The 57,550-nt window shown below is 72.4% G+C and carries 46 protein-coding genes (2 of these 46 only partly in view); 28 read left to right on the forward strand and 18 right to left on the reverse strand.

Going from position 1 to position 57,550, the window contains the following annotated elements; all coding sequences use genetic code 11:
* The 3 genes in view from WME98_RS36985 to WME98_RS36995 are tightly spaced (at most 7 nt apart) and all read left to right on the forward strand, a layout consistent with a single transcriptional unit that may run on beyond the window.
* Positions 1-1,540: the 3' portion of a YncE family protein gene (locus WME98_RS36985; RefSeq protein ID WP_437946364.1), read on the forward strand. It extends 605 nt beyond the left edge of the window; 1,540 of the gene's 2,145 nt are visible here — the last part of the coding sequence; its start codon lies off the left edge, out of view; the stop codon is at positions 1,538-1,540.
* The gene (locus tag WME98_RS36990) at positions 1,537-2,157 is read left to right on the forward strand and encodes an SCO family protein (RefSeq protein WP_061621453.1); all 621 of its coding nucleotides are present in this window, start codon (positions 1,537-1,539) and stop codon (positions 2,155-2,157) included. The genes WME98_RS36985 and WME98_RS36990 overlap by 4 nt, the downstream gene beginning before the upstream one ends.
* 7 nt (positions 2,158-2,164) lie before the next feature.
* Entirely contained in the window at positions 2,165-3,946 is a 1,782-nt protein-coding gene (locus WME98_RS36995) for a cytochrome c/ABC transporter substrate-binding protein (RefSeq protein ID WP_437946365.1), read from the forward strand.
* Between the two features lie 78 nt (positions 3,947-4,024).
* On the opposite strand, the gene WME98_RS37000 is transcribed toward WME98_RS36995, so the two are convergent.
* From WME98_RS37000 to WME98_RS37015, 4 genes are all read right to left on the reverse strand, one after another.
* Entirely contained in the window at positions 4,025-5,431 is a 1,407-nt protein-coding gene (locus tag WME98_RS37000; RefSeq protein ID WP_437946366.1) for a phosphatase PAP2 family protein, read from the reverse strand.
* 612 nt (positions 5,432-6,043) lie between these two features.
* A complete protein-coding gene (locus WME98_RS37005; RefSeq protein WP_437946367.1) occupies positions 6,044-7,156 on the reverse strand; it encodes an NAD(P)/FAD-dependent oxidoreductase in 1,113 nt (370 codons plus the stop codon).
* Positions 7,153-7,746, reverse strand: a complete 594-nt coding sequence (locus WME98_RS37010) for an isoprenylcysteine carboxyl methyltransferase family protein (RefSeq protein ID WP_437946368.1) — start codon at positions 7,744-7,746, stop codon at positions 7,153-7,155. Before WME98_RS37010 ends, WME98_RS37005 begins: the two co-directional genes overlap by 4 nt.
* Positions 7,740-8,837, reverse strand: a complete 1,098-nt coding sequence (locus WME98_RS37015) for a type III polyketide synthase (protein WP_437946370.1) — start codon at positions 8,835-8,837, stop codon at positions 7,740-7,742. Before WME98_RS37015 ends, WME98_RS37010 begins: the two co-directional genes overlap by 7 nt.
* Positions 8,838-9,022: 185 nt before the next feature.
* Between WME98_RS37015 and WME98_RS37020 the strand changes: the two genes are divergently transcribed.
* The 4 genes from WME98_RS37020 to WME98_RS37035 all read left to right on the forward strand — a co-directional run bounded on the left by WME98_RS37020 (position 9,023) and on the right by WME98_RS37035 (position 11,968).
* Entirely contained in the window at positions 9,023-9,394 is a 372-nt protein-coding gene (locus WME98_RS37020) for a DMT family transporter (protein ID WP_061625412.1), read from the forward strand.
* A 60-nt stretch (positions 9,395-9,454) separates the two neighbouring features.
* On the forward strand, positions 9,455-9,895 hold the full coding sequence (locus WME98_RS37025) for a DUF3574 domain-containing protein (protein ID WP_437946371.1): 441 nt from the start codon (positions 9,455-9,457) through the stop codon (positions 9,893-9,895).
* A gap of 265 nt (positions 9,896-10,160) precedes the next feature.
* Positions 10,161-10,850 (forward strand): SCO family protein, encoded by a 690-nt coding sequence (locus WME98_RS37030; protein ID WP_437337333.1) that lies wholly within the window; start codon positions 10,161-10,163, stop codon positions 10,848-10,850.
* A 146-nt stretch (positions 10,851-10,996) separates the two neighbouring features.
* Entirely contained in the window at positions 10,997-11,968 is a 972-nt protein-coding gene (locus WME98_RS37035; protein ID WP_437946372.1) for a glycoside hydrolase family 43 protein, read from the forward strand.
* On the opposite strand, the gene WME98_RS37040 is transcribed toward WME98_RS37035, so the two are convergent.
* Positions 11,969-15,442, reverse strand: coding sequence for a DNA methyltransferase (locus tag WME98_RS37040; protein ID WP_437946374.1), 3,474 nt, complete (start codon positions 15,440-15,442; stop codon positions 11,969-11,971). It lies immediately after the preceding gene.
* Between the two features lie 673 nt (positions 15,443-16,115).
* Here WME98_RS37040 and WME98_RS37045 point away from each other — a divergent pair.
* The 8 genes from WME98_RS37045 (at position 16,116) to WME98_RS37080 (ending at position 25,768) form a co-directional block, all read left to right on the forward strand.
* Positions 16,116-16,484 carry a response regulator gene (locus tag WME98_RS37045; RefSeq protein WP_437337335.1) on the forward strand — a complete coding sequence of 123 codons (369 nt, stop codon included), beginning with the start codon at positions 16,116-16,118 and terminating at the stop codon, positions 16,482-16,484.
* A 181-nt stretch (positions 16,485-16,665) separates the two neighbouring features.
* The gene (locus tag WME98_RS37050; protein WP_437946375.1) at positions 16,666-17,097 is read left to right on the forward strand and encodes a chemotaxis protein CheD; all 432 of its coding nucleotides are present in this window, start codon (positions 16,666-16,668) and stop codon (positions 17,095-17,097) included.
* A gap of 23 nt (positions 17,098-17,120) precedes the next feature.
* Complete coding sequence (locus WME98_RS37055; RefSeq protein WP_437946376.1) at positions 17,121-18,809, forward strand: chemotaxis protein CheA; 1,689 nt, start codon at positions 17,121-17,123, stop codon at positions 18,807-18,809.
* A gap of 55 nt (positions 18,810-18,864) precedes the next feature.
* Positions 18,865-19,419 carry a chemotaxis protein CheW gene (locus tag WME98_RS37060; RefSeq protein WP_437946378.1) on the forward strand — a complete coding sequence of 185 codons (555 nt, stop codon included), beginning with the start codon at positions 18,865-18,867 and terminating at the stop codon, positions 19,417-19,419.
* A complete protein-coding gene (locus WME98_RS37065; RefSeq protein ID WP_437946379.1) occupies positions 19,416-20,414 on the forward strand; it encodes a CheR family methyltransferase in 999 nt (332 codons plus the stop codon). The genes WME98_RS37060 and WME98_RS37065 overlap by 4 nt, the downstream gene beginning before the upstream one ends.
* Positions 20,393-22,072: a methyl-accepting chemotaxis protein gene (locus tag WME98_RS37070; RefSeq protein WP_437946381.1), complete on the forward strand. Its 1,680-nt coding sequence runs from the start codon at positions 20,393-20,395 to the stop codon at positions 22,070-22,072. The genes WME98_RS37065 and WME98_RS37070 overlap by 22 nt, the downstream gene beginning before the upstream one ends.
* A 199-nt stretch (positions 22,073-22,271) precedes the next feature.
* Positions 22,272-23,429, forward strand: coding sequence for a CehA/McbA family metallohydrolase (locus WME98_RS37075; RefSeq protein ID WP_437946383.1), 1,158 nt, complete (start codon positions 22,272-22,274; stop codon positions 23,427-23,429).
* A gap of 260 nt (positions 23,430-23,689) precedes the next feature.
* Positions 23,690-25,768 (forward strand): sulfatase-like hydrolase/transferase, encoded by a 2,079-nt coding sequence (locus WME98_RS37080; RefSeq protein WP_437946384.1) that lies wholly within the window; start codon positions 23,690-23,692, stop codon positions 25,766-25,768.
* A 25-nt stretch (positions 25,769-25,793) separates the two neighbouring features.
* Here the strand turns inward: WME98_RS37080 and WME98_RS37085 are convergent, their stop codons facing one another.
* Positions 25,794-28,535, reverse strand: coding sequence for an MXAN_6577-like cysteine-rich protein (locus WME98_RS37085; protein ID WP_437946386.1), 2,742 nt, complete (start codon positions 28,533-28,535; stop codon positions 25,794-25,796).
* Between the two features lie 331 nt (positions 28,536-28,866).
* Between WME98_RS37085 and WME98_RS37090 the strand changes: the two genes are divergently transcribed.
* Positions 28,867-31,392, forward strand: coding sequence for a DUF3656 domain-containing U32 family peptidase (locus tag WME98_RS37090; RefSeq protein ID WP_437946388.1), 2,526 nt, complete (start codon positions 28,867-28,869; stop codon positions 31,390-31,392).
* Positions 31,393-31,587: 195 nt separating this feature from the next.
* Here the strand turns inward: WME98_RS37090 and WME98_RS37095 are convergent, their stop codons facing one another.
* From WME98_RS37095 to WME98_RS37115, 5 genes are all read right to left on the reverse strand, one after another.
* Positions 31,588-32,679, reverse strand: a complete 1,092-nt coding sequence (locus WME98_RS37095; protein ID WP_437946389.1) for a hypothetical protein — start codon at positions 32,677-32,679, stop codon at positions 31,588-31,590.
* A 719-nt stretch (positions 32,680-33,398) separates the two neighbouring features.
* Positions 33,399-33,896: a VOC family protein gene (locus WME98_RS37100; protein ID WP_437946390.1), complete on the reverse strand. Its 498-nt coding sequence runs from the start codon at positions 33,894-33,896 to the stop codon at positions 33,399-33,401.
* 136 nt (positions 33,897-34,032) lie between these two features.
* Positions 34,033-35,331, reverse strand: coding sequence for a S1 family peptidase (locus tag WME98_RS37105; protein ID WP_437946391.1), 1,299 nt, complete (start codon positions 35,329-35,331; stop codon positions 34,033-34,035).
* Between the two features lie 399 nt (positions 35,332-35,730).
* On the reverse strand, positions 35,731-36,627 hold the full coding sequence (locus WME98_RS37110) for a LysR family transcriptional regulator (protein WP_437337348.1): 897 nt from the start codon (positions 36,625-36,627) through the stop codon (positions 35,731-35,733).
* A 299-nt stretch (positions 36,628-36,926) separates the two neighbouring features.
* On the reverse strand, positions 36,927-37,622 hold the full coding sequence (locus tag WME98_RS37115; protein ID WP_437946393.1) for a hypothetical protein: 696 nt from the start codon (positions 37,620-37,622) through the stop codon (positions 36,927-36,929).
* Between the two features lie 727 nt (positions 37,623-38,349).
* Here WME98_RS37115 and WME98_RS37120 point away from each other — a divergent pair.
* The 5 genes from WME98_RS37120 to WME98_RS37140 all read left to right on the forward strand — a co-directional run bounded on the left by WME98_RS37120 (position 38,350) and on the right by WME98_RS37140 (position 43,916).
* Entirely contained in the window at positions 38,350-39,249 is a 900-nt protein-coding gene (locus WME98_RS37120; RefSeq protein WP_437946394.1) for a hypothetical protein, read from the forward strand.
* Positions 39,249-41,126: a hypothetical protein gene (locus tag WME98_RS37125; protein WP_437946395.1), complete on the forward strand. Its 1,878-nt coding sequence runs from the start codon at positions 39,249-39,251 to the stop codon at positions 41,124-41,126. The genes WME98_RS37120 and WME98_RS37125 overlap by 1 nt, the downstream gene beginning before the upstream one ends.
* A 42-nt stretch (positions 41,127-41,168) precedes the next feature.
* A complete protein-coding gene (locus WME98_RS37130) occupies positions 41,169-41,309 on the forward strand; it encodes a hypothetical protein (RefSeq protein WP_437946396.1) in 141 nt (46 codons plus the stop codon).
* Positions 41,310-41,351: 42 nt separating this feature from the next.
* Positions 41,352-42,635 (forward strand): PAS domain-containing protein, encoded by a 1,284-nt coding sequence (locus WME98_RS37135; protein WP_437946397.1) that lies wholly within the window; start codon positions 41,352-41,354, stop codon positions 42,633-42,635.
* A gap of 201 nt (positions 42,636-42,836) precedes the next feature.
* Positions 42,837-43,916, forward strand: a complete 1,080-nt coding sequence (locus WME98_RS37140; RefSeq protein WP_437946398.1) for a cyclase family protein — start codon at positions 42,837-42,839, stop codon at positions 43,914-43,916.
* A 34-nt stretch (positions 43,917-43,950) separates the two neighbouring features.
* Here WME98_RS37140 and WME98_RS37145 read toward each other — a convergent pair whose 3' ends face one another.
* Positions 43,951-44,727: an NAD(P)H-dependent oxidoreductase gene (locus tag WME98_RS37145; protein ID WP_437946399.1), complete on the reverse strand. Its 777-nt coding sequence runs from the start codon at positions 44,725-44,727 to the stop codon at positions 43,951-43,953.
* Positions 44,728-44,870: 143 nt separating this feature from the next.
* Between WME98_RS37145 and WME98_RS37150 the strand changes: the two genes are divergently transcribed.
* Both WME98_RS37150 and WME98_RS37155 read left to right on the forward strand, forming a co-directional pair.
* Positions 44,871-45,773 (forward strand): LysR family transcriptional regulator, encoded by a 903-nt coding sequence (locus WME98_RS37150; protein ID WP_437946400.1) that lies wholly within the window; start codon positions 44,871-44,873, stop codon positions 45,771-45,773.
* Between the two features lie 82 nt (positions 45,774-45,855).
* On the forward strand, positions 45,856-47,112 hold the full coding sequence (locus WME98_RS37155; RefSeq protein WP_437946401.1) for an FG-GAP repeat domain-containing protein: 1,257 nt from the start codon (positions 45,856-45,858) through the stop codon (positions 47,110-47,112).
* A gap of 24 nt (positions 47,113-47,136) precedes the next feature.
* On the opposite strand, the gene WME98_RS37160 is transcribed toward WME98_RS37155, so the two are convergent.
* Complete coding sequence (locus WME98_RS37160; RefSeq protein ID WP_437946403.1) at positions 47,137-48,072, reverse strand: LysR family transcriptional regulator; 936 nt, start codon at positions 48,070-48,072, stop codon at positions 47,137-47,139.
* Positions 48,073-48,180: 108 nt separating this feature from the next.
* Here WME98_RS37160 and WME98_RS37165 point away from each other — a divergent pair, with 108 nt between their 5' ends.
* Together WME98_RS37165 and WME98_RS37170 are read left to right on the forward strand one after the other, a co-directional pair.
* Complete coding sequence (locus WME98_RS37165; protein WP_437946405.1) at positions 48,181-48,912, forward strand: SDR family NAD(P)-dependent oxidoreductase; 732 nt, start codon at positions 48,181-48,183, stop codon at positions 48,910-48,912.
* Complete coding sequence (locus tag WME98_RS37170; RefSeq protein ID WP_437946407.1) at positions 48,902-49,219, forward strand: DUF1330 domain-containing protein; 318 nt, start codon at positions 48,902-48,904, stop codon at positions 49,217-49,219. Before WME98_RS37165 ends, WME98_RS37170 begins: the two co-directional genes overlap by 11 nt.
* A 133-nt stretch (positions 49,220-49,352) precedes the next feature.
* Here the strand turns inward: WME98_RS37170 and WME98_RS37175 are convergent, their stop codons facing one another.
* Positions 49,353-49,829, reverse strand: coding sequence for a hypothetical protein (locus WME98_RS37175; RefSeq protein ID WP_020734538.1), 477 nt, complete (start codon positions 49,827-49,829; stop codon positions 49,353-49,355).
* A 426-nt stretch (positions 49,830-50,255) separates the two neighbouring features.
* On the reverse strand, positions 50,256-51,239 hold the full coding sequence (locus WME98_RS37180) for a hypothetical protein (protein ID WP_437946408.1): 984 nt from the start codon (positions 51,237-51,239) through the stop codon (positions 50,256-50,258).
* Between the two features lie 176 nt (positions 51,240-51,415).
* Between WME98_RS37180 and WME98_RS37185 the strand changes: the two genes are divergently transcribed.
* Entirely contained in the window at positions 51,416-53,392 is a 1,977-nt protein-coding gene (locus tag WME98_RS37185; protein WP_437946410.1) for a RecQ family ATP-dependent DNA helicase, read from the forward strand.
* 156 nt (positions 53,393-53,548) lie between these two features.
* On the opposite strand, the gene WME98_RS37190 is transcribed toward WME98_RS37185, so the two are convergent.
* Together WME98_RS37190 and WME98_RS37195 are read right to left on the reverse strand one after the other, a co-directional pair.
* Positions 53,549-54,418 carry a formate/nitrite transporter family protein gene (locus tag WME98_RS37190; protein ID WP_437946411.1) on the reverse strand — a complete coding sequence of 290 codons (870 nt, stop codon included), beginning with the start codon at positions 54,416-54,418 and terminating at the stop codon, positions 53,549-53,551.
* Positions 54,331-54,870, reverse strand: coding sequence for an HNH endonuclease (locus WME98_RS37195; RefSeq protein WP_437946413.1), 540 nt, complete (start codon positions 54,868-54,870; stop codon positions 54,331-54,333). The genes WME98_RS37190 and WME98_RS37195 overlap by 88 nt, the downstream gene beginning before the upstream one ends.
* 167 nt (positions 54,871-55,037) lie before the next feature.
* On the opposite strand from WME98_RS37195, the gene WME98_RS37200 reads away from it, so the two are divergent.
* Positions 55,038-55,730 carry a hypothetical protein gene (locus WME98_RS37200; RefSeq protein WP_437946414.1) on the forward strand — a complete coding sequence of 231 codons (693 nt, stop codon included), beginning with the start codon at positions 55,038-55,040 and terminating at the stop codon, positions 55,728-55,730.
* Positions 55,731-55,820: 90 nt separating this feature from the next.
* On the opposite strand, the gene WME98_RS37205 is transcribed toward WME98_RS37200, so the two are convergent.
* Positions 55,821-56,915 carry a hypothetical protein gene (locus tag WME98_RS37205; protein WP_437946415.1) on the reverse strand — a complete coding sequence of 365 codons (1,095 nt, stop codon included), beginning with the start codon at positions 56,913-56,915 and terminating at the stop codon, positions 55,821-55,823.
* A gap of 153 nt (positions 56,916-57,068) precedes the next feature.
* Here WME98_RS37205 and WME98_RS37210 point away from each other — a divergent pair, with 153 nt between their 5' ends.
* Positions 57,069-57,550 carry the start of a hypothetical protein gene (locus tag WME98_RS37210; RefSeq protein ID WP_437946416.1) on the forward strand. 934 nt of this gene lie beyond the right edge of the window, so 482 of the gene's 1,416 nt are visible here — the first part of the coding sequence; the start codon lies at positions 57,069-57,071; its stop codon lies off the right edge, out of view.

Here is a 57,550-nt window from a genome sequence, read left to right on the forward strand (position 1 = left end):
GCAGATCGCCCTCGGCAGGACGAAGCTCCGGAGCGTCGTCAGCCTCGCGGGGCCCGGCGTCTCGTTCGCGATGCACCCCGACCGGGAGAGCCTCTACGTCACGCTGCGGGGCGGGCGCGGCCTCGCCGTCGTGGATACGCGGCGGGGGCTCGTCCGGTCGAACGTGCCCGTCGGCGAGGACCCGTCGCGCGTCGCGGTCGCCCCCGACGGGCGCACGGTCTGGGTGGGCAACGACGGCGACGGGACCGTGAGCGTGATCGACGCGCGCTCGACGGACGTGCTGAAGACGCTCCAGGTGGGCCCGGGCCACCACGAGATCGCCTTCACGGGCGGCGGCCGCACCGCCTGGGTCTCGAGCCAGCGAGGGGATTCGGTGGTCGTGGTGGACGGCGCCACGCTCGATCCGCTCGGTGAGATCGCGGTGGGCGAGGGGGTCGTCTCCATCGCGGCGAGCGACGCCTCGGGCGTGGTCTACGCCGCGAACGCCGCGCGCGGCGAGGTGGTCGTCCTCGACGCCGCGCGGCGCGACGTCGCCGGGCGCATCGCCCTGAAGCCGGGGCTCGGCGCGCTCGAGTTCGAGCCGCGCGGGCGGTTCGCGTTCGCGCTGAACCCCGCCGCGAACGAGGTCGCCGTGCTCGACGGCGCGACCGGCGCGGTGGCGCACGCCCTCACGGGGTTCGCGGCGCCGGACGCGGTGGCCTTCACCGACGCCTTTGCCTACATCCGCAACCGGGGCGCGCCGAGGGTCTCGCTCGTCGATCGGGCGGCCCTCGGCGGCCCGAAGGCCCCGCCGCTCATCGACATCGCGGTCGGCCAGGACGCGCCGTCCGCCGCCGGCGCGCGCCCTGGCCCGAGCGCGCTCGCCACGCCCATCGCCCCGATGCCCGAGGGCAACGGCGCCGTGGTCGCGAGCCCGGCCGACAGGATGCTCTACGTGTACGCGGAGGGCATGATGGCCCCGATCGGCACGTTGCCGAGCTATGGCCGCGAGCCGCGGTCGATCCTCGTCGAGGACCGATCGCTCAAGGAGGTGCGGCCCGGCGTGTACGCGACCCCGGTGCGCCTCGGCGCGGAGGGGCTCTACGACGTCGAGCTCCTCCTCGACCGCCCGCGGGCCGCGGTGTGCCTCGAGGCCGCCGTGGCGCCCGCGCGCTGCGCCCCGGGCGACGGCCCCGGCTGCGGGGGCGACCCCGCGCCGGCCGTCGCGCTCGCGCCGCTGTTCGAGCCGGATCTGCGGCTCGAGGCGGGCGAGCCCGCGACGCTCCGCTTCCGCGCGACCGCGGCGGGAGCGGCCCCTGCACTGGATGCCAAGGAGGTGGAGGTCATGATCATCAGGTTCCCGGCTGGGTATCGCTGGAGCGGCGCGCCGCGGGCGGAGGGCGACGGCATCTTCTCCGTCGCGTTCACGCCGCCCGTGTCGGGCCAGTACCGCTTCCTCGCCGCCGCGCCAGGGCGCGGCGCGCCGTACGGCGCGCTCCCGTTCGTCCCGCTGCGGGTGTCCCCGCGCGGTGCGGGCGCGGCCGCGAGAGGTGCGCGGTGAGGCCCGGGGCGGCGCTCGCCGCGGCGGCCCTCGCGCTCCTCTTCGCCTCGGTCGCGCGCTTCGCGCCCGCGGAGGGCAACGCGCCGCCGCGGGTCGAGCGGATGAAGGTCGGGGGCGTCTCTCGGGAGGACGACGCCGCCGCGGCGAAGTACTTCACCAACACCGAGCTCGTCGATCAGCACGGCCGCGCGCACCGCTTCTACGACGGGCTCCTGCGGGGCCGGAAGGTGCTCATCAACTTCGCCTTCACCTCGTGCAAGGGCGCCTGCCCCACGATGACGGCGAACCTCGCGCGCGTGCAGGCGCTGCTCCGGGCGCGCGGCGAGCGGGTGACGATGCTGACGATCACGGTCGACCCCGAGAACGACACGCCGGCCGCGCTGAAGCAGTACGCCGCGAAGTTCAAGGCGGGCGAGGGCTGGTACTTCCTGACCGGCACGCCCGCGAACGTGGCCGCGGTGCTGCAGCGCCTGGGCGGCCAGGTGCGGAGGCCGGAGGACCACATGATGACGCTGCTCGTCGGCGACACGTCGACCGGCGTGTGGCTGAAGACGCTCGCCACCGAGCCGCCCGAGACCCTCGCGCACGTCGCGCAGCACCTCAACGACCCGCAGTGAGGCCGCCATGAGCGCTCTCCCCCTGCCTGTGTGGAAGTCCTCGCGCTGGGGCCGGCGGCGCGGCGCGCGGGCGGCGGCTGGACCGCGGGGGCGCCTGCGCCTGCTGCTGGCTGCAGCGCCCGCGATCGCGCTCGGCGTTGTCGCGCTGCGGGCGGTGGGCGGGGGCGATCGCGCGCCCGCGGCGCGCGCGGGGGCCGGCGAGGCGCAGTGCGCCGAGCTCACGCCGCCCGCCCGGCGCGGCAAGCGCATCTACCAGCGCGGCGTGACCGCGGACGGCCGCGCGATCGAGGGGGCGATCGTCGGCGGCGCCGCGGCGCTCTCCGGCCGCGACGCCGCCTGCGCCGGCTGTCACGGCGCGAGCGGGCAGGGGACGTACGAGGGGGGCATCGAGGCGCCGCCGCTCGCGGCCGACCGGCGCCTCGCGTCCCGCGGCGCGCGGGGCCCGAGCGGCGGGCAGGGGGAGGCGGCGATCGATGCCGCGGCGCTCGCGGCGGCGGTCCGGGAGGGGCGCGGCCGCGCGGGCCAGCGGCTGAGCCCGGTGATGCCGCAGTACCGCCTGTCGGCGGCGGATCTGTCGGATCTCGCCGCGTATCTCGGCTGCGTCGGGCGCGATCTGGATCCGGGCGTCACGGCGGATGCGGTGGTGCTGGGCGCCGCGTTGCCGCTGACCGGGCCGGCGGCGCCGGCGGGGGAGGCCGTGCGCGACGTGCTGTCGGCGGCGTTCGCGGAGGTGAACGCGCAGGGCGGCATCTACCAGCGGCGGCTCGAGCTGCGCGTGGAGGACAGCGGCGGGCCGGCGGGCGAGGCCGGGGCGACGGAGCGCCTCCTGGAGGGGGGCGTGCTGGCGCTGGTGGGGAGCGTCCTCGGCGAGGGGGCAGCGGTGCGAGCGCGCCTTTCGGAGGAGCGGGCGCCGCTCGTGGGGCCCGTGGCGGGGGCGCTCGGATCTCCGGGCGGCGCGGGAGCACCCGCGTTGGCGGGCGGAGCCCCCGGCCTCGCGCGGGATGCCGCCGGCGCGGCGGCGGCCGGGGGCGAGGACGTGGTGTTCCGGGTGTGGCCGGGGCCGGACGTGCTGGCCCGCGTGGCGATCAAGCACTTCGCCGGCGCTCCGGCGAACGCGGGGGCGCCTGCCCTGATCGTGCACGCGCGGGATCGCGAGGGCGAGGCCTGGGCGTCGGGCGCGCGCGCGGAGGCCGCCGGCCGGGGCCTCCCCGCGCTGCCTGCGCTGTCGTTCGAGCCGGGCCGCCTCTCGCCGGGCGATGTCGCCGGCGCGGCGCAGGCGCACGGGGCGCGGGCGATCCTCTTCTGGGGCCCCGGCAAGGACCTCGCGGGCGTGCGGGCGGCGCTGGACGACGCGGGCTCGGCGGCGCCGATCTACGCCCCGCTGGGATCGGTCGTCGGCCTCGGCGAGCCGCTCTCTGGCCGCCTGTCGGACCGCGTGCTGTTCGTGCACGCCGGCCTCTCGGGTGAGCGAGAGCGGGCGTCGGGCGCGGCGCTGCGCGCCTCTCTGCGCCGGGCCGGCGTGGCGCCGGGCCCGCTCGGGGCGCAGGCGACCGCCTACGTCGCGGCGCAGATCGCGATCGAGGCGCTGAAGCGCGCCGGCGCCCACGTGACGCGGGAGGGGCTCATCGCGGCGCTCGAGCGGCTGCGCGGCTTCGACGCCGGCCCGGCCCCGCCCGTGACGTTCGCCCGGAATCGCCGGACCGGCGTCCTGGGAGCGAGCCTCGTGCGGATCGACCCGGCTTCGGGCGGCCTCGTGCGCGCGTCGGCGTGGATCGAGGTGGTGCCTTAGCGTTGCGGCGGGGAGTCGGGCGGGTCCTTCTCTTTCGAGGAGCGGCCGGCCGATCACCGGCCGCTCTCGGCGAAGACGTCAATGGAGCGGCTGGAGGGCCCCGTCGAAGACGGCATCTCCGACGTTCCTGCCCAGGCGCATCCCGTTCATCGCATCGAACCTCCAGTGGACGCCCAGGTAGATGCGGCTGATCGCGACCTCCTGAGTCGCCTCGCGGAAGCCGGAATAGCAGCGCCGGAGCCTGGGGCGGACGTCGCCCCGGGCGTCCGTCGTTCTTCCGTTGTACTCGTCGGATACGACGCAGAAGGGTACATGATGCGTGCCATAATAACGGGCCAGCACCTGGAACGTGGCAGCCCCGAGGCTCGCGTGTCCGGAGACGTACGACGGGAACGCCGGGGTCTCGTGCAGCGGGCCCCCGTTGCTGCCGGGGGATGCGAGGGGCGTCCAATGCTTGTCCTGGACCGTGAGCGGGTTTCCATCGATGTTGGCCAGACGGATACCGATGATCGGCCGCCAGAAGTTGTAGTGGTATTTCGTGTCCCATGTGGCGATGGCGGCGTCGGCCAGGGCGAAGTTCACCAGCGCGAAGTAACGGGCGTTCTCTATCTCCGAGTTGTGCTCCTGCACCGCGACGACCCGCGCGATCTGGCCGAAGAGCCGCGGCACCACCCCGATGCGCGGGGCCTCGTCGTACGACCAGAAGATCCCGATGACGGTCTGCTCCGGAGTCCGCAGGGTCGGGGTGCTCTCGCCGTCGCCGCCCAGCGCGAAGAGCTCGTAGAAGCTCAACGTATACGAGAGGCTCCGCAGCGACGGCGGGGGCGGAGCCCGGAACTGGTCGCCGCTCTCGATGGCGAACGGCGTCACCTCCCCCCATCTGGGGGTCAGGTATCCCTGATCGGGGTGGAGAGGATCGACGCGATGGTCGCCGGGCGCATAGCGTGGGGTGTAAGGCATCGGGGCGTCTGCCCCGTCGTGCGCCCGCGCCGCGAGGATGTCTTCGGCGACATCGTTGCCAAGCACGATGCCGTCCCCCTTGGCGTCGCCCGCCGGGATCTCCGCCAGGTACGCGTCGAGCGCGGCGTCGAGCGCGGCGGTCTGACGCGGGTAGAGCGCCGTCAGCGTACGGTGGGCCGCCGTCGCCACCGCCGCATCGACGGATGCGTCCGGCGCGCGGGTATGGACGATGTACGGCTCGTACCGCGGCACAATCGAGTTCACGGCGTCGTAGATCGCCGCGTGGACGATCGCGAGCGCGCGTGAGGCGCGCGTGGGCCCTTCCTGCTCCGGCGGCCTCCTGGAGGGGTCGCTGTAGTCTCTGGCGACCGCGTCCAGAGCGACGGCGTTCCAGTCGAGGACCGCGTCTCTGTCCGGCGGATCTCCCGGACACTCCGGCTCGTACGCGGACGCTCGGCCTCCGAGCAGACAGGCGGCTGTGACAGCGATGGCGATGGGCGCCCATCTCGCGGGTGAACGATGCATTCAAGGCTCCTTTGCACGGATCCTCAGAGACCACCATCGCGGACGACGCCGCTGCGCTGGTCGGCGGGATGGCGGCCACTCGAGGATCGAGAGGCACGGGCAACCCATCAGGGCGAGATCGAGAGCCGTATCTACCCGATTGACGCCCGTCGCGGCACGCAGGAGAGCGCGGCTTCAGGGGGCATGCGCCATCGGCCGCCGGCCGCTCCTCGGCGGGGGATGTGTCTCTGCGTGGCGCCGGATCTCGAGTACGTGTGCCGTCTGCCGGACGTCGCTCTTCGTCCTCGTCGCTCGCCAGGATGGTATGCGTTTTATTCAATTCCAGGCTATCAGTCGGAGCTGCCGCGCGCAACCGGCGCACAGGCTGGTTCACGACCTTCTTTGAGCAGATATGTGATGGGCGCACGACGAGCCACTCTCGAACAGCGGCAGCGCGCGCGAGCGATGGTCGGCATGCGCGCTCGTTATGCCATCATCGTACATAGCGTCTTCGCCTCGCGGCCCGGTGCGCGCGCACGTCGATGGATGCGGTGTAGTGAAATGTTCCGCTGTTGCTGTTGTGCTGGAGCGCGCCGAGGCCGACCCGCGCGACGCCTCCGAGCGCCGCCAGGCTCAGCGCGGGCGCAGCACCGCGCCGACCGCGTGCCGGAAGAGCCCGGGCGCGAGCGCGAGCGCGGACAGGAGCCCGTCGCGGAGGCGCGGGCGCCGCGCGATGAAGAGCACCGCGCGCGTCGCCACCGCGTAGCGCAGGAAGGCCTGCCGGAACACGCGGGCATAGGCCGCGAGCGGGGCCGCGCCGCCGCCGCGCAGGGCCGCGTCGAGCGCGGTCGACAGCGCGGCCGCGCCGACGAGCGCGAGCGAGATCCCCTCGCCGGTGATGGCGTCGATGTAGCCCGCCGCGTCGCCGACCAGCACGAAGCGGTCGTCGTGGAGCCGCGACGACGCGCGCTCGAGCGGGCCGCTGCCCCGCGCCGTCGAGTCGACCGGCGCGTCCGCGAGCCGCTCGGCCAGCGCCGGGAAGCGGCGCACGAGGCGCTCGGTCGACGCGCGCCCCTCGAGGCGATCGCCGTCCCACAGGAACGCGACGCCGACGCGCTGCGGGCCCGCGGGCGTCACGTACGCCTCGACCCCGTCGCCGAGGTGCACCTCGACGAACGACGACCACGGCGCGCACCGGAAATGCTGGCGCAGGCCGAGCCGCCGCGGCCCCGCGGGCGGCGCGTCCCAGCCGAGCGCGCGGCGCACGCGCGAGCCGAGCCCGTCCGCGCCGACCACGTACCGCGCCTCGACGGCGCGCCGCCGCGTGACCAGCCGCGCGCCGGCGGGCGTCCGCTCGACCGCGACCAGCGGCTCGCCCGCCGCGAGCCGCGCGCCGGCCGCGCGCGCCCGCGCCGAGAGCGCCGCCGACAGCGCGGTGCGGCGCACGCCGAGCCCCCCGGGCGCCGGCAGCGGCGCCTCGACGCGCAGCCCGTCCGGCCGCAGGTACCGGATGCCCTCGATCGGCGCCCGCTCGGCCGGATCGAGCTCGGACAGGACGCCGAGCGCCTCGAGCGCGCGGCAGCCCTCGGGCATCACGCCCTCGCCGCACGCCTTGTCGATCGGCCACGCGGCCTGATCCAGGACGATCACGTCGTGCCCCCGCTGCGCGCAGCCGATCGCGACGGCGAGGCCCGCCGGCCCCCCGCCGACCACGGCGATGTCGGCGATGTCGGACCGCGCGCTCACGGCGCCGGGGGGCGCTCCGGCGCGGGGCGGCGGCCCGGCACGAGCCGCGGCAGGCCGCCCATCTCCGCCGCGTACGACGGCCCGAGCGCCGCCTCCTCGGCGCGGATGCGCACCGAGAGCACGAGCGCGTTGAGGGCGCTGAAGACGAGCGCTGTCAGCCACGCGCCGTGGATCATCGGGATCGCGACCATCTCGACGATCACGGCGGCGTAGTTCGGGTGGCGCAGGTAGCGGTACGGGCCGCCGGAGACCGGCGCCGCGCCGGGCACGACGATGATCCGGACGTTCCACTGCTCGCCCAGCGTGGCGATGACCCAGTACCGCATCGCCTGCGCGAGCAGCGCGGCCGCGAGCGCCGCGAACCCGACGAGCCCGGGGAATGGCCGGTCGAACGCGTCGACCTCGAGCGCGCACGCCGCGAGGAAGGCGGTGTGCATCAGCGCCATCACCCGGAAGTGCGCCTGCCCGACCTCGACGCCGCCCTTCGCGAAGGCGCGCCGCGCGTTGCGGCGCGAGATGACGAGCTCGGCGAGCCGCTCGACGGCCACGGCGCCGAGGAAGGCGAGGTAGAGCTGCGCCGAGGTCACCATCGCAGCAGCGCGATCTCCGAGCAGAAGCCGGGGCCGAAGGCCATCATCACGCCGTAGTCGCCGGGCCGGACGTCCGCCTCTTCGAGGACGTCGCGCAGCACGAACAGCACCGAGGCGGAGGAGACGTTGCCGATCTCGCGCAGCGAGCGCCACGAGCGGGCGAGCGCGTCCTCGGGCAGCTCGAGCGTCTCGGTGATCGCCTCGAGCACCTTCGGCCCGCCGGTGTGGACGATCCAGTGGCGGACGTCGCCCCGCGACAGGCGGTGCCGCGCGAGGAACGCGTCGACGTCGTGCCGCACGTGCTCGCGCACGAGCGCCGGGACGCCGGCGGAGAGGACGACCCGGAAGCCGGTGTCCACGACGTCCCACCCCATGATGTGCTCGGTCTCCGGATAGAAGACGGCCTGCGCGTCGAGCACCGCCGCGCCGCCGGGCCGGCCGCTCTTTCGTGCCGCCTGCGCGCCGCGCGCCACGACGGCGGCGGCGCCGTCGGCGAAGAGCTGCGCGGCGATGACGTTCGCCGCCGAGGTGTCGTCGCGCTGCAGCGTGAGCGAGCAGAGCTCGACCGACAGGAGCAGCGACGTCTGCCCCGGGAAGGCGCGCAGCGTGTCGGTGACGCGCCCGACGCCGGCCACGCCGGCCACGCACCCGAGGCCGAAGACGGGCGTGCGCCTGATGTCGCGCCGGAAGCCGAGCCGGTTGACGAGCCGCGCGTCCAGGCTGGGCGCCGAGATGCCCGTGACCGAGACGAACATGATGTGATCGACGTCCTCGGGCCGGAGGCCCGCCCGATCGAGCGCGGCGCGACAGGCGCGCTCGCCGAGCTCCATCGCGCACGCGCTCCACCGGCCGTTCTGCGCGGCGAACGTCGAGGGCGCGTAGTAGGCGTCGATCGGCAGCGCGAGGTGCCGCCCCCGCACCTCGATCGACCGCCGGACCCGCTCGACGAGCGCGAGCGCGTCGCCCTTGCCCGCCCAGAGCCGGCGCAGCCCCGCGCACGTCTCGTCCTGCGTTGCGTAGTGCGGCGGCAGCGCCGTCCCGACCGCGGCGATCGTGGGCGCGAACGGCATCTCCAGGCGTTCGGAGCTCATGGCGGGCGGCAGTCTCGCACCGAGGCAGGCGACCGACCACGTCGATTTCGCCGTCAGGAGCCGCCTGAAGCTCACCGAACCTTGGGCGATGAAGGCTTGCGCGCTTCACGGTTGATCCATGCCGGCCGCTGCGCCAGAGGTCTCCCGGGAAATGGCGGGCCGCCGGCGCTCGCCGCACCAGAGACATGGCTCAAGGTTACCTCTTCCTCATCATCGCCCTCCTCTTCAACGCGACCGCGAACATCCTCATGAAGCTCGCCTCGCGGCGCGTCCCGCCGATGGAGGGCCTGTCGCTCGTCGACAAGGCGCTCGCGCTCGCGACGAACTACCACCTCGTGCTCGGGCTCGTGCTCTTCGCGTCGAACATCCTGTTCTACGTCCTGGCGCTGAAGCGCATCAACCTGTCGGTCGCCTATCCGATCATGTCCTCGGGCGGCTTCCTGATCATCTCGGTCTTCTCCGTCTACTACCTGCGCGAGACCCTCACGGCGGTGCAGATCGGCGGCATCGTCCTCATCGCGGCGGGCATCGCGATGGTCGCGTACAACCTCAGCTAATCCGCCGCGCCGGCCGTGATAACGTGCGGGTCGCACGCCCTCACCTCGGAGGAAGCATCCATGCCCGACCGATCGATCCCGAGCGCCCTCCTCGCCGTGCTCCTCGCCACCGCCGGCTGCGGCAGCGCCGCGGCGGAGGACAGCCCGCCGCCGGCGCCCGAGGCGACCTGCGACACCGGGGCGCCGATGATCCGCACCGAGCTCTTCTTCGGGATGGATCGGTTCGACGAGCCCGACGTCACGCAGGAGGAATGGCAGCAGTTCGTCGATACGGTCGTGACCCCGCGCTTCCGGGACGGGCTCACGCAGTTCGACGTCGACGGCCAGTACCTCGCGACGACGGAGGAGCTGATCCGCGAGGACAGCCGGCTGATCATGCTCCTCCACGACGGCAGCCAGGCCGCCTCGGACAGCATCGAGGCCATCCGCGAGGAGTACAAGGCGCGCTTCGATCAGGAGTCCGTGCTGCGGATCGACGAGCCCGTCTGCGTCGATTTTTGACGGCCGGGGCGTCGTGGCCTCGCCTCGCCGACGCGAGCGCGCGCGTCCGCCGGCGAAGACTCTTGACCTCCGGGGATCGCGCGACAAAGTGCGTTGTCCGCTGACCAGCCGTCGATCGCCCATCGAGCGGTCATCGAGGAGGGGCGCCGCCGCCGCGGCGCGCCCGCTCTTCGCTCGTCGAGCGACGGCGCACGAACACCCCGGGCGCTCGGCGCGAGCGCCCCCTCGCGGGCCCCGACGGGGCGACGCCCGCAGTGAGGCCGATATGCGATCTCTCTCGCTCTCCGTGCCGAACGCCTTGCTCCTCGCCGGCGCGCTCGCCGCCGCCTCGTGCGGTCGCGCGAGCGACCCGGTGGGCGCGGGCGCCGATCGGGATCCGTCGCTCCCGGCGCAGGGCGCCGCGGCGGTGCGGACGGCCCCGGCGCCGGGGGTCGTGGTGCCGGACGAGGAGCTCGTCGATCAGGACGGCGCGCCGGTCCGCCTCCGCGATCTCGCGAAGGATCGCGTGCTCGTGGTGAACTTCGTCTTCACCACCTGCACGACGATCTGCTCGCCGATGACGGCCATCTTCGGCCGGCTTCAGGCCGAGCTCGGCGACGCGCTGGAGCGCGACGTGCGGCTCGTCTCCATCTCGCTCGACCCCGCCACGGACACCCCGGAGCGGCTGAAGGGATACGCGGAGAAATTCGGCCGGCGGCCCGGCTGGGTGTTCCTGACCGGCAAGCGCGAGCGCGTGAGCCGGGTGCTCGACGCGCTCGGCGGGCGCGCGCCCGTCAAGGAGCAGCACACCCCGATCACGCTCATCGGCCGCGCGTCCGAGGGGCGCTGGACGCGGGTCGACGGCATCGCGACGCCCGCGCGCCTCGCCGAGGAGACGCGGGCCTACCTGTGGCGAGGCCTGGCGGCGCCGGGCCCGGGCGGGCGCCGGCTCGATGATCCCTGGCGGAATTTCTGATGCGATGGTAGAGGGGCGAGCCCACTCAGCTCAAGCCCGCGTTCGCGGGGCGCGCCACGCTGCTCGACGCGCTCGAGACGCACGCCGCGGCGCCGTCCCACGACCGGCGTGGCTGAGCTGAGCCCCTCACCACCCCACGGAGCGGCATGTCGCGACCGAAGCCCCTGGTCTCCCACATCTACACCGCGGACCCGCGCGCCCACGTCTTCGAGGGCCGCGTGTACATCTACCCGTCGCACGACGTCGACAGCGGCATCCCCGAGAACGACAACGGGGATCACTTCGACATGCGGGACTACCACGTCCTCTCCATGGCGAGCATCCCCGGCGAGGTGACGGACCACGGGGTGGCGCTCGACCTCAAGGACATTCCCTGGGCGGGGCGACAGCTGTGGTCCGGCGACGCGGCGCACAAGGACGGCACCTACTATCTGTACTTCCCGATCAAGGACCGGGACGGCATCTTCCGCATCGGGGTGGCCACCAGCAAGCGGCCGGAGGGGCCGTTCAAGCCGGAGGCTGAGCCGATGCGGGGCAGCTACAGCATCGACTGCTCCACCTTCCAGGACGACGACGGCGCGCACTACATGTACTTCGGCGGCCTCTGGGGCGGGCAGCTGCAACGCTGGCAGAGCGGGAAGTACGACCCCACCGTGCCGCCCGAGCCCACGGAGGCGAAGCCCGCCATCGGCCCGCGCGTGGCGCGCCTCGGCGACGACATGCTCCAGTTCGGCGAGACGCCGCGCGAGATCCGCATCCTGGACGCGAGGGGCGAGCCCCTCCTGCAAACGGACCACGCGCGCCGCTTCTTCGAGGCGGCGTGGATGCACAAGCACGACGGCAAATACTATCTGTCGTACTCCACCGGCGACACGCACCTCCTCGTGTACGCCACGGGCGACAACCCGTACGGCCCCTTCACCTACCAGGGCGTCGTGCTCACCCCCGTGCTGGGGTGGACGACGCACCACTCCATCGTGAACTTCGGCGGCAAGTGGTGGCTCTTCTATCACGACTGCGAGCTCTCCGGCGGCAAGACCCCCCTGCGCAGCGTGAAGGTCGTGGAGCTCACCCACCGGCCGGACGGCTCGATCGTGACGATCGACGGCCGCGCGTAACTACCCCCCATCGGGGGCCTTCTGCCCCGACGCCCGCGGCCGCTTGCCGGGCCCCGGGCCGCGCCGCTCGGCCTCTCCGCGCCGCCGCTCCTCCTCGTCGGCCCGCGCCTCGTTCAGCGCGAAGAGCCGGTCGATCACCCGATCTTCGAAGGCGCCCGCCGCGCTCCGCTCGCCGGGCGTGACCGGCGCGGCGTACGGCGGCACCTCGATGTCGTCGAACCCGTACGCGGCGAGCACGGCGCGGTCCATCTCCTCGTGGAGCCGGCGGAGCTCGACGACGCCAGGCCGCGCGCACGCAGGGTCCTTGAGGAGGTTGTACATCGCGGTCAGGCCCTCTCCCAGCTCGACCATCAGCCGGGCGCGCGCCGTGTAAAGGCGCTCGCCGGCGGTGTCGAGGGGCCCGCCCGCCGCGAGGTGCTCCGGGCGAGGGAAGGGGAACGTCTCCACGCAGTCCGACGGCGCGTACCGCAGGCCCTCTCCCATCGTCGAGGAGAGCAGGCGCGCCCACGACTCGTGCGCTCGCGACTGGAGGACCGCGAAGCGCGCGTAATCGTCGATGGCGAACACGCACAGCTGGTCCGAGAACGTCCGCCCCGCGGGCTGGAACGCGAAGCACAGGTGCTTCGTCACCCGCGCCGCGACGAGGCACCGCGCGAGCGGCGCGACCCTGCGCCGGAGCTCCGGCCGGGGGTTGGCGAACTGCCACCATCGCGCCCGGTGGCCCGCGTCGATCCCGGTGAGCTTCAGGCGATCCCGCGCCGGCTTGACCCGGCTCCGCACGATCGACAGGAGCGCCGGCCACCGCGCCGCGTCATCGAGCCCGCGCTCGCCGAAGTCGATGACGTGGCGGTGCGGGCTGTGCGAAGGCGACGAGTTGACCTCCTCGCCGCCGAGGAAAGGGCGGAGCACCTCGCCGGCCGCCGGGTCGCCCGCAGACAGCGCCCGCGCCTCGCCGTCGGTGAGGACGAAGCCGTCGCCGCGGAGGAAGCAGCCGATGAAGCAGAGATCCCGGCTGGCCTGAAGCGGCCTCGGGTCGGGCCGCTCGGGCATCGCGCGAAGGTGGGAGTTGATGTGGCGGACAGGGACGCCGTCGAGCCGGGGCGGCGGGACCCCGTCGGCCGGCGACATGCCCACGGCGAGGTGGACGACGGCGACGTGGACGGCCGCGTCCCCGGGCCACGGGACGCTGCGCACCGCGTGGTAGATGACCGCCCGCCCCGCCTCGACGAGCGGCTGCAGGCCGGATCGCCGGGTGTCGCCCTGGGCTATCGTGTTCGTGGCGATGAGCCCCACCGTGCCGCGGCCCCCGAGCAGCGCGGCCGCGCGGCGGAAGAAATGGGCGGCGAGGTCGGTGTTCTTCGTGGCGCCGTGCAGCTGCTCGAGCCACGCGGCGTACACGTCCCCGTGATCCGTCGAGATCCGCTTTCCCCCGAGGAACGGCGGGTTCCCGACGAACGCGTCGAGCCGCGCCGGGCCCGGCGCGCGCTCGCCGCCCGGCCCGCCCGGGCGCGCCTCCAGGACGCGCGGCCCGCCCGGGCGCGCGTCCTGGAACACCTCCGGGAACTCCAGCGCCCAGTGGAACGCCGGCAGCGGCGGCGCCCGGCCCGGCGCGCCCTCCCGGAGCGCCCGCTGCATGGTCAGGAGCTCCTCCGGGGGCGGCCCCCCGCCGCGCAGCCACGCGATCGCGAGCCGCGCCCGCCGGTCGCGCTCCCTCAGCCGGTCCCGGTCCTTCTCGTGCGCGAAGAACGCCCCCACCACGAGGTCGCCGAGGAGCCGCGCCCGGCCGATCGCCTCGTCCGCCTCCCGCGCGAGCCGCGCCCGCCCGCGCGCGGCGCCGCCATCCACGCCCGGCGGCGGCGCGGCGAGCGCTCGCCGCAGCGCGAGCGCCCGCTCCAGCGCGGCGTCGATCGCGTCGCAGAGCGGCGGCTCCGGCGCGGCGGGCTTCCAGTGGAAGCCGCGCAGCTGGGCGAGATCGAGCCCGACCAGCGAGTCGCCGTGGCGGAGGGCGTGATCGACGAACGTGAACGGCTCGTCCCGCGCGCGCGCCACGAGCCAGAGCGACAGCCGCGCCAGGCTCACGGCGAAGGGGTTCTTGTCCGCGCCGTACAGGCAGCGCCGCGCCACGAGCCGCCGCGCCTCGCCCACGGCGTCCTCTCGCCCGCGGGCGAGCCGCTCCGCCGCGGCCGCGTCGCCGGCCGCCGCCTCGCGGGCCCAGGCGGCCACCACCTGGTCGGCCAGGTACCGGCACGCCTCCAGGAGAAAGGCGCCCGATCCCATCGCCGGGTCGCAGATCGCGAGCTCGAGGAGCCGCGCCGACGGCGGCTCCTCGCCCAGCTGCCGGAGCAGGGGCTCGAGCGTCCGGGCGACGATGGGCGCGGACAGGCTCCTCGGGGTGTAATGGGAGCTCGTCCGCCGCCGCTCGGCGCCGGGCTGGAGGAAGAGCCGCCCCGCCGCGAGCACCTCGGTGTCCCTGGCGCGCAGCGGTCCCAGCGCCCCGAGGACCTCGGCCTCGGTCCCGGCGGCGACGAGCGCCTCGCCGAGCCGCTTCGCCTCGCGCCGCGAGAGCCCCGCCCGCTCGGCGAGCCACGCCGCCCGCCGCGCCCTCGGCTGCGCGAGCGCCTCGGCCGCGCTCACCCAGACCCGCTCGGGCCGGAGGCACACCGTCGGCCCGGCGGCGCGCTCGACCCGGTAGCCCATGAGCGCCTCGTAGAGGCCGCCGAGCTGCTCGACGTCGAGCGACCGGTACGACAGCGGCCGCCCGTCGAGCACGAGGAGCCGCTCGAGCACCGCGTGCACCGCGGCGTCGTCCAGAGGCGGCGCGCCGGGCCCCGCCCGCTCCAGGAACGGGTAGCGCTCGGGGTCGAAGAGCTGCCCGCGCCGCGCCGGCAGGGTCAGCTCGGGGCGGCCGAGCCCGTGAAAGACGGCGCGGAACAGCGCGACGAGCCGCGCCCACGCGCCGGAGCGCCGCCGCATCGCGGCCGGGCGCGCGGCGTGCTCCGCCGCGAGCTCCCGGAACAGCGCGTGCACGCCGAGGTGCGCCGCGTAGCGCGGGTCGTCGACCGGCAGCAGCCCGCGCGCCTCGGCGTGGAGCAGGAACGCGAGCCGGAGGAGCGCGGTGAGCAGCCCGCCGTAGAGGTGCTCCGGGCCGCGGGCGAGCGCGCCCTCGAGCGCGTCCGGCCCGTCGCGCTCGGCCGCCTCCTCGAAGCCGCGGAGCAGGACGCCGAGCGCACCGAAGGCGCGATCCGCGAGCGCGCCCGCGACGTCTGCCTGCTGCGCCCTGCTGTCCCCGTGGACGGGCCGATCCATGCCGAGCGCCCGGAGTGTACGCGAGCGCGCGGCGATCCGCTGCAGGTTCTGCCTCACCCGCTTCTCGAGCGGCCGGACCATCGGCCGAGCTCGAACGGAGCTGCTTCCGTCTTCCTCGCGCGCGCTCCCCGGGCGCTTGACGGCCGTCGGCAGAACCCAATAGGGCATTCATCAAGCTCGCCCCTGGCTCCGTGATGGGGAGAATTCGAACACACAGGATCTGCGCCATCGAGGTGCAGAGTCAGAGGACGCAGAGAGTCTTCGTCCTCTCCCCCGTGTCCGCCGCCCCGGCGACGCGGGGAGCGGTCGACCAGGTGGACGATGATCTGCCCTCAGCTCGACGCCCGGATGCTCCCGCGGATCGCTCCTGCAGGCGGGCTGCGCGCTCGGGCGCACATCCCTCGCCTCCCTGCCACCTCTCTCCCTACTGCCTCCCTTCCCCCTGTCTTCGACCTCCATGAGCTCCCTATTGCGGAGCTCGTGCGCCGGTTCCGCGCACACGCGCCGTCGCCGCGGAGACGGCGTATCCGATCGCGCTTGCGCGCTCCAGCTGCGGGTCGACCAGCTCCTGTGCCTGCCCGCTTGAAGGCCACGGGAAGCGAGGTCTCGGACCTCATGGAGGCTCCGGCGCGTCGGCAAATCAGCGCGACCGACAGCGACCAGATGCGTACATGTTGAAAATTCTGGGTGGAGCTTCTACAAACCCTCGTGGTAAGGTGTTGCTGCCCAGGGGGGGAACGCCCTGTGCGCAGGTGCTTTACGCAGGCGGAGGAGGGGGAGTCTCCTTACCCTGCGTGAGGGCACGGCCGCTGCCGCTGAATCCGCTCGAGGGGGTGCAACGGTGCCTCGGAAGAAGATCCTGCTGGTCGACGATTCTCAGACCATCCTGCGCATCGAACAGATGGCGCTGCGCGAGCACTACGACCTCATCACGGCGAACGACGGCGGCCAGGGCGTCGCCGTGGCCATGGAGCAGCGGCCCGATCTCATTCTCCTCGACGTCGTCATGCCGCGCGTGAACGGGTTCGACGCATGCAGGCAGCTGCGCGCGGACGAGGCGACGCGCAGCACGCCGATCCTGCTCGTCACGAGCCGGAGCGATGTCGCGCACATGGAAGAGGGATTCCGGTGCGGCTGCTCCGATTTCGTGACCAAGCCCATCGACACGATGGAGCTCCTGGAAAAGGTCAGGAACTGCCTTGGCGACTGACTCAGCGGCCAGGGCATCCGAGGACGCGCACCGCGCGCCTTCCGGCGACGCCGATCGAGCCGGGCCTACCCACGACGATGTCGGCGGAGAGGACAGGACGAGGCCGCCTGACTCCACGACACAGTCTCTATCCATCGGGCCGCCCAGCTGGCGCTCGCTGCCGACAAAGTCGCACCACGTCATGCCGGGCCAGCTGTTCGTCTCGCCCGAGCCGGCCTCGGTGACCACCATCGTTGGGTCATGCGTGGCGATCTGCCTCTGGGACCCGACCACCGGCGTCGGCGGGATGAACCATTACGTGCTTCCGGGGTGCCCGAGCCCGGCGATGGCGTCGGTCCGCTTCGCCGATATCGCATGCCAGCGTCTGCTCGAGCAGCTCATGGATCTCGGGGCCTCCAGCCGGGCGCTGCAAGCGCGCGTCGTCGGGGGCGCCTGCCTCATCTCCGCGTTCCGGGAGCGCGGCACCCACCTCGGCGCCCAGAACGTCGATGCCGGCCTCGGGTTCCTGCGCGCGGCGGGGATCCGGATCGTCCAGCTGGATACAGGCGGCAACCGGGGGCGCAAGATCGTCTTCCGGACCCACGACGGCGCCATCTCCATCCAGGCCCTGTGAGCCGCATGGCCCCTGTGAGCAGCATGGATAGGGAGCGCGACGAGCTGCTCCACACGTTCATGGCGGAGGCGCACGAGATCCTCGACGAGATCGAGCGCGCGCTGCTGCAGCTCGAGACCGGACCCGACGTCCACGACGTGCTCCAGCGCGTTTTCCGCGCCACCCATACGCTCAAGGGGAGCGCCGGCTCGGTGGGCCTCGGCGGCCTGAGCGATCTCGGGCACGCCGCGGAGGACATCATCGAGGCGCTCTGCCGCGGCGATCTCCCCCTCACCACGCCTGTCGTCTCGCTGCTGCTCGAGACGGTGGACGCCGCCCGACGGCTCGTCGCCGAGATCGAGAGGGGACAGGTCGAGCGCAGCGCCTCGCACGAAGAGGTCATCGCGCGCCTCCAGGAGGCGCGGCGCAGAGGGCCAGAGGCGCTGCAGGGCGCGTGGGCGACGGGCGCGCGCCGCGCGACCGAGGACGACGCGGAGGGAGCGACCACCCTCAAGAGCATCCGCGTCGCCGTCGAGAAGCTGGATCGCATGGCGGATCTCATCGGAGAGCTCACCCTCGGTCGGAACAGGCTCGCGCGGACGCTCCGCGCGGTGCGCGGGGAGGCCGGCGCCGCGCTGCGCGACCAGATGGAGGAGCAAGATCGGCTTTGCAGGGAGCTGGAGGAGGCGGTGCGCGCGGCGCGCATGGTGCCGGTCGGCCCCTGGTTCCGGCACTACGAGCGCACGGTGCGCGATCTCGCCCACGCGCAGGGCAGGCTGGCGCGCCTCGTCGTCCTGCACGGCGACGTCGAGGTGGATACGGCCGTGGTCGAGCGGTTCCGCGACGCCCTCACGCACCTCCTGCGCAACGCCATCTGTCACGGCATCGAGGCGCCCGAGGCGCGGCGCGCCGCGGGCAAGGACCCTTGCGGCACGATCACCCTGCACGCCGCGCACGAGCGGGGCGGCATCGCGCTCCGGATCTCCGACGACGGCGCCGGCATGAGCCGCGAGCGCATCGCCGCTCGGGTCCGGGCGCTGGGGAGGCACCCCGCGCCCGACGCGCTCCCCGATCACGAGCTCTTCAGCCTCGTGTTCGAGCCCGGGTTCTCGACGGCGGCGGAGTCGTCCCACCTGGCGGGGCGCGGCATGGGCATGGATGTCGTGCGGCGCAGCGTGGAGTCGATCCAGGGCACGATCCGGATCGAGAGCCGCGAAGGGCACGGCACGTCGCTGCTGGTCCAGCTCCCGCTCACGCTGGCCACCATCGAGGGGCTCTCGGTGGGGATCGGCGACGAGCGGTACGTGGTCCCGCTCCGCGCGGTGCTCGCCTGCTGCGATCTGCCGCGCGGCTCGCTCGCGCACGGCGGCGCGCAGGGGCTCATGCTCCGGAGCGGACGCGCGCTGCCGTGCGTCCGCCTCCGGGCGCTCTTCGGGCTCGGCGGAGCTCCCCCGCCGGAGGAGCGCGTCGTCATCGTCGCGCACGGCGGCTCCGAGGCCGGCCTCGTGGTCGACGCCCTCGACGGCGAGGGGCGCACGGTGGTCAAGCCGCTCGGCCAGCTCTTTCGCCGCGTTCCGGGCATCTCCGGCTCGACCATCCTCGGCGACGGCAGCGTGGCGATGATCCTCGACGTCGACGCGCTGCTCGGCGGCGTCCTCCGGGACGTGGGCCAGGCCGACGCCCTCGACGAGCGCAGGGCAGCGCCATCGGCCGCCGGAGGCGCCCCAGCATGATCGGGCGCCCCGGCGCGCAGGGCGCCCGTTTCCCCTCTCTCTCCCTGGAGGCGTCATGATGTCCGACGCATCGAGCCCCGTGTCGCAATATATCTCCTTCATCATCGCGGGGGACGAGTACGCGCTGAACATCGTCCGGGCGCGGGAGATCGTCGAGCACAGCCGCACATCGCGGGTCCCGATGATGCCGGCGTGCGTCGTCGGCGTCATGAACCTCCGGGGCCGCGTCGTGCCGGTCATCGATCTCGCGGTCCAGCTCGGGCTGCCGCCGACGAGGGTGAGCCGGTGGACCTGCGTGCTCATCGTCGAGGCCGAGCTCGACGGCGAGAACACCCGCCTCGGCCTGCTCATCGACGGCGTGGGCGACGTGCTCACGCTCTCCGAGGACGAGATCGAGCCCGCGCCGGCCTTCGGCGCGCAGGCGCGCGCGGATCAGCTGCTCGGGCTGGCGAAGGTGGGCCAGAAGCTCGTGCTGCTGCTCGACATCGACCGCATCCTCTCGCCGGCGGAGCTCTTGGCTTCGACGGCGCTCGGCGCCGCGGCCCCCGGGGCCCCGCCGGCGCTCCCAGGCAGCCACGGGGCGCCGGCCGGCGAAGGGGACAGGCCATGATCTCGATCGCCGAGCCGAGCCCGCGCACGCTCAGCGACGAGGAGTTCGCGCTGTTCCAGAAGCTCGTCAAGCGCCTCTCGGGCATCGCGCTGGGCCCGCAGAAGAAGCCGCTCCTGCTCTGCCGCCTCGGGCCCCGGCTCCGCGCGCTCGGGCTCCGCAGCTTCGGCGAGTACTACCGCCGCGTGACCGCGGCGGGCGACGAGGGAGAGCTCGTGCACATGCTCGACTGCATCTGCACGAACGAGACCCATTTCTTCCGGGAACGCGAGCAGTTCGAGCTGCTCGAGCGCGAGATCCTCCCGGCGTGGCACGAGGGCGCGGGCCACGGAGCGCCCCCCGCGCGCGGCCGCCCGCTGCGCGCCTGGAGCGCGGCCTGCTCGACGGGAGAAGAGCCCTACTCGATAGCGATGGCGCTGCTCGACAGCCTGCCCTCCCCGGATCGCCGCGACGTGGCGGGACGGACGCCGCCGCCGCCGCGGGCAGGCGCCGCGTCGACGGGCGCTCCGGGGATCTCCATCCTCGCGACGGACCTGTCCTCCCGCGCGCTCGACCAGGCGCAACGCGCGGTGTGGCCGATCGAGCGGGCCTCGGAGATCCCGGAGGAGCGCCTGCGCACCTACATGCTCCGCGGGACGGGCGCGAGCGCGGGCCTGATGAAGGCCCGACCGGAGCTGCGCGGGCTCGTCACCTTCCGGCGCTTCAACCTGCTCGACGCGGCGCCCAAGCGGTTCGGTCTGTTCGACCTGATCTTCTGCCGGAACGTCCTCATCTACTTCGACGCCGCGACGAAGGCGTCGATCGTGGCGAGGCTCATCGCCAGCCTCGCGCCGTCAGGATACCTGTTCCTCGGACACGCCGAGGGCCTCCACGGGGCGGACCACCGCGTGCGATGCGTCGCGCCATCCGTTTATCGGCTCCAGCCCCCGGCGGGGCTCGAACGGAGCCGCAACACACATAGCCCGGAGCATGCATCATGCTTGCGCACATCGGAGTAGGCCGGAAGCTCTACCTCGGCTTCGCCGCCATGGTCGTCATCGTCCTCGGACTGGCGGGCATTGCCTACAAGAGGTTCGCGGAGCTCGACGAGGCCCGCTCATGGGACCAGCACACGTATGAGGTGATGCTCGCGGTGAGCGATATCACGGAGTCGCTGCTCGAAACCGAGACAGGGGCGCGCGGCTTCGCCATCACCGGGATGGAGTCCTTCCTGGAGCCGTACCGCAGCGGGCGCGACCGGTTCGACAAGGGCCTGATCCGCGCCCGGGAGCTCACCAGGGACAACCCGCGCCAGCAGATGCGCCTCGACAAGGTCGACAAGGACCACGACGAGTGGCTCTCCTCCGTGCTGGAGCCGACCATCCAGCACCGCCGCAGCGCGGACGAGGGGAAGGTGCCGCCGGATCGCGCCGCCGAGGACGTCAGGCAGGGGCGCGGGAAGGGCCTCATGGACCAGATGCGGGCGACGCTCAAGGAGATCGACGACGAGGAGGTCGCGCTCCTCGCCCAGCGGCAGGCGGCGACGAACGCGCTCGTCGCGACGATGTACGTGACGCTGCAGATAGGAGGTCTGCTCGCGCTCGTCGTCGCCGTCGTGCTCGCCATCATCTTCAGCCGGATGGTCCTGCTGCCGCTCAACCAGGCGGTGTCGCTCCACCAGCGCATCGCCGGGGGCGACTTCACGGGCGACGTCACGGTGAAGAGCTCCGACGAGTTCGGCCAGATGCTCGGCGCCGTGAAGGCCATGTCGGAGCGCCTGGCGGGCCTCATCGGCGAGGTCCGGGGCGGCGCGGTCTCGGTCTCCTCGGTCTCGGTGCAGCTCTCGGCGACAGCGCAGAGCCTGTCGCAGGGCACCAGCGAGCAGGCGGCGTCCGTGGAGGAGACGATGACCAGCCTGCAGCAGCTGAGCGGCACGATCGCGAAGAACGCCGCCAACTGCAAGCAGGTCGAGGAGACGGCGCACCGGAGGACGAGGGACGCGGAGCAGAGCGGCCAGGCGGTCCGGGAGACGGTCGAGGCGATGAAGGCGATCACCCAGCGGATCGTGATCATCGAGGAGATCGCGTATCAGACGAACCTGCTCGCCCTGAACGCCGCGATCGAGGCGGCGCGCGCGGGCGAGCACGGCAAGGGCTTCGCCGTGGTCGCCACGGAGGTGCGGCGGCTCGCCGAGCGGAGCCGCGACGCGGCGAAGGAGATCGGCTCGTTCGCCGCGTCGAGCATCATGGTCGCGGAGCGCTCGGGGCAGCTCATCGCGGAGCTCGTCCCGTCGATCCGGGAGACCGCGGAGCTGGTGCAGGGCGTCGCCGTGGCCTCGAAGGAGCAGTCGAACGGCGTGGCCCAGATCAGCGGGGCGGTGGAGCTGATAGAGCAGGCCACGCAGCGCAACGCGGCGATCGCCGAGGAGCTCGCCAGCACGGCAGCCGAGCTCTCGGCGCAGGCAGAGCAGCTCCAGAACGTGATGGCGTCGTTCCGCCTCTCGCAGGAGAGCGACGGCGACCCGGGCCACAAGCCGTCGGCGCCGGGGCGTCTATCGGACCGCCACGGCGGTAAGGGGCTGTGGAGGCCGCCGCAGAAGGGCCGCCCGGGCGGCGGCGCATCGAGCAACGGGCGCGCGCTGCACGCCACGGGCGATCACGACTTCGTTTCGTTCTAGCTCCCCCCGACCGGAGCCCGGCCAGGGATGGCCGAGCTCCGGCGCCGCTTCGCGGCGGCTCGCGCGGCCTGGCTGACCTGGCTGACCTGGCTGACCTGGCCGACCTGCCTGAGCTGCATGACCTGGCTGACTCGCGGCATGGATACGTCGCTACCTCCGCATGGGCCACGCTGCGCGACGCGTGCTACAATGAGGCCCAATGTCGCGCGGCTCCGACCCGACGCCGAGGATGGCCGACCTGGTGGTGAAGCCCGCCACGGTGAAGCGATGCGCGCGATGGGCCGCGGTGGCGACGGTCGCGGCCGCGCTCGCGGCGGTGCTCGGGCGCGCGGGGACGAGCCAGGACGTGGCTCCGACGGGAGCGCTCGACATCTCGCGGGAGCCGTTGCCCTCGCGGGCGCCGCGCTTCGTCCAGCAGCTGGACGTCAGCGTCTTCCAGCGCGGCAACCTCCATGCGCACTCCGCCCGTTCCGACGGTGACAGCCCGGCGCAGCTCGTGTTCGCCTGGTATCGCGACCACGGCTACCAGTTCCTCGCGCTGACGGATCACAACAACTACCTCGACGTGACGCGCCCTCCTGCCTCGCAGGTGCAGGATTTCCTGGTCATCCCCGGCGAGGAGGTGACGATGGCCGCCGCCGGGCAGCCGGTGCACGTCAACGCGCTCTGCACGAAGCGGCGGATCGGCGGCGGGACCTTCCGCACCGCGCGGGCCGCGCTCGCCTGGGCGACGTCGGAGATCCTGGCGCAGGGGGGCGTGGCGCTCGTGAATCACCCGAACTTCCACTGGGCCGTCGAGGCCGAAGACATCGCGGGGGCCGAGGGCGCCCAGCTCGTCGAGATCTTCAGCGGTCATCCGCACGTGCGGAGCGACGGCGACGCCACCCACACCTCCGCGGAAGAGAAGTGGGAGCAGGCGCTGTCGTCTGGCCAGCCGATCGCCGCGGTCGCGGTCGACGACATGCACTCGCTCACCGGCGCGGACAAGCACGTGCCTCAGGTGGGACCTGGCACCGGGTGGGTCGAGGTGTTCGCCGAGGAGACGTCACAGGCGGCGATCTGCGCTGCCCTGGGCGCGGGTCGGCTCTACGCCTCGTCGGGGCCCAGGCTCACGCGCCTCGTCGTCGCGTCGGACACGTTCACGCTCTGGGTCGAGCCCCCCGACGTCATGGTCGAGTTCCTCGATCGGTGGGGCGTGCTGCTCGAGGCCACGCCGGCGACGGCCGAGGCCGAGATGTCAGGCGCGGCCTACCGCGCGAGCTATCGGCTCCGCGGCCCCGAACAGTACGTGCGCGCGCGCCTGACGGCGCCGGACGGGTCGCGCGCCTGGACGCAGGCTTACTGGGTCGCGCGCTGACGTCGGCGCGCGGCGGACCGGGGGCGCGCCGAACAGCGCAGCGCGGCGCGCGCGACGGCCGGGCGACCGGGCGGCACCGTGGAGAGCAGGGAGAGCGCGCGGGGCCCCACGAGGCGACGCCGCTTGATGAACCCGGCGCCGTTTCCTACGCTCGCGACGGCGTGCCTCGGACATCACTACACGCCGCTCAGCGCTGGATTCTGCGGCTCGCCCGGGTTCCCGCGGGGCGCAGGCGATCGCGCGACGAGCTCGCGCGGTGCGTGTCGGCGGGCGTCGCGGTCGGGCTCGGCGCGGTGGCGGCCGATACCGCCGTGCGCCACGACATCACCAGCGTCGCGCTGGCTGGGCACCTCAGGGCCGCCGTGGGCCTCTACGTCGCCGTCGGCGCGGGCCTGGGGCTGGCCGCCTGGGCGCTCGTCACCCTCGTGCGCCTGCTCGCGACGCCGCTCGAGCGGCGGGCGCCGCGGGCCGCCGAGGTCGCGCGGGCGGCGGCCTACGGGTCGATCGCGGTCGCGGCGCTCTCGAGCACCGTCTTCTGGGTGTTCTCCGGGCGCCTCGCGCACGCCGGCGCGCTGGGCACCCTCGGCCCCTACCTCGCGCTGACCGCCGTCGGCCTGGCCGCGTCCACGGTCGCGCTCGTCCACGGCCGCGCCCTGCGCGCGGCGGACGCCGAGCGCGCGGGCGGGTCCGCGGTGGCGGCGGCGACGGCGGCCGCGCTCGCGATCCTCGGGGGCGCGCTCGTGATCGTGGACCTCACCGTGCTCGTGGCCATCTACAGGCGCGTGCACACGGCCCTCGAGCTTTGCGGGGCGGCGCTGCTCGGGTGCGCCTGCTTCGCCGGGCTGACGCTCGCCGCGCGGCGCGCGCGGGCGCGGGCCACGATCCGGGCGGTCGCCGTGGCCGCCGCGGTGTGGGTGCTCTTCCTCGCGTCGTCGCCCAGGCTGCGAGGCTGGCATCAGGAGGTGCTGGCGCACACGGGCCGAGACCCCGTCTACGTCGGGAGGATGCTGCGCCGCATCGAGCTGGCGCAGGCCATCCTGCGCGGCGAGGACGTCGCCGGGATGCGCGCCAGCCGTGTGGAGGCGCTGCGCGAGCGGTACGACGTCGACCAGCCGACGCGCGACCCCCGCTGGGACGCGGGCTGGAGCGATCGGCCGGGCGCGGGCGCGGCCGGCTCGGGGGGACGCGCGCTCGCGGCCGACTTCAACGTCCTCGTCTACTACGTGGACAGCCTCCGCAGCGACGTCGCTTACGACGAGGAGGTGATGCCGAACGCCGCCGCGCTGTCGCGCCAGGCGGTCCGATTCGAGCGCGCGTACTCGACGGGCTCCGACACGCTGCGCGCGCTGCCCGGGCTGCTCGGCGGCAGCTACGACGGCCTGGCGCGCAGCCCGGGCAGCCTGCTGGACCTGGCCAAGCGCCTGGAGATCCCGACCACCCTGTTCATCCCCGCCTCGGCGGCCGACTTCATCTCCCTGCTCCTGCCGACGTTCGCGTTCGATGAGACGTATCGCCTGCCCGACCACGCCCGCGGGGGGGTCTGGGGCTACGGCGCCGACCAGCCGACGGCGGGGTCTATGGTGGACCAGACCCTGTCCTGGCTCGCCCAGCGCGGCTCGCAGCGGTTCTTCGCGTGGCTCTTCAACTTCGATGTCCACAACTGGCACGAGCTCGATGGCACGTACGTCGAGGGCGCCGCCGAGCGCTACCACGTGCCCGCCGAGGGTCGCTGGAACTGGCGCTACCGGGTGGTGGCGCGGAGCCTGGACGAGCACCTCGGGCGGCTGCTCCGCGGCCTGGAGGAGCTCGATCTCGCCGACCGCACCCTCGTGCTCTTCGTGTCGGACCACGGCGAGGCGCTCGGTTACCGCGGGTTCTGGCCGCACTCGACCTTCCTGTGGGAGTCGCTCTTGCGGGTGCCGCTGGTCCTGCGCGTCCCCGGCATCCCACCCATGGTCGTCGAGGAGCGCGTCTCGCTCATCGACGTGGCGCCGACCATCGCCCAGCTGCTCCTCCCCGATCCGCCCATGAACGGATACCACGGCGAGGATCTGCTCGGTTTCCTCGATCCCGAGCCTCCCCCGCGCCGGCTGCCGTTGCTCGCGACGGCGGTCTCGGACCAGCAGGTCGCGCGCGTGGGCATCCTCGATGGGCGCTACAAGCTCGTCTTGCCGTTCGAGTGGGGCGCGCCCGAGCTGTACGATCTCGCCGCCCCGGATCCGGACGAGGTGGACGTCTCCGCGGCTCACCCCCGCGAGGCGCTGCGGCTGATGGGCGCGCTCCTGCGATCCCCCGTGTTCCTGGCCGCGGAGGCCGAGCTGGAGCGGGCGAGGAGGTGAGCGCCGCCGCGCGGCGCTGCGCGGATCAACGCTCTATGTTGAGCTCGTAATGCCCGTATTCCATGTATCCGTCGATCACGATGACGACGGTCTGCCCTGCTTCGAGCGACACCTTGAGCTCCGACACGGGCTCGAACCAGTCCTCGCTCGCCACGTCGTCGTTGCAGGCGAGCTCCTCGCCCCCGCAGCTCCCGTCGAAGACGGCGAGGACCGTGTCGAACTCCGAGCCGAAGGTGTCGATCGTGTAGGTCCCCGCCTCGGGCGCGGTGAACGAATAGGCCACGTCGGGCGCGTCCGAGCCGCCGCAGCTCGCCTCCGCGACGTCGTGGCCTCCCTCGGTCGTCCCCGCCGCGCTCAGGGGGACGGAGGGCTCCAGCGCGGCGGGCGCCGCGCACGTGCCGGGGCCGTCGAACTCGCTCACGGTGAGCGTGTAGTCGCCGCCCTCGCCGCTCGCCTCGACGCTGATCAGGACCGTCTGGCCGGCGTCGAGCCGCACGATGGCGCTCGAGCTCCGCCCGGCGCTCTCACAGGCGATCTCGTCGCCCCCGCACCTGCCGTCGCGCACGGACAGGACCGTCTCGACCGTGGAGCCGGCGGTGTCGATGTCGTAATACCCCTCCGCCGGCGCGGTGAAGGCGTACGTCGCCTCGCCGCCGGCGCCGGCGCCGCACGCGGGCGTCAGGATATCGGCATAGCCCTCGTTGTTGCCCGTGACCGTCTGAGGGACCGAGTCGCCGAGATCGAAGAGCGGGCAGGGCGGCGCCTCCTGCTGGGTGACGCTCAGCGTGTACTCGCCGCTCGCCTCGTAGCTGTCCACGGACACGACCACCGACTGACCGGCGTTGAGGAGCACGCTCAGCCGCGAGTGGGTGAGGGCCCCCGTGGGATCGGCGTTGTCGTTGCACTTGAGCGAGGGGCCGGCGCACGAGCCGTCCCGCACGTCGAGGAGCGTGTCGAACGTCGAGCCCTCCGTATCGAAGGTATAGAGAGCGTACGCCGGGGCGGTGAACAGGTAGGTCGCCTCGGGGCCCCCGAAGTAGCCGCATCCGGGCGCGAGGATATCGCTGAAGTCGGCGGTCGTGCCCGTGACCGTCTGCGGCGCCGTCGAGCCGAGATCGATGATGGGACACGCGAGCTCGGTGATCTCGAGCGCGTAGTCGCCCGCCTCTCCATAGCTGTCGAGCAGGATGACCGCGGTGTCGCCGGACGCGAGCGGGACCGCGGCCCGCGCGGGCTGCGACGTGCCGTCGAGGCACGTGACGACCTCGCCCGCGCACCCGTCGCGGCGCACCTCCAGGAGGGCGGGGAAGCTCGAGCCCGTCGCGTCGAACATGTACACGCCGTCGTGCGGCGCGGTGAAGCCGAACGTCGCCTCGCCGCCGCTCGGGGCCGAGAAGCACGGCGCGAGCACGTTGGGGAGCTCCTCGTTGTTCCCGGTCACCGTCTGCGGGACCGTCGAGCCGAGATCCACCCCCGGGCACGCCGGGGCCTCGAACACGTCCAGCGTGAACTCGCGCATGGCGGTGACCGGGCTCGCCACGGCGACGAGCACCGTCTTCCCAGCCTCGAGCTCCGCGACCGCGACCGACGCGCCGAAGCCGAACTGGCATTGGAGCGAATCGCCGGTGCAGGTGCCGCCGTCGAGGACCTCGACGAGCAGCTCGGACACGGCGGCGCGCGCGCTGAAGACGTACAGGCCCGTCTCGGGGGCCGTGAAGGTGTAGGTGGCGTCCAGGCTCGAGGTGTAGTCGCAGGTGGCGAGCACCGAGTCCTCGAGCCCCACCGTCGAGCCCACCACCGTCTGCGGGACGATCGGATCGAGCGCGGTCGGCGTGCACTGGACCGGCCCCGGCTCGCCCACGCGCAGCGTGAAGTCGCCCTCCGCGCCGCTCACCACCACGAGGATGGGCTCGCCCTCGGCGAGATCGACGGCGATCTGCGACTGGACGCTCCCCGCGTCGTCGTTGCAGGCCAGCTCGACGCACGTGTCCGCCCGCAGCGCCCCGAGCGCGGTGTCGTGCGAGGCCTCGAAGGTGTCGAACAGGTAGGTCCCCGCGCGCGGCGCGGTGAACAGGAACGTCTGATCGGCCGCGCCCGACCCCGCGCAGCTCAGCGAGCGGCTGTCGTCGGCGCCGAGCGTGGTGCCGCTCACCCGCTGGGGGACCGCGGAGCCGATGTCCTGGGACGGCTCGGCGCTGCACCCGCAGGCGCCGCCCTCGCACGGCCGGCCGGGGTCGCAGGCGCGATCGCACTGGCCGCAATGCAGCGGATCCGCGGTGAGGTCGACGCAGGCGCCGGCGCAGTCGGTGAGGCCCTCCAGGCAGGTCCGCCGGCACAGGGCGTCGACGCACGCCCGGCCCGGCTCGCAGGCCGAGCCGCATTGGCCGCAATGGCTCGGGTCGGTGCGCGTGTCGACGCATTCTCCGTCGCAGCGCTGCATGGCGCGGTCGCCGCCGCACGCCGGCCCGCTGCCGCCCACGCCCGCGGAGCCGCTGCCTGAGCCCCCGCCGCCGTCGCCCCGGGCCTCGCACGCGCCGGCCACGCACGCCTCATCGACCGAGCACGCCACGCCGCACGCGCCGCAGTTCGAGCGGTCGGACCGCAGCGCCACGCAGACCCCGTCGCAAGCAGAATACGGAGCATCGCAGAGGGCCGCCGGCGGGCTCACGTCGCCGGCGCACGCGGAGGTCGCCGCGAGCAGCGCGGCTGGCAGCCAGAGCACGGCCGGCGAGAGCGCGTACCCGAAGCGAAATCCGTCTCTGGTCATCGGCATCCCTCTGCGGCATGCGCTGCCCTGGCGCATGGGCGGGCGGGAAATGCAAGGATGAAGAAAAGATTCTGAGTTCTCTCTTCCTCTGTGTCCTCTGTGCCTCTGTGGTTCATTCTCTCGGGGTTTCAACCCGTTCGGTGTCCTGGCCGATCGTGCCCCACCTCGGGAAGGCAGGTCAAGGCGCTCCGGCGCGCCCGAGCCCGCCGGAGAAGGCGCTTTCCTGCTCTCTTCGCCGTCGCGCGCGCGACGGCGAGCCGGCTCATCGGTTCTTCGGGCGGCCGCTCGTGCGAGAGGGACAACCGCGCCGCCCCTTGCTAGAACGCCGCGGATGATGCGGCCTGCGCGCCCTGAAGTCCTCGCCCCGGCCGGCGATCGCGCCGCCCTCGAAGCCGCCGTGCGCGGCGGGGCCGATGCCGTCTACTTCGGCCTCCGGGGGGGCGCCGCGGGCGGCGGCGCGGCCTCGCCCTTCAACGCCCGCGCCCGCGCCGCGAACTTCGACGCGGCGGAGCTCGCGGAGACGATGCGCTTCCTCCACGCCCACGGCGTGAAGGGCTACGTCACCCTGAACACGCTCGTGTTCGACGACGAGCTCCCGGCGGTCCGCAGCGCGATCGAGGCGTGCGCCGCGGCCGGCGTCGACGCGGTCATCGTGCAGGACCTCGGGGTGATGCGCCTCGTGCGCGCGCTCGCGCCCGGCCTCCCGATCCACGCCTCCACGCAGATGACCTGCACCGACGCGGCCGGCGTCGAGCTCGCGCGATCGCTCGGCGCCGCGCGGGTCATCCTGGCGCGGGAGCTCTCGCTCGACGACATCGCCGCCATCCGCCGGGCGACCGACGTCGAGCTCGAGGTCTTCGTGCACGGGGCGCTCTGCATCGCCTACTCGGGGCAGTGCTTGACGAGCGAGGCCATCGGCGGCCGCAGCGCCAACCGCGGCGCCTGCGCCCAGGCCTGCCGCCTGCCGTACCGCCTCGTCGTCGACGGCGCGCTCCGCGACCTCGGCGACGCGGCCTACCTGCTCTCGCCGGAGGATCTCGACGCCACCGACGTCATCCCGGACCTCGTCGCGCTCGGCGTCGCCTCGGTGAAGATCGAGGGGCGCCTCAAGGGCCCCGAGTACGTGGGCGCCACCGCGCGGCTGTACCGCGCCGCCATCGACGCCGCGCTCGGCGACGGGCCCGGCCCCGGCGCGCTCGACCGGGAGGCGGCGCTCCAGGCGTTCTCGCGCGGCTCGGGGCCCGGCTTCCTGCGCGGCGTCGACCACCAGCGCCTCGTCGACGGCCGCACCTGCGATCACCGCGGCATCGAGGTCGGCGAGGCGCGCGGCGCCTCGCGCCGGCGCGGCCACGAGGTCGTGGTCGTGCGCGCCGCCCGGCCGCTCGCGCGCGGCGAGGGGATCCTCGTGGAGGGCGGCTTCGCCGGCGAAGGCGAGATCGGCGGCCGCATCTGGGGCCTGTGGGCCGACGGCCGCGAGGTCGAGCGCGCGCCGGCGGGCGGCGACGTCGAGGTGTGGCTCGGCCCGGACCGGCGCCTGCCCGACGACGTGCTGCGCGGCGCGCGGACGCTGCGCGGGCGCCGGGTCTTCCGCACGAGCGACCCTGCCGGCGCGCGCGCGGTCCGCGAGGCGCTCGAGCGCGCCCCGCGCCGCGTGGCGCTCGACGTCCGCCTGGAGGGCCGCCTCGGCGAGCGCCCGCGGCTCTCGGCGGCGGCCGAGGGCGGCGCGTCGGCCGCCGTCGAGGTCGACGCCCCGCTCGGCCGCGCCGATCGGTCGCCGCTCGACGAGGCCACGCTGCGCCGGCAGCTCGATCGGCTGGGCGACACGCCGTTCGTCCTGCGCGGCGTCGCGCTGTCGCTCGACGGGCCGGCGCTCGTGCCGCCGTCGGCGCTGAACCGCGCCCGCCGGGCGCTCGTCGCGGCGCTCCTCGAGGCGTCGCACCGCCCGCACGCGTGCGCTCCGCCGCCGGACGACGGGCTGCTCGCCGGCGCCGTCCCCCCGGCGATCGAGCCGCCGCCGCCCGGCCTGTTCGTGCTGTGCCGCAACGCGCGCCAGGCGCGCGCGGCGCTCGACGCCGGCGCGAGCGGCGTCTACCTCGATTTCCTGGAGATGGTCGGCCTCGGCGCCGCGGCGCGCGAGCTCATCGCGGCGGGGGCCTGGGTGGCGGTCGCGCCGCCGCGGATCCGCAAGCCGGGCGAGGAGAAGATCGACCGGTACCTCCTCTCGCTCGGGCCGGCGGCGATCCTGGTCCGCAGCCTCGGCGCGCTGCTCGACGCCCCGGCGGGCGCGCCGCGGATCGGCGATTTCTCGCTGAACGTCACGAACAAGCTGGCCGCGCGCGAGGTCCTCTCGCGCGGGCTCGCGGCGTTCACGCCGTCGTTCGACCTCGACGCCGCGCAGCTCGTCGCGCTGCTCGACTCGCCGTTCGCGCCGTTCGCCGAGGTGGTGGTGCACCACCCGATGCCGCTGTTTCACATGGAGCACTGCGTGATCGCGGCCGCGCTCTCGGAGGGGAAGGATCATCGCACCTGCGGGAGGCCGTGCGAGGAGCACGCGCTGTCGCTGCGGGATCGGGCGGGGATGGATCACCCCCTCGAGGCGGACGTGGGGTGTCGGAACACGGTGTTTCACGCGGCGCCCCAGAGCGCGGCGCACCTCGTGCCGAAGCTCGCGAAGGGCGGCGTACGGCGGTTCCGGATCGAGCTCGTGCGCGAGGACGCGGAGGGGGCGCGGCGGGTGGTGGAGGCGTACCGGCGGCTGCTCGCCGGGGAGGTGGCGCCCGCGGAGGTCGCGCGCGGGCTGCGGGTCGAGGGGAGCTATGGAGTCGTGCGGGGGTCGCTGCGGGTGCTGCAGGCGTGAGCGGCGGCGGGGGTGACTTGAATGGCGCCCCCCCGGAACGCGCGCGGGCAGCGGACGCTTGATGCCCTCGAGTGTCGGCGGAGCCGACGTTGCCAGCGCCAGCGTGAGCGAGGTCGCAGCCCTGATCGAAGGTCGGGCCGGAGCCGGGCCGGGGGCGCGGAGGGGAGCGGGCGCTCCGGCACCTTCAACGCGAGGTCATTCCCAGTTCTTGCGCTTGGGATTCTCCCAAGGCGCCTTGCACAACACGCAATTATCGCCGAAGAAATAGTCTCGCGCGCCCATGTCGTTGTAGATCCAGTAGCGCATCCACGCGACGATCGCGGGCCGCTCTTCGCCGCCGCCGTCCCTCTCGATGTATTGATGAGGCGCGCCCGTCAGCGTTGCCAGGAATGTCGGCACTTCGGACATGTCGTAGGTGGCCTGCTGGAGGGGCATGCCGACAGTATCCTGGGTGCCAGTCGTCTGCAGCATCGTGCCGTGGAGGTCGGCCGAGGCCCTGTGGCCGTGGATCGAGACGACAGTGGCCACCGCCTCGTGACCGCCGAGTTGCACGGCCGAGGTGCCGCCGACCGAGAAGCCCATCGAGACCGCGTGATCGACGTAGAGCTTGCCCTGGTATTTGCCTGGCGCGTCGTTCTGCTCCAGGATCCAGTTGAGACCATCCTCCATCTTCTTGCGATTGCCCTCGTCGCCGGGGCCGCCATTGAGGACGGGGGACCCGACGACCACGAAACCGTGAGAAGCAAAGTTCGTCAGCATGGTCGTGTGCACCGCCACCTGCTGGCCGATGCCGGGCCCGAAAATGATCGGAGCATGCAAGAAGCCGTCCGTACCCAGGGGTTCGGGCCTAAACACCGTATAGGCTCCGTTCGGCCCCACGTTCCGCTCCACGACTGTATCGAAGGGGCCCTCGTCCGAGTAATCGGCGATCGGCGGCAGGGTGGGACCGCCCATCCCTCCTGCGCCGCCGCCTCCTGCCTCGCCGCTCATCCCTCCTGCGCCGCCGCCCATCCCTCCTGCGCCGCCGCCCATCCCTCCTGCGCCGCCGCTCATCCCTCCTGCGCCGCCGCCACTCCCCGAGCCGTTTCCGCTCCCCGCGCCGCTCCCGGTGGTAACGCCGAGATCGCCGCCCACGCCGGTCGAACCGGCGCTGCCTTGCTCTGAGCCGCCTTGACCGCTCGCCTGGTCGCCGCACGCCGCGATGGGCATACAAACTGCTATCGCTATCGATGACATCAGCGACAGCGACGCAAGGCGCACACCCGTGAAAGCACTGATGGACTTCATATGGATACATTACCCTCCATATCCGGCCGTGTCACGTATCGAAAAATTACGGTAGGGGTCCATAAACCCTTCACCACCCCTACCGGGCAGCTCGCGCCGGTCCCGCCGAGCCCGCAGTATCCTCGCCACCTTGCATACCGCGGTCAGCTCGGCTGTTATCGTGCGCAGTACTTGATGGACAGGAGGCCCTCGGCGATCCGGTTCTTTGATGACTCGTTCTTCTGACTCCGGAACTCCGCGCCAGCTTCGAGACTGCTGCCGCAGGAGCGGCGCGCACGAACATGATCCGTGATCTCTTCATCGCCGTCACGCGTACGCCGTCATTCCGGGCAGCCGCCGAGTAGGTTGACCCCGTGGGCGAATGGCCTCATTCGCTCTCGGGGCTGGCGATCGAGCCTAGGTGGTTGCCAGACGTTCCGCACGTGGAGCGCGCCCTGATGTCATCCAAGCCGAACCCAGCTTTTGTGAACGTTCACATGGCGGGCGTCAATCGAAAACTGACGCGCGACGACGGCCGGCGCGCGCGAGGTCCGCGTCGAGCGGGGAACGGAGCTGGTGAGGGAGCTCCGGCCTCGGGCCCTGCACGGAGAAGGCGCCGTGCCACGGGCCCGCGGGCTGCGGGTGCGGTCAGCGGGTCGAGGGCAGCTATGGAGTCGTGCGGGGGTCGCTGCGGGTGCTGCAGGCGTGAGCGGGGGAGGGGAGCGAGGTCGCGGGCCTCGTCACGCCTGCTCGGGCACGCCTCCCCGGACGGGAGGCAGCGGCAGCGTGACGCCCTCGGACAGGTTGCCCTTGCCGGGGACGTGGTTGATCTCGAGCCGGATGCCGTCCGGATCCTCGAACAGGATCGAGTAGTAGCCGGACGCCCACGCGCCCTCCTCGGGCGCGTGCACGAGCGTGCCGCCGAGCGCGGCCAGCGTGCCCTCGAAGAACCGGTGGAACGCGTCGATGTCCTCGCGGCTGCGGGCGCGGAAGCACAGGTGGTGCAGGCCGGGCTTGTACTGGTGAAAGCGGGCGCCCGCGTGCTCCGGGTTCACGGGGCGGATCAACAGGCCGGTCTTTCCGCCGATGTAATAGAGCATGGGCCTCTCGGTCTCGTTGCCCGGGTCGTCGTACTGACACTGCATCTCGAAGTGCTCGCACAGCGCGCGGTAGAACGCGCGGCTGCGCGGGAAGTCGGTGACCGAGAGCTGGATATGGGCGATTCCGGCGAGGTTCATGGCGATCACGGTAGCCCAGAACCGACCGCCGGGGGCATCCCGCCGCGCGCGCCGCGGCGAAGGCATGGCTGCCTTCGGCCGCGCGCGCGACGGCGCGCCCGGGGTGAGACGCGCTGGCCGCTCCGCGCGCTCGCTCCTACAAGCGCTCGATGAGGAAGCTCCGGGTCTTGTTGTCGAAGGTGTGGGTGGCGAGGTTCGTCACGTCCGTCGTGAAGACGCGCGACTCGGCCGAGTATCGCCAGAGCCCGTCGTAGAGCGTCACCTTGAAGCCGGAGGGGACGCGGACGGAGCTGACCCTCTGGTCCCATGGGGTGCTTAAAAAGTGGGAGGAGCCGATGCCGTACATGACCGAGGCGCCCGACAGCCCGGCGTTCTCGTACAAGGTGACCACGTCCAGCTGCGGGTCCGAGGCGTTCGCGACGACGATGCTCGAGATGGTGTTGTCGAAGCCCGCGGCCGCCAGATTCGTGTCCGAGGTGAAGACGCGCGCCTCGCCCCCGCGGTCGGGGTGCATGAAGACCGTGACCCGGAGCCCGGCGGGGACCTTGATGGCGCTCGCGCGGTTGTCTCCGATGATCGTCGCGTCCGTGAGGTCGTGGCGGCCGAGCCCGAAGCCCTGTGAGATGCCGGAGAAGTTCGAGAGATCGTGGAGCACCACCTGGCCGCTGGGGTGGACGGTGGGGCCGCCGGCGATGGTCGCGTCGATCCACGCGCGGTGGCGCGCGACGTCGACGCCGAGCTGCCTCGCGTGCAGGTTCGTGCCGTCCTGCCCGTTCACGGCCGAAAACACGGCGACCTGACGCCCGTCGACGAACCACGGGCCGCCGGAGTCGCCGTTCCAGCCCGAGCCCGTCACGCCGGTCGCCAGGAGCTCCTCGTCGGAGTACCAGCTGTCGATGTGGAGGGTCGCCTTCTTGAGCGACGGCGCCATCACCAGCGGCGTGCCCTCGCTCCCCCAGCCGTAGGCCGTCGCGTCCGTGCCGGTCGCGACCGACGTCGCCTCGGCCAGCTGGACGAACGGTCCAGCGGCGGCCTCGGTCAGGTGGAGCAGCACGATGTCGGCCCTGGCCGAGGGCACCTCGACGGCGTCGACCGCGATGCGCTGGCCCTGGAGGTACGTGTTGCTGCCGACGCGCACCGCCGACGTCTCGCCCTCGTCCGCGATGCAGTGCTGCGCGGTGAGCACCCAGCGCGGCGCGACGAGGGTGCCGGTGCACTGGAAGAAGTCGCCCGTGCTCCCGCGCACGTCGAAGACCTGGACGGCCCAGGGGCTCGCCTCGGCGACCTCGCCGCCGACGATCTCGGACGACTGCGACTCGAGCGCCTCGAGCGGCTCGTCCGACGCGCCTTCAAACGAGCAGCCCGTGGAGAGGGCGAGCGCGGCGCCTGCGCACGCCGCGAGACCAAGCTGATGACCAAGTTCTCTCTTCTTCATTCTACCTCTACATCATGATTATTATGATGATGTTCAGACGATCGTTCGCGCCGAGGGAGTCCGCCTCCGCCGGGCGGCTGCCAGCGCCAACGAGGTCAAGCCAGCGTTCGTCAGCGATTCGTCAGCGAGCAGAGCGACAGGGCCTGTGATGACGGCACGCCCGGCTCGGCGACGACGCGCCGGGCCCAGTACGGTGGAGGGACCACCGGAGCGGGAGGCCCGGCGGCAGGCGTACGAAATCCGCCCGCGACCGCTCGAGAATCACGTCCAGAGTATGCCTCGCTACCCGGAGCGACGCCAGGCGGCGATCTGGAACGGCCGCGTTCGAGGCGTGGAACGAGGCGGCATCACGCTATTCGCGTCGAGCTGCATCTTTATGCTGGGCCGCCCCGAAATGGGTCACGACGGCGCGGCATCGACCTCGATGGGTCGGCTGGCCAGGAGGTCGTCCAGCAAGGCGCGCAGCGCCAGCGATTGGCGGGCGGCCCGGGTATACAGGGCGGTCGCTTGAATCACCGGCATCTCGACGTCGGGGAGCAGGCGTACCAGCGACCCACGCTCCAGGTCACGCGACGCGAGGAACTCGGGGACGAGGGCGATGCCCAGCCCGGCCCTCGCCGCGTCCCGCGTGACGATCATGTTGCTGGTGCTCATGCGCCAGGGGACGCGCACGGTCTCCCCGCCGATCTTCCACTGGATGATGTCGGGCCGCGGGACGACGACGGCGTGCCGGGCGAGGTCGGCGGGCCTCCGGGGCATGTCGTGCTGCTCCAGCCAGCTCGGCGAGGCGACGATGACCATCGAGATGTCGGCCAGCTTGTGGCTGATCAGCGCGCTGTCCTGGATCGCCCCCATGCGGATGGCCAGGTCGTAGCCGTCGTTGACCAGGTTGACGCGCCCATCATCGAGGCGCAGGTCGACGCGGACCGCCGGATAACGCCTCATGAACGCGAACACGCGGGGCGCGATCGCCGCCTGGCCATAGGCGACGGACGCCGTGACGCGCAGCAGCCCGGAGGGGGCCGCGTGGCGGCGCTTGACCTCGGCGGTCGCCAGCTGCGCGTCTCGAACGATGGGCTGGACCCTGTCGAAGAACCGCCTGCCCGTATCCGTCAGGCTGAGCGCGCGCGTGGAGCGGATCAGCAGCGGCGCGCCGAGCCGCTTCTCGAGCAGCGCGAGGTTGCGGCTGATGGTCGCCTTGGGCAGGCCGAGCGCCCGGCCGGCTGCGCTGAGCGAGCCTTCCTCGACGATGCGCACGAACATCGACAGACCTGACAGATCATCGGGCTCCCTCAATGTTCCACTCCTCGAACGCGGCCATTCCCGGGCGCCGCCTGGCGCCGCCGCGGGCATCTTCGCACACCCTGGACGTGATCCTAAGCGTGGCGGCGGCGGCGGTGGGGCCCGCACATGTTGGGGCTCGAGGCGAAGGGGGCTGCTGCGCAAAGGACCGCGGGAGCGCGGCGAGCTCGCCTCGCGTGGCCAGCCTGGGTTGGGCTCGGCGCCCGCCGCGGCGACGGGGCGGCTGCCGGCGGCCGCGAGAGCGCGACGGCGCGCGCGGGGTGAGGCGCGCTGCCGCGCACCGCGCGCTCGCTCTACAGGCGCTCGATGATGAAGCTGCGGGTCTTGTCGTCGAAGCCGTGGGGAGCCAGGTTCGCGTCTGCCGTGAAGACGCGTGACTCCGGCGAAGTCCAGAAGTACCCGTCGTAGAGCGTCAGCTTGAAGCCGGGGGGGACGCGGACGGAGCTGACCCGAAAGTCCCATGGGCCGTTGAAGAAGAAGTTGCCGCCGACGCTGTACACGAACGATTGGCCCGAGAAGTTGGCGTTCTCGTAGAAGGTCACCACGTCCAGCTGCGGGTCCGAGGCGTGCGCGACGACGATGCTCGAGATGATCTCGTCCGCGCTCACGGACACGCCGTTCGTGCCCGCGGCGAGGTTCGTGTCCGAGGTGAAGACGTACGCCCCCTCCTCGAAGTTGGCGTTGAAGAAGACCGTGGCCCGGAGCCCGGCGGGGACCCTGATCGAGCTCGCGCGGTCATTGCCGATGATCGTCAGGTCCTCGACGTCGTAGCGCCCGATCCCGAAGCCCTGCGAGACGCCGGAGAAGTCCGAGTGCTCGTAGAGCACCACCTCGTCGCCGATGATGGCGGACGAGCGCGGCTCGAGCGGCTCGAGCAGCTCGAGCGGCTCGTCCGACGCGTCGGCGACCGCGCAGGCCGAGGAGAGGCCGAGCGCGGCGCCCGCGCAGACCACGATACCGAGTTGATTGCCAAATTCCCTTGTCTTCATCCTGCCTCCACATCATTATCCTGTTCAGGCCGTCGACCGCGCCGAGGGCGCCCGCCTCCGCCAGGCGGCCGCCAGCGCCATCGAGGGCAATCCAGCGCTCGTCTGCGCGCAGATGGACGGGGTCCGTGGTGACGGCATGCCCGGCTCGGCGACGGCGTCTCCGAGCAGACCCATGGGCGCACCGGGCGAATACGGTGGAGCGGCCGCCGCAGCGAGAGGCCCGGAGGCGGGCGCTCGAAATCCGCCCGCGACCGCTCAAGAATCACGTCCGGAGCATGCCGCGTTACACGGAGCGACGCCAGGCGGGGATTTGGAACGGCCGCGTTCAAGGCGTGGAACAACGCAGCATCGCGCGGTTCGCGTCGAGCTGCATCTCGATGATGCGCGCGCCGACTGGAACAACGCCGTCCACGCCTGGTCATCGGCACGAGCTGGATATCGGCGCTTCCGGAGAGATTCGCTGGATATCGGCGCTTCCGGAGAGATTGATGGCGATCGCGATAGCCCGGAGAGGGAGTGATTGCGGATCGTGTGCCAGCGGCGCGGTGTGCCCTGCATGGGGGAGGCGCCGTGTCACGCGCCCGCGGGCGGCGGCGGACGGTCAGCGCGCTCGTCGCCGGCGCCCGCGAGCGATGCCCGCGTTGCGCACGTTCGTGACGCGCCTTCGCGCTTGACGGTGGATCGTGGAGTCGGCGACCTTTGCGTAACCTACGCTACAGGAGCCTTCATGCGCCATCGGTTCCCCATCATCGCCACGTTGACCGCCGTTTCGCTGCTGCTCAGCGCGAGCGCCCGCGCCGCCGACGGAGAGGACGAAGTCACGCTCAAGAACGGCGGCACGATCCGGGGCACCGTCGTCGCGTCCGAGCCCGGGGAGAGCGTGAAGATCATCGAGCTGGGCGAGAAGGAGGTGCGCGTCATCCCGTGGTCCCAGGTCTCGGACGTGGAGCGCGGGAAGTTCGCGGAGAAGAGCGCGGCGCAGCCCGGCGCTGCGGGGCCGGGCTACGGCGCCGCGCCGCCGCCGCAGCCGGTCCCGGCCCCTGAGCCGACGCTCGGCGCGCCCGGCGTCGTGCGGCTGCACGTCGACAGCCCGACGCCCGTGCGGGTGGTCGAGGAGGCCTCCACGACCTACGGCGCCTACGGCGGCTACGGCTTTGCCGTCCAGCAGATCCGGCCCGTCTGCGTCTCGCCGTGCGACAAGGTGATCGACGGCAGCGACGGGCGCCGGTTCTCGCTCTCGCCGGAGGACATGCCGCCGCCGGCGCCGTTCACGCTCGCGCAGATGACGGGCGACGTCACGCTCCACGTCGACCCCGGCAGCTACGGGCGCCGCACCGCCGGGTTCTGGCTCACCCTCCTGGGCACCACCGCCGCGGTCACGGGAGGCACCCTCATGCTCGTGAGCTCCCTGAGCTCATCGGTCGACGACTCGGGCTCGGCGGAGCCGAAGGACAGCGGGATCTCGACCCCGGGCCTCGTCACGGTCATCGGCGGCGGCGTGGCGCTCGTCGGCGGCATCGTGCTCATGGCGACGTCGGGCACGTCGGTCTCGCTCGAGCAGCGCGACGCGAGGCCGGCGGGCAAGGCGGCGCGGGCCAAGCCGCGCTACTGGCTGGGCGAGTTCTGATGCGCCCGCGCCGGCTCCGCGCGCTCGTCGCGCTCGCGCTCGGCGCGGGCTGCAGCCACGCCGCGACGCCCGCCAGCGCCCCGCGCAGCCCCGAGCAGCCCGCGGCGTCGGCGCCGCGACGGACGTTCAAGCTCGACGACGGCGCCATCGAGGACGTCGTGCGCGCGGTGAGCGCCGCGCGGCAGCTCGCGCCGCGGAGGCCGGTCGTCGTCGAGCGGCTCGACCGCGCGCGCTTCGTGGAGCGCCTGCTCGGCGGCCGCGACGCGGAGCCCTCGCCGGGCGGCGCGCTCAGCTCCGAGGCCGCGTTCCTGCTCGGCTTCGACTTCCTCCCGCAGCCTGGAGAGCGCGGCGGGCTCTCCACCGTCGACGAGGTGCTGGAGGAGCAGGTCGTCGGCTTCTACAGCCGCGCGACCGACAAGGTCTTCATCCCCGACGTGCCCCTCGCGTCCGAGGACGAGCTGCTCGAGCAGCGAGCGGTGCTCGCGCACGAGGTGCAGCACGCCCTCCAGGCGCAGCGCTTCTCCCGCCCGCCCGAGGCGGCGAGCGCGGACGAGGCCATCGCGCAGCTCGCGCTCATCGAGGGCGACGCGATGGTGGCGATGGGCGCGTGGCTCGGCGCCGAGGCCGGCGCGCCGGTCGGGCGCACGCTGCGGCGGATCGTGGAGGTGACGAAGCGCGTCCCGCTCGCGAGCGTCACGCGCGGCGAGGCGAGCAGCAAGCTCGACAGGGCGCTCGACGTGACGCGCAAGCGCCTCGAGTTCCCCTACCGCGACGGGATGCTGCTGGTCACCGACGTGTATCGCGCCGGCGGGTTCCCGCTCGTCGACAAGATGTACGCGCGCTTCCCGCGCAGCACCGAGCAGGTGCTGCACCCCGAGAAATACCTCGCGGGCGAGCCCCCGCGGCCCTTCGCCGATCCGAGGCCGCCTCCGGGGTACGCGCTGTCCACCGCCGACACGCTCGGCGAGCTCGGCACGCGCGTCCTCCTCGAGCGCTGCGCCGGCGCGGACGTCGCCGAGCGCGCGGCCGCCGGCTGGGCGGGCGACCGCTTCGGCGTGTTCGTCGGGCCGGATCGGCGCCTCGCGACGGCGTGGATCAGCGCGTGGGACACCGAGAAGGACGCGGAGGAGCTCGAGGCCGCGCTCGGCCAGAGCGCGGCCTGCTGGCGGGAGAACGCGCTCGGCCTCGAGCGCGGCGACTACACGATCGGCGCCAACATCGCCGTCCACCGCCGGGGCAAGCTCGTCGCGTTCGTGCGCGGGTTCCCCGCGCGCGCCGAGGCCGCGCTCGCGTCGCACCTCTTCACGCTCGCCGGACCGGAGCCGGTCCCCACGCCGCTCGCCGATCTCCCGATCCCGCCGCGCGTCCGCCTCCCCGAGCCGGAGCCGGGCCGCCTCGACGGCGACGTGTACCGCAACGAGTGGCTCGATGTCGTCGGCCGGGTGCCGCCGGGGATGCTCGGCCGGCTGGGCGGCGATGTCGAGTTCGTGATCGAGCGGCCCGGCACGCTGGCGCACGGCGGAATGTCGGTGTCCACGCGCATCACCAGCGATGTCGAGAACGAGAAGACCTTCGGCGAGGTGCAGGCGTCGTTCGCCCGCGAGGTCGCCGCGCACTCCATGCGCGTCGAGGCGCTCGGCGGCGGCCCGGTGGCGACGGCGCTCGGCGCGGGCATCGAGCGGAGATGGCGGGTCAGCGGTACGTGGGTGGAGCTCCGGCTCGTGCTCGTCCCCATCTGCGCCGGCACGGGGTCGATCGTGTTCGTCCAGGCCTACGGCGACCCCTACGCGCGCGGCGTGCTCGACGGATGGATGGAGAGCTTTCGCTGGACCCACGGGCGCAATCTCACCGCGTGCGACTTCCTCGATCCGAAATGAGGCTCTGCCAGCCGGGGGCAGGTCACGCTGGTGGGAATCGACGTGATCGACGAGATCGATGTGATAGATGCGATCGATGCGATCGATGCGATCGATGTCTCCGCAACGATTGAATTTCCCCAGACTGTGCGCCATGCACGCCAGGGCTGCCCTCAAAACTATGTACGTCGAGGAAGATTGTGATCCATCTCAGCATGGATCTGGGGTAAAATCCCCCGGGAGGCGATGAGCGAGCAGCAGGAGACCGTGGCGCTCGAGGCGGAGCTGGACGCGTTGCGGAAGGAAGTGCAGCGCTTGCGCGCTCGCAACGCCGAGCTGGAGGCGGATCGCAGCCTCCCGGGGCGCTTGCTCGACGCGCTGCCCAGCCTCGTTTACGTCCTCGATCTCGAGGAGCGGCGGTACGTCTACGTGAACCGGGAGCTCGCCGAGCTCGCCGGAGAGGGCATCGGCGCCGCGGCGGGCCCGCTCCGCGGCGACGGCCTTTCCTCGATGTTCCATCCGGACGATATCGGCCGTATCGAGGAGTACCGGGCTCGCGTCGCCGCCTCGGAGAGCGGGGAGCCGGCGACCGTGGAGTACCGCGCGCGCGGCCGCGACGGGGCCTTTCGCTGGTTCTTCGAGCGAGGCGTCGCGCTCGGCCGCGGTCCGGAGGGCCCGGGGCGCCGGATGCTGGGGTCGGCGCACGACATCACCGCGCGCAAGCACACCGAGCAGATGCTCGAGCGGAGCGAGAGCCTGCTCCACGCGTTCCTCGAATACACACCGTCGATGATGGTCGCGGTGGACGTCGAGGGCCGGCTCCTCCTCTTGAACCACGAGATTGAGGCCTATTACGGGATGAGCCGCGAGGAGCTGCTCGGGAAGGTCGTCTACGACCTCCTCCCGCCGGCGGCGTCCGCCTCGATACGGAAGGCCAATGACGAGGTCGCGGTTTCGGGGCAGCCGGGCGCCTCCGAGCACGTGCTCGTCTATCCCGACGGTCCGCGCAACTACCTGTCGACAAAGTTCCCCATCCGCGACGCCGAGGGGAAGCTCTACGCGGTCGGGACGGTGTCGGTGGACATCAGCCGGACCAAGCAGGCCGAGGCCGAGCGCGCGGAGATGCAGCGGCGGCTCATCGAGATGCAGCAGGCGACGATCCAGGAGCTCATCACGCCGCTCTTGCCCCTGGCGCGCGGCGTCGTCGCGATGCCGATCGTCGGGACCGTCGACCCCGCGCGCGCCCAGCAGATCCTGATGACGCTGCTCGAAGGGATCGCCGCCCGGAAGGCCCGGATCGCGATCCTCGACATCACCGGCGTGAAGGACGTCGACGCGCACGTGGCGCAGTCCCTCGTCGGCGCGGCGCGGGCCGCGGGGCTGCTCGGCACCCGGGTCGTGCTCACCGGGATCAAGCCGCAGGTCGCGCAGACGCTCACGATGACGGGCGCGGATCTGAGCGGCATCGTGACCAAAGGCACCCTGGAGAGCGGGATCGCCTACGCGCTCCGCGCCCGTCGCCGCTCTTGAACGAGCGCGCTCCCACCGTGAGGCCGGGTGGTCGCGCGTGCGCGCAAAGCCTCCACGGCGTCGGCGGAGCGCGCGAGCACCGCCGAAGAGCGGTTCTCCAGCGCCCTTAACCGTGTACGATGTGGAGGACATGCGTCCGCGCCCGTACCGGAGCGCGGGGCGCTGTCGGGACAACGTGCGATGTAGCCCAGGAGGTTGTCGATGAAGCCTGGAGTGATGCCGTTACGGGGCGCGTTCGTGGCGACCGTGGCCGTCAGCCTGATCGGAGGCGCGGCGCTGGCCCGCGGCGTGCCAACGCTGGCGCTGGCTGGTTATGATCCGATCCCTGGCCCCTCGCCGTGGGGCCCTGACGACGAGGCGGGCGCCTCCAACACGCAGACGGACGACAAGGTCCTCGAAGGCAAGCGCCTGATCAAGGAGGGCAAGGTCTATCGCCTGGGGCACGTCTACGAGCCGGGCATGGCGACGTTCCCCGGCAACCAGGGGCTCTCCCTGGACGCCGGGCCGATGTCGCTGATAGCGCAGCAGGTCACGAACTCCGAGGTGATGCACGGGGAGTTCGGCCAGATGGGGACGCAGTTCGACGCGCTCGGGCACTTCGGCTACATCCCGCCCGGGAGCTCGGACCCCGACGACGCGCTGTTCTACAACCAGTTCACGGGCGCCGAGGTCATGACCGAAGACGGGCTCGCGCACCTCGGCGTCGAGAACGTGAAACCCCTCGTCACGCGCGGCGTGCTCCTCGACGTCAAGCGCCACGCGAACGGCGGGGAGACGCTCGCGTGGGGCCAGGAGATCACGCTCTCCATGGTGATGAGGACGCTGCGCGCGCAGAAGATGGACGCGCGCGACATCGGCGTCGGCGACGTCGTGCTGATCTTCACGGGCTGGGAGGAGAACTGGGAGCTCGGCACCGAGGGGTTTTACACGCAGCCGGGCGTGGGGATGGCCCAGCCGGGGATCGGGCTCGAGGTCGCGAAGTGGCTCTCCTCGAAGGGGATCGCCTGCGTCGGGTCGGACAACTTCGGCATCGAGGTCACCCCGCCGAAGCCTCCGGTCGCGCCGGGGGTGGTCTTCCCGGTGCACCATCACCTGCTGGTGAAGAGCGGAATCTTCATGCAGGAGGCGATGGTGCTCTCGGAGCTGGCCGCGGATCTGGCCGCAGAGCTCGAGGACCGGCCGCACGGCCACAAGAGCCCGTACGAGTTCTTCTACGTCTACAGCCCGCTGCCCCTCCGGGGCGCGTCCGGCTCGCCCGGGATTCCGCTCGCGATCCGGTGAGCGTATCGGCGCGCTCGATCCGGGCTCGGCCTGCTCAAGCCCGGTGCATCCGGAGGCCCTGCTGTCCCGCCCCGAGCCCGTCCTTCAGCCTCATCGACGGGATCTCGTAGTCGCCGTGATTCTGCGGCCGATAAGCGATCGGCCGATCGGTGAACAGCCCCGCGAGGCGCCGGTCGAGGTCGGCCGCGATCGTCCGGAAGCGCGCCTCGTCCACCCGCTCGGCGCGGTAGACGACGAACGGATCCAGCACCGAGAAGCCGGGGTAGAAGAGGATCCCGTGCTGGATGGGGAACAAGAGGTCGTCGATCGGCCCGTTGATGCCGCGCTCCGCGTAGTGGTCGGCCCAGCCGCCGGCGGTGAGCACGAGCATGGCGCGCTTGCCGGCGAACACGCCCTCGCCGTAGCGGTCGCCCCAGCGCCGGTCCGAGTGCTCGCCGACGCCGTAGGCGAAGCCGTGCGCGAACACGCGCTCGACCCAGCCCTTCAGGATCGCCGGCATGGAGAACCACCAGAGCGGGAACTGGAGGATGACGGCGTCCGCCCAGAGGAGGCGCCGCTGCTCCTCGACAACGTCCGGTGTCTGCGTCCCCTCGGCGAAGGCGCGGTGGGAGGCGTCGATGAGGCGCAGGCGGGCGCCTTCAACCTCGGCCGGGAAATCGGCGCGGTCGAGCGCCGCCTTCCAGCGCTGGGCATAGAGGTCGGAGACGAGCACCTCGTGCCCGGCGGCGGTGAGCGTGGCGACCATCCGGTCGCGGAGCGCGCCGTTGAGCGAGCGCGGCTCGGGATGCGCGTAGACGATGAGGATGTTCATGGCATGTCCTTTCCGAGGGCGTGTTCGTCGGCTCGCGCGGCGGAGCCCCGGGCCTCCACGGCGCGGCCGGGTCGACGCCTCGAACACTACGCCTCTCCCCGGCATCGTTGAAAACGCGGTTCTTCTGTGCTGCTATCACCCGGGTGGATAGCAGCCGCCTCGACCTGAACCTGCTCGTCGCGCTCGACGTGCTGCTCGCCGAGCGCAACGTGACGAGGGCCGCCAGGCGGCTCAACCTCAGCCAGCCGGCGCTGTCCGCGCAGCTCCAGCGGCTGCGCGAGATCGTCGGCGACCCGCTGCTGCTCCCCGCGCAGCGCGGCATGACGCCCACGCGGCGCGCGCTGGAGCTGCAAGCCCCGCTGCACGAGGCGCTGGAGGGCGTGCGCGCCGTGCTCGCCGCGGGGGCCGGCTTCGATCCGGAGACCGCCGAGATGACCGTCGCGGTCGCCGCGTCCGATTATGTGCAATACGCGCTGCTGATGCCGCTCGCGTTTCAGCTCCGGCGCGAGGCGCCGGGCGTGCGGCTCGCGTGGCGGGCCCTCGACGGCGCCCAGCTCGCGGACCAGGCGGAGCGCGGCGAGGTGGACCTCGCCTTCATGACGCCCGACACCGCGCCCGAGCGCCTGCGGAGCAGGAAGGTGCTCGACGAGCGCTATGTCGTCATCGTCCGCCGCAAGCACCCGCTCGTGTCGCGCGCCATCAGCCTCGACCAGCTCTGCGCGCTCGACCACGTGGTGGTGAGCCCGCGCGGCGGCGGCTTCGCGGGCGCGACCGACGCCGCGCTCGCCGCGCACGGGCGCGAGCGGCGCGTGGTCCTGTCCGTGCCCTCGTTCCTCGTGGTGCCGGAGATCGTGGCGCGCTCGGACATGGCGGCGCTCGTCCCCGAGCGCGTGGCGCGCGACCGCGCCGGCCGGCTCCAGATCCTCACGCCCCCCGTCCCGGTGTCGGGCTTTGCCATCGCCATGGTGTGGCACGACAGGACAGCCAGGCACCCGGCGCTCACCTGGTTCCGGGACCGGGTGCGAGCGTTCGCGGCGGGCGTTTGAGGCGAGCGGCGCCAATCCGGTCCTTCCGACCGGGATGTTGAGGAGGCCACGACGTGCTAAGCGCTCGGAGATGGCTTCGGGAATGGCGTTATCGTGCTGCACACCGCTCGCCTTGATGATCGCCTGCGCGGCCGAATCCTCGCGCGCGCCCGTCGACGCGGGCACCGACGCGCCGCCCGCGGGCACCGTCACCGCGCCCCCACCGCTCCCGCGTGAGGCCGCCCTCGACGCGCGCTTCGTGAAGATCACGCTGCACCGCGAGTTCACCTGCGAGGGGGCGAGCTTTGCGGACTTCAATCGCGACGGGGTGACGGACGTCATCGCGGGCCCGGATTGGTACGAGGGTCCGGGGTATGGAACGAGCCATCCCGTGTGGCCGAGGAAAGCCTTCGATCCGCACGGCTACTCGGATTGCTTTTTCGAGTTCCCCTACGACTTCGACCACGACGGGTTCACCGACGTCCTCGTCGTCGGCTTTCCGGGGATGCCCGCGGCTTGGTACCAGAACCCGGGCGACGGCGACGCGCTCTGGGCTCGTCACGACACGCTGCCGTGGCCGATCGACAACGAGGCGCCCCTGTTCGCCGACATCACCGGCGACGGCGTGCCCGAGCTCGTGCACATGTCGGGGGGCGCGCTCGGGATGTCGTCGCCCGGCGTGGACCCGACCGCGCCGTGGGTCTTCCGGGCGCTCACCGAGGATCGGGGGTACCGCGCGTTCACGCACGGCCTCGGCGCAGGCGACGTCAACGGCGACGGCGCGAGCGACTTGATCGAGGCGAGCGGCTACTTCACGCAGAGCCCAGGGTCGCCCGACGGCTTGCCGTTCACGCGCGTCGAGCAGCCGTTCGGCGCCGGGGGAGCGCAGATGCTTGTGGTCGACGTGGACGGCAACGGCGACGCGGACATCGCGACCACGCTGGCCGCTCACGGCTACGGGCTCTCCTGGTTCGAGCAGGTTCCAAACGTGGCCGGCGCCGCGTTCGTGGAGCACGTCGTCGTTCCGGGGACCACGCCCGACGCCGCGTCGAGCGTGTTCATGCACGAGCCGCACGCGCTCGCTCACGCCGACATCGACGGTGACCGGCTCCAGGATCTCGTGAGCGGCGAGCGCTTCTGGGGTCATGTGCCTGCCGGCATGCCGGACTTCGACGCGCCGGCCCGGCTCTACTGGTTCGAGCAGGCGCGAGCGGCGGAACGCATCGACTTCCAGCCCGTTCTCATCGACGACGACTCGGGGGTAGGCACCCAGCTCACGGTCGCGGACGGTAACGGAGACGGTCGGCCGGACATCGTCATCTCGAACAAGAAGGGCGCTTTCGTCTTCCTGCAACGCTAGGACACCGATCGCGTCGATAGACCCTCAAGCCTTCCTCCGGCGGCGCGGGGCCTTTCCCGCCGGCGCCGCCGCCCCGGCGCCGGGACCGCAGCGCCGCAGCTCCTCCCAGAGCGCCTGCGCGACGACGCCGTGCGGGCGGTCGCGGCGGCGGATCACGAACAGCTCCATGGTGTCGGCCTCGAACTCGGGGACCTGCAGCGCCACGAGCTCGCCCGTCGCCAGCGCGCCGGCGGCCACGTGCTCGGGCAGCCCGCCCCAGCCCATGCCCGCGAGGATGATCTCCTTCTTCGCGGCGACGTCGCTGACCGTCCAGCGCAGGCCGCCCCCCAGCACGTTCAGGGACGGCGAGGCGCTCCCCCTGGCGCTGTCGCGCAGGATGATCTGCGCGTGCGCCCGCAGCAGCGCGGGCGGGATCGGCGCGCCGCAGGTCGCCAGGGGGTGATCGAAGCGCGTCACCGGGATCACCCGCACGTCGCAGAAGCGCGCGATCTCCACCGCGGACGCGTCGATCCCGAGCCTCGTGGCGACGGCGAGATCGGCGCGGTCCTCGCGCAGCGCGTCCGCGGTGCCCGCCAGCCGCTCGGTGCCGAGCTCGATGCGCACCAGGGGATGACGCGCCTGCGCTCGCCGGAAGATGTCCATGATGGGGCCGAGCGGCGTCACCGCGTCGACGGCGAGCCGCACGATCGGCTCCGCCTTGCCCGAGAGGCGCATGCCGAAGCTGCGCAGCGCCTCGGTGCCCTCGATGACGGCCGCGGCGCGCTCGTGGAACAGGCGGCCGGCGTCGGTGAGCGTGGCGCGGTACTCCCGGCGGTCGAACAGCTCGACCCCAAGCTCGCGCTCGAGGTTGCGCACCAGCTTGCTCACGGCCGGCTGGGACTTGTGCAGCCGCGTGGAGGCGGCGCTGAACGTGCCCTCGTCCGCGACGGCGAGGAAGGCGACGAGCTGATCGTAGGTCATGGCGGCCCGGCAGGATCAAAACCTGGAGTTATGGAGTCCATAGAAACATACCACTTTCTTGGTTCGAGGGGCGGTCCTAGGTTGTCGACGCGAAAGGAGCGACACTCCATGTCCACCAGAATCGATCGCGTCATCATCACCGGCGCCAGCAGCGGTATCGGCCTCGACCTCGCAAGGCGCTTCCTGGCCGAGGGGTCGAGCGTCGTCGTGAACGGGCGCGACCCGGAGAAGCTCGAGCGGGCGTCGCGGAGCCTCGACGGGGGCGCGCGCGTCGTGGCCGTGCCGGGCGACGTGAGCGATCGGGCCACGGCGCGGGCCGTCGCCGCCGCTGCGCGCGAGCGCTTCGGCGGCGTCGACGTGCTGATCAACAACGCCGGGATCTTCGGCGTGAAGCCGTTCCTCGAGAGCACGGAGGACGACCTGGAGCGGTTCTTCGCCACCAACGTGAAGGGGACGTTCCTGATGACGCAGGCGGCGGTGCCGCTGATGATCGAGGGCGGCGGGGGCTCGATCATCAATGTCGGCACGGTGCTCGTCCAGCAGGCCATGGCGCGGATGCCGGCCTCGGCCGCCATGGCCAGCAAAGGCGGCGTCCACGCGCTCACCGTCTCGCTGGCCGCCGAGCTCGCCGGCCACAACATCCGCGTGAACACGCTGGCGCCCGGCGTCATCCGCACGCCGCTCATCGGCGAGGGTGCGGATTCGCTGGCCTCGATCCACCCGCTGCAGCGCGTCGGCGAGGTGCGGGACACGACGGAAGCGGCGCTGTTCCTGGCCAGGGCCGGCTTCGTGACAGGCACGACGCTCGACGTCGATGGAGGCTACTCCCATGGGCGCTGACGGCCGACAGCACGTGCTCCTGGTGGGGCTCCAGATCGCGGACGAGGTGTCCTACGCCCGCTACCGCGCCGGCATGATGCCGATCCTGTCGTCCTACGGCGGCGCCTTCGGCCACGATTTCGTCGTGGCGCGGGTGCTGAAGGGGGAAGCGGGCATCAACCGCGTCTTCACCCTCCTGTTCCCCGACCGCGCGGCGCGGGAGCGGTTCTTCGCCGACGCGCAGTACCTCGCCGTGCGCGCCGAGCTCTTCGAGCCGGCGGTCGCGGCGACCTTCATCCTCGGCGAGTTCGAGGCGACGGCGGCGTGAGCCGCGCGTCGCGAGGCGAGGGCGCTGAGCGTCGCGCCGCCGGCGCCGGGCGCCCGATCATCCGGATCGCGCGGCCGACGCAGCGGCGCGAGCGCCAGCGCAGCCTGACACGCTCGCCGGATCGCGGCTGGCCTCAAGGCGTGTAGACGATGTCGCCGTCATCGAAAAAGCCGCCGGGAATCGAGACGCCGACCGAGCCGTAGTAGTTCACGTCGACGGCGTCGACGCCCGCGCCTGGGCTGCCCAGGTCAGAGAAGGCGAAGCGGTTCGCCGCAGCGAACGTGCCGCCCGAGGTCCAGCACGTGCCATGGCCATCGAAGCTCCAGCTCCCGCCGCTCACGGTATGGGGACGGAAGCGCAGGTAGCGGCAGGTGACGGGGTCTTCGCCGGGATTGTGGATGACGATCGTGAAATGCCCTCTGAGCGAGCCGTCGACCTGCTGGCTCACCGAGCCCATGAAGCTGGCATGGCCGCGCACGCCCCATCCGGAGAGCGTCGGCAGCGGCCCGGCCGCCGCAGGGGACGTGAACGCTGTAACGGCCAGGCCGGCGGCCATCGTGAGCGTCAGGACGAGGGAGCGGGTCTTGTGGGTCGTGTTCGTGGGCAGCATCGTCTCTCCTTGATCGTTGCAGCAAGTCTCGCGGGCGGCTTCCTTCGTGCGGAGACCAGGCGGACACTGCATGAGGCGTACCAGGGCCCACGAGGGGAGCGGGTCGAGCGGCGAGGCTGGTTCAGTTGAGATCCTGGGAGGGGCGCGGCGCGCGAGACGCGGGCTGGAGGGACGCGCCTCCATGTCTGGTGGTGGTTCGCGGCACCACCGAGGGCGCGCGCCCTTGCCGCGCGGGCCCGGGACTCGGGTGCTCGACGCCGCGGGGTGCTGGGTGACCCCGGGGTTCATCGATCTGCACACCCATTACGACGCCGAGGTCGAGCTCGCCCCTTCCCGCCTTCATATGAGCTCTCTCCGGGCAAATTGGAGCGCTACCAGAGCTCGCGCGGCGGGGCCGCTCAGGAGCCGGGAGGACGCAGCTCCGCGTCAATCCGCGTCAAGCAGCGCGGCGAGCTCGGTGATACGACGGTCGATCTCCTCCTCCGGCGTCGCCAGCACCCATCCCTCGAAGTCGTCGAACGATCCCTTGAACCGCGTGATGAGCTCCCCGAGGGCCTTCCCCTCCAGCCCAGGCACGAGCCGCATCACCCGCTTCCCGCTGAACTTCGCGTCGATCTGCGCCCGCCGCGCCTCGGCCGCGCGCTCGCGCTCGATCTGCCCGCCGAGATCGGCCTCCGGGAACGCGGCGAGGATCATGGGCAGGTACGACCGCCGGTCCCCGAGGGTGGGCCGCTTGTCGATCCCCCGGGCGCTCAGGTAGTCGATGAACCGCGCCACGGTCGACCGCACGCCGGCGCGCTCCCGCAGCGGGCTCTCGCCATCGTCGAGGTAGGGCGCCACCGAGAAATAAGGGCTCGCGATCACCCAGTCGAACACCGCCGGCAGCGACGCGAACCCCGCCTGCCACGCCCCGTGATCGAGCCCGAGGAAGCCGCAGATCCGCTCGAAATCCCGCGTCACCTCCAGGTCTGCCCGGTAATTGCCCCCCTCGCGCCGGTACACGTAGGCGAGCCCGCGCTCCCCGTACTTCAGGTCGAAGCGCCGGCAGATCCGCCCGATGAAGTTCCCCACGTCGTTGAAGCACATGAAGCTGTACGCGATGTCGAGGTAGCGCTCCGGCACCGGGAAGAAATCGGTCTGCAGCCCGCGGCACACCGTCGAGAACACGTGCCCCACGGCCTTGGTCTGCGTGACCCCGAGGTCGCGCGCGATCTCGGCGCGCACCTCGCCCCAGTCCGGCCGCGACGCGACGATCACATCCATGTCCCCGAAGTCCGGCTTGTCGCCGTAGTAGCGCGGGATGCGGTACTGCCCCGGCAGCTTGCCGTCGAGGTAGCGCCGCACCTCGGCCTCGATCGCCAGGTACTCGCCTCGGGGCATCCTCGGTAGGTTGAACAGCTTGCCGCCCATCGCAGAGCTCCGGCCTCGCAGTCTACACCGATCCCCGATCGGGTCGTCCGCCCGCCGCCGCCGGGCTCGGGCGCCCTCCTGTTTCTCCGTCCCATCCCTGCCTCCCGGTGCCTCCGGGGGTGTCCACGGAAGCGGGGCAGCCCCCCTCGGCGCGCAGGATGTGTAGGATGCGCCCCTTGGACCAGCCGACGCCCCCCCGCCCGGATCTGCTCGACGTGCTCGAGGCGCGGTTCGGGTTCCGCGATCTCCGCCCAGGCCAGCGCGCGGTCATGGATGCCCTGCTCTCGGGCCACAGCGCGCTCGCGGTCTTCCCGACGGGCGGCGGCAAATCGCTCTGCTACCAGCTGCCCGCGCTGCTCCTCGACGGGGTCACGATCGTCATCTCTCCGCTGATCGCGCTGATGAAGGATCAGATCGATTTCCTCACGGCGCGCGGCATCGCCGCGGTCCGGCTCGACTCGTCGCTGTCGGCCGACGACGCGGCGGAGGCGCACAGGGACCTGCGCTCGGGCAAGACGAAGCTGCTCTATGTCGCCCCCGAGCGGTTCGTGAGCGAGCGCTTCATGGCGCTGCTGAAAGAGCTGAAGATCGCCCTGTTCGCGGTGGACGAGGCCCACTGCATCTCGGAATGGGGGCACAACTTCCGCCCCGATTACTTGAGGCTCGCGGACACCGCCCGGGCGCTCGGCGTGCCGCGCGTGCTCGCGCTGACGGCCACCGCGACGCCCGGGGTCGTGCGCGACGTCTGCGCCACGTTCGGCATCCGCGAGGAGCACGCGGTCGTCACCGGCTTCTACCGGCCGAACCTCGAGATCCGCGCGACGGCGGTGAGCGCGCCCGCGCGCGACCGGATCCTGATCGAGCGCCTGAGATCCCGGCCGCCCGGCTCCACCATCGTCTACGTCACGCTCCAGAAGACCGCCGAGCACGTGGCCGAGCAGCTCGCTTCGGCGGGGCTTCTGGCGCGCGCCTACCACGCCGGGATGGACGCGGCGGAGCGCGCGCGCGTGCAGGACGACTGGATGCAGAGCGACCGCGGCGTCGTGGTCGCCACCATCGCGTTCGGGATGGGGATCGACAAGGCCGACGTGCGTTATGTCGACCATTACAATCTCCCGAAGAGCCTCGAGAGCTACAGCCAGGAGATCGGCCGCGCGGGCAGGGATCAGGCGCCCTCGGCGGTCGAGCTCTTCGTGTGCGGCGACGATCTGCCGGTCCTCGAGAACTTCGCTTACGGCGATACGCCGACCGCGGAGGCGCTCCACGGGGTGGTCGGCGCCGTGCTCGACGCGCCCCAGGTGGAGATCGGCCTGCACGCGCTGTCGGCGCGCCACGACGTCCGGCCGCTCGTGCTCCGCACCGCGCTGACCTACCTCGAGCTGATGGGCGCGGTCCGGCAGCTCACGCCGTTCTACGCCGGCTACGAGGTGCGGCTCCACCGCAAGCTCGAGGAGGTCGTCGCGACGGTGAAGGGCGAGCCGGCGCGGTTCCTCGAGGCGCTCTTCGGTCATGCGAAGAAGGGGCGAGTCCTGTACGCGATCGATCCGGCGGCCGCCGCCGCGGCGCTGGACCAGCCGCGCGAGCGGGTGGTGCGCGCGCTCGAGTACCTCGAGCGGCAGGGGCTCGCGGAGCTCAAGGCGTCGGACCTGCGGCACCGCTTCGTGCGCGTCGCGCCGCCGGACGACGCGCCCGCCCTCGTCGGCGAGCTCCTCGCGCGGTTCGCGCGGCGCGAGGACGCGGAGATCGCGCGCGTGCGGCAGGTGATCGAGCTGTTCACCGCGGAGCGCTGTCACGCCGCCGCGCTCGCCGAGTACTTCGGCGAGCGCCTCGACGCCGCGTGCGGGCGTTGCACCTTCTGCCGCACCCGGGTCGCCCTGAGGCTGCCGGAGCCGCCGCGCGCGCCGCCGATGCCGGCGGGGCTCGACGTCGCCGCGTTCACGGCGCTGCGCGCGGCGCACGGGGCCGCCCTGGGTCACCCTCGCCAGGCGGCGCGCTTCCTCTGCGGCCTCTCGAGCCCGGCGACCACGCAGGCCAAGCTCGCGCGCCATCCGCTCTTCGGCGTCCTCGTCGCTCGCCGGTTCTCCGAGGTGCTCGACTGGTGCGCCGGGCTCCCCATCGTCGCCGGCGCTGCCCGCGGCGTCGCGCCTGCTTGATCCGCTGCACATCCGCGCGCGGAAGCGACGTGTGGTGATGGGCTTTGCCGCCGGGGCCCAGCCGCCGTCGGACGCCCGGCCTGTGCTGCCAAGGGCTGCGGACGTGGCTTCTGGAGGTGCGCAGCGCCCGGGGCGGGCCGCTTGCTTGCGGGCGTGTCAGGAGGCGGAGCTGGCGGAGGCGCGGAGCGGCTCGGCGGGGAGCTCGCGCTCCCTGGCGGCGGGGACGAGCTTGGGGGCGGTCTTGAGGTGGGTGGCGTACAGGGTGAGGCCCGTGAAGGTGATGCCGCCGAGCATGTTGCCGACGACGGTCGGGATCTCGTTCCACACGATGTAATCCATGATCGAGAATTTGCCGCCCATGAGCATGGCCGACGGGAACAGGAACATGTTCACCACGGAGTGCTCGAACGTCATCGCGAAGAACAGCATGATGGGCATCCACATCGCCGTCACCTTGCCGCCGACGGTGTTGGAGATCATCGCGCCGACCACGCCGGTCGAGACCATCCAGTTGCAGAGCACGCCGCGCACGAAGAGCGTCAGCATGCCGGCGGCGCCGTACTCCTTGTAGCCGAGCGTGCGCGCCTCGCCGATGCCGGAGATGGCCTTGCCGACGGCGCTCGGCTCCGTGGAGAAGCCGAAGGTGAAGACGATCGCCATCATCACGGCGACGGTGAAGGCGCCGGCGAAGTTGCCCGCGAAGACCAGGCCCCAGTTGCGCAGGACGCCGCCCAGGGTGACGCCCTTGCGGCGATCGATCAGCGCGAGCGGCGCCAGCACGAACACGCCCGTGAGCAGATCGAAGCCCAGCAGGTACAGCATGCAGAAGCCGACCGGGAACAGCATCGCGCCGATGATCGGGTAGCCCGTCTGCTGGGTGACCATCACCGCGAAGACGGCGGCGAGCGCGAGCAGCGCGCCGGCCATGTAGGCTCGGATCAACGTGTCCCGGGTCGACATGAAGACCTTGGATTCGCCCGCGTCGACCATCTTGGTGACAAATTCTGTCGGCGCCAAATAGGACATAAGCTTGGCTTTCCTCCGTGAAGACGTGACTGGCGCGAGGGCTCGAGCTTGGCGCGCCCGCCCCTGGCCGGCCGCGCCGCGCTGGCCGGCGCGGCCTGGGCGGCAGCGCGAGCGGATCCCCCGGCGTGTGCCGGAGCGATCGAGCTTCCTCGACGTGCCACGGAATGTAGACGTGGCTGCGTTTCGGCGATGTTTCCGTTGATGATCGATATGGGATTTATCGAGAGGCGAGGCTTGGGGCCGGCGCAGGGTGGCGTATCGGCCGCTGGGCGTGACGATGACGTGGGCGGTGAGCGGGACGTGCAGCTCCGCCGAGTGGACTCGTTACAGGGGTGGCATGCGAGGCATACGTTCTCGAACCAGGTCGGCTCGCCCTTCGAGACCGGCGTGATGTGATCAGCGGCCCACCTTCGCGCCCGGCGCTTGACAGCCCAGATAGAGCCATGGTTCATGAAACTGTGGCGCGAACCGCTCCAGTTCCGAACATCCCAGCGATTCCTGGCATGAATCCGGGGACCTTTATCCTCGGCGATGGCGGCGCGGGTGGGGGCGGTGGCGGAGGCTCGGGGGACGGGCAGGGCGGGAGTGGCGGCAACGACGGCAACAGCGCCGGTACGCCATGATCGACGAAGCGAGGATCGAGCGCGAAGGTGGGAGCATCCAGCGTGCGTTCTTCCTCCTGTCGCTCGACTGCGTACGGCCGCACTACGAGAAGATGGGCCTGCGCGTGACGAGCAAGGAGCAATTCCAGGCGGCGCTGCGGTCATGCACGGCGGACCGTGACTGGTCCGTCAACACGCGCGAGGCCCCGTACCGGGTCACCGTCGCCGCGCTCGGGTGCCTGCGCGCGTGCGATCCGGAGTTCGCGGGCGCGCTGCTCGGCTGGGTGACGTCGGTGGTCGATCGTGCCGGCTACTGGCTGACGTGGATGTCCGTCGTGCGCCTACAGCCGCGCGCAGAGGGTCTGTTAGGGCTCGCCGAGGGCGCGCGGGAGGCGCTGTGGCGCGCGTTCGACGAGGCCGAGCGCGCGGGCGAGGGAGTGCCGTCCCTCGACCCGGCCGAGCTGTCCGAGTTCGACCATCGGCTCCTCCAGGAGAGGGGGTACCTGGAGGACGAGATCGACCCCATAGATACGGTGCAGGAGCTCGTGCAGGCGCACACGTTCGCGAGGTGCTGGCGCGAGGCCGTCGCACCGCTCTTGTCAGAGGACGAACGTCGAGCCCTCGTCGCAGTAACCACCGGGTTCTTGCGTGGCCAGGGGCGTGACGAAGAGGGCGACGTCCGGGATTCGGGGGCGTGGGAGAGCACGTGATGAAAACGACATCGTCAACGCGGGCGGCGTGGTAGCGGCGGCCGAGCTCGAAGGCGGCGGCGAGCCGGGGCGGCCTCGTTCAGCTCGACCTCAGTCAGGTCGTGAGCGATGACCGGGAGCGCCACCGGCCATCTGACGGCTTGGGCAATATGATCGAGGGGATCGATCCCGGCGGAGAGTTTGATGGAGGGACGGTTCATTGGTGAAGGCCAGTCCAGGGCGTTCGAAGCGCTGCGATCCTGGCACGAAGCAGGGCGCACGTCGGCGTGCGTCGTCCATGGTCCCTCCGGCGCAGGGAAGGGTACGGTCATCGAACGCTTCTTCCGTTCGATCGCGGATCCTGGCACCCTGAAGCTTCTCGTTCACGCCGGACGTGCTGTTGGTGCGGCCTTCGAAGAAGAGGTGCTCGCGCGGCTCTCGGCCGGCCCATGGCCCGAAGGTACGGGGTTTGACGAGGTTCACTTCGGTGTCCGCACCAGCCTCGTCAACCGCATCATGAACTGGGACGGCGAGGACGGTCAGCCGCAGCTCTTGATTGGCTTGATCGCGCCTGACGCCTGTGTGGACTGGCCGGACGACCCTCGCCGCTCGGTGCTGGACGAGCCAGGCCCCGCCGCGCGTGTGCTCGTGGCGGTCTCCGGTTCGCGCGACGTCGCCGAGCGATGGGCAGAGCGGCTTGGTCTCCGCGCCGCGCACGTGACGTACGTCGCGGTCGACGGATTCCGCTTGGAGGAGCTGGATCCATCTCTCCGTGACCACCTCACCTGGGCGGCGGTCGACGGTCCAGGTCCACGCGCTTATGTGGACGCGATCGCGAGATCGCTCCACGATCGCGGCGCGGCGCCGATGGAAGCGCTCATGGCGACCCTCGCGTGCGCCTTCGCGCCGCTCGACGTGACCGAGCTGGCGCCGCTCCTCGGCGCGCAGGTCGCCGAGGTGACCGGCTCTCTCGACGCGCATCGCGAGGCCGTCGAGCCGGTCCTCCAATGGCGTGAAGAGGGGCGCCGGATTCGCTTTCGTCATGAAGCCCTGCGCGCCGCCTGGGCCGCCGCGCGCGCGGAGCACGTCGCGCTCGCTGAGCAGCGATTCGCCGAGGCTGCCCGATCGCTCGTTCGCACCTGGGAGAGCGGCGACACAGCCGAGCGGGGCGCGGTCACCTACCTCCGCCGGTACGCCGGCGACCATCTCGTCTCCTCCGGGGCACCGCGCGCCGATCTCCTATCGCTCTGCGCACCCCGGTGGGCATGGCCGCGCTCGCGCGAGGATCTCGCTGCGCGTCGGGCGGAGCTGGGACGCGTGCGACGCTCGATGGCGGCGCCGCTTGGCGCCTCCGACGCCGTGGCAATCCCGTCCGACGCGCTGTCGAGCTTCGTGCGGGTCGCGCTCGCGCAGGGCGCGCTCGCAACGCTCCACCGCGCGTGGCCTCCTGAAGCCGACCGGGCCGACGAGGAGGCGTGGGACGACACGGAGCGGGCGCTCGCCGTCTCGCTCTTCGCTCTCGCGGCGCTCGCCTCTCCATCGCTGCGCGCCAGCATCGAGGCGCCCGCGCTCGACGTCGTGAGGCGGACGGGCGCGGCATGGCGCGGTGATGGCTGGGAGGATGCGCTCGCATTGCTCGCCGCGGCGCGCGCTGTGCCGGGCGACGAGGCGTCGATGTTCGCGCGGTGGGCGGTCGCGGCCACGTGGCGCGCGGACGGAGGGCCCGACGGCTACTTGAGCGCGTGGCTTACGGCCGCCGACTTCCTGCCGCGCTCCGAGGCAGAAGCGCTCGTCCAGCAAGCCGTCGAGCGCGCGCTGTCGAGCGCGAAGCCGGGGCAGGC

This window comes from Sorangium sp. So ce296 (assembly GCF_051529605.1).
GTDB lineage: Bacteria > Myxococcota_A > Polyangia > Polyangiales > Polyangiaceae > Sorangium > Sorangium cellulosum_D.

Excerpts from the sequence above, each read along its gene's own strand:
- WME98_RS36995 (WP_437946365.1), top strand. The coding sequence starts at position 2,165 with ATGAGCGCTCTCCCCCTGCCTGTGTGGAAGTCCTCGCGCTGGGGCCGG.
- WME98_RS37000 (WP_437946366.1), bottom strand. The coding sequence starts at position 5,431 with ATGCATCGTTCACCCGCGAGATGGGCGCCCATCGCCATCGCTGTCACA.
- WME98_RS37010 (WP_437946368.1), bottom strand. The coding sequence starts at position 7,746 with ATGGTGACCTCGGCGCAGCTCTACCTCGCCTTCCTCGGCGCCGTGGCC.
- WME98_RS37015 (WP_437946370.1), bottom strand. The coding sequence starts at position 8,837 with ATGAGCTCCGAACGCCTGGAGATGCCGTTCGCGCCCACGATCGCCGCG.
- WME98_RS37020 (WP_061625412.1), top strand. The coding sequence starts at position 9,023 with ATGGCTCAAGGTTACCTCTTCCTCATCATCGCCCTCCTCTTCAACGCG.
- WME98_RS37025 (WP_437946371.1), top strand. The coding sequence starts at position 9,455 with ATGCCCGACCGATCGATCCCGAGCGCCCTCCTCGCCGTGCTCCTCGCC.
- WME98_RS37030 (WP_437337333.1), top strand. The coding sequence starts at position 10,161 with ATGCGATCTCTCTCGCTCTCCGTGCCGAACGCCTTGCTCCTCGCCGGC.
- WME98_RS37035 (WP_437946372.1), top strand. The coding sequence starts at position 10,997 with ATGTCGCGACCGAAGCCCCTGGTCTCCCACATCTACACCGCGGACCCG.
- WME98_RS37040 (WP_437946374.1), bottom strand. The coding sequence starts at position 15,442 with ATGCCCTATTGGGTTCTGCCGACGGCCGTCAAGCGCCCGGGGAGCGCG.
- WME98_RS37050 (WP_437946375.1), top strand. The coding sequence starts at position 16,666 with ATGCCGGGCCAGCTGTTCGTCTCGCCCGAGCCGGCCTCGGTGACCACC.
- WME98_RS37055 (WP_437946376.1), top strand. The coding sequence starts at position 17,121 with ATGGATAGGGAGCGCGACGAGCTGCTCCACACGTTCATGGCGGAGGCG.
- WME98_RS37060 (WP_437946378.1), top strand. The coding sequence starts at position 18,865 with ATGATGTCCGACGCATCGAGCCCCGTGTCGCAATATATCTCCTTCATC.
- WME98_RS37065 (WP_437946379.1), top strand. The coding sequence starts at position 19,416 with ATGATCTCGATCGCCGAGCCGAGCCCGCGCACGCTCAGCGACGAGGAG.
- WME98_RS37070 (WP_437946381.1), top strand. The coding sequence starts at position 20,393 with ATGCTTGCGCACATCGGAGTAGGCCGGAAGCTCTACCTCGGCTTCGCC.
- WME98_RS37075 (WP_437946383.1), top strand. The coding sequence starts at position 22,272 with ATGTCGCGCGGCTCCGACCCGACGCCGAGGATGGCCGACCTGGTGGTG.
- WME98_RS37085 (WP_437946386.1), bottom strand. The coding sequence starts at position 28,535 with ATGACCAGAGACGGATTTCGCTTCGGGTACGCGCTCTCGCCGGCCGTG.
- WME98_RS37090 (WP_437946388.1), top strand. The coding sequence starts at position 28,867 with ATGATGCGGCCTGCGCGCCCTGAAGTCCTCGCCCCGGCCGGCGATCGC.
- WME98_RS37095 (WP_437946389.1), bottom strand. The coding sequence starts at position 32,679 with ATGAAGTCCATCAGTGCTTTCACGGGTGTGCGCCTTGCGTCGCTGTCG.
- WME98_RS37100 (WP_437946390.1), bottom strand. The coding sequence starts at position 33,896 with ATGAACCTCGCCGGAATCGCCCATATCCAGCTCTCGGTCACCGACTTC.
- WME98_RS37105 (WP_437946391.1), bottom strand. The coding sequence starts at position 35,331 with ATGAAGAAGAGAGAACTTGGTCATCAGCTTGGTCTCGCGGCGTGCGCA.
- WME98_RS37115 (WP_437946393.1), bottom strand. The coding sequence starts at position 37,622 with ATGAAGACAAGGGAATTTGGCAATCAACTCGGTATCGTGGTCTGCGCG.
- WME98_RS37120 (WP_437946394.1), top strand. The coding sequence starts at position 38,350 with ATGCGCCATCGGTTCCCCATCATCGCCACGTTGACCGCCGTTTCGCTG.
- WME98_RS37125 (WP_437946395.1), top strand. The coding sequence starts at position 39,249 with ATGCGCCCGCGCCGGCTCCGCGCGCTCGTCGCGCTCGCGCTCGGCGCG.
- WME98_RS37135 (WP_437946397.1), top strand. The coding sequence starts at position 41,352 with ATGAGCGAGCAGCAGGAGACCGTGGCGCTCGAGGCGGAGCTGGACGCG.
- WME98_RS37140 (WP_437946398.1), top strand. The coding sequence starts at position 42,837 with ATGAAGCCTGGAGTGATGCCGTTACGGGGCGCGTTCGTGGCGACCGTG.
- WME98_RS37145 (WP_437946399.1), bottom strand. The coding sequence starts at position 44,727 with ATGAACATCCTCATCGTCTACGCGCATCCCGAGCCGCGCTCGCTCAAC.
- WME98_RS37155 (WP_437946401.1), top strand. The coding sequence starts at position 45,856 with ATGGCGTTATCGTGCTGCACACCGCTCGCCTTGATGATCGCCTGCGCG.
- WME98_RS37160 (WP_437946403.1), bottom strand. The coding sequence starts at position 48,072 with ATGACCTACGATCAGCTCGTCGCCTTCCTCGCCGTCGCGGACGAGGGC.
- WME98_RS37165 (WP_437946405.1), top strand. The coding sequence starts at position 48,181 with ATGTCCACCAGAATCGATCGCGTCATCATCACCGGCGCCAGCAGCGGT.
- WME98_RS37170 (WP_437946407.1), top strand. The coding sequence starts at position 48,902 with ATGGGCGCTGACGGCCGACAGCACGTGCTCCTGGTGGGGCTCCAGATC.
- WME98_RS37175 (WP_020734538.1), bottom strand. The coding sequence starts at position 49,829 with ATGCTGCCCACGAACACGACCCACAAGACCCGCTCCCTCGTCCTGACG.
- WME98_RS37180 (WP_437946408.1), bottom strand. The coding sequence starts at position 51,239 with ATGGGCGGCAAGCTGTTCAACCTACCGAGGATGCCCCGAGGCGAGTAC.
- WME98_RS37190 (WP_437946411.1), bottom strand. The coding sequence starts at position 54,418 with ATGTCCTATTTGGCGCCGACAGAATTTGTCACCAAGATGGTCGACGCG.
- WME98_RS37195 (WP_437946413.1), bottom strand. The coding sequence starts at position 54,870 with ATGAACCATGGCTCTATCTGGGCTGTCAAGCGCCGGGCGCGAAGGTGG.
- WME98_RS37200 (WP_437946414.1), top strand. The coding sequence starts at position 55,038 with ATGATCGACGAAGCGAGGATCGAGCGCGAAGGTGGGAGCATCCAGCGT.
- WME98_RS37205 (WP_437946415.1), bottom strand. The coding sequence starts at position 56,915 with ATGGTCGCCGGCGTACCGGCGGAGGTAGGTGACCGCGCCCCGCTCGGC.